Below are 57,671 nucleotides of genomic sequence, written 5' to 3'. Positions count from 1 at the left end.
TCGGCGATCTCGTAGACCAGCGGGATGCCCGTCGGGATATTGAGGCCGGCGATCTCCTCATCGGAGATCTGATCCAGGTGCTTGACCAGCGCGCGCAGGGAGTTGCCATGTGCGGCGATGAGAACGGTCTCACCCTTCTTGGCGCGCGGGAGGATCTCCTCTTCGAAGTAAGGAACGAAGCGCTCGACGACATCCTTCAGGCACTCCGTACGCGGAACCTGATCCAGGTTGGCGTAGCGCGGGTCACCGGCCTGGGAGTACTCGGCGCCGTCCTCCAGCTCCGGCGGCGGGGTGCCGTAGGAGCGGCGCCATGCCATGAACTGTTCCTCGCCGTACTTGTCCTTGGTCTCGGCCTTGTTGAGGCCCTGCAGTGCGCCGTAGTGGCGCTCGTTCAGGCGCCAATCGCGCACGACCGGAATCCAGTGGCGGTCTGCGGCATTAAGCGCAATGTTGGCCGTGCGGATGGCGCGGCGCAGGAGGGAGGTGTAGACAACGTTCGGCAAGATGCCCTGTTCCTTGAGCAGCTCGCCGCCACGCTTGGCCTCACCCTCACCCTTGGCGGTGAGGTTGACATCAACCCAACCGGTGAACTGGTTGGACTCGTTCCATTCGGACTGTCCGTGTCGAAGTAGAATCAGCTTTCCGTTACTCATAAACACCAGCATGCCACGTTTTTCGGCCGCTTGCCTGTGAACCCGGGCACATCACCCCTAACTGTGGGTTTATGCCCGCTTATGTGGGATTAGTATCCGATTGCCCGGCGCGCGTGGCAGTCCGGAATCTCAATACTCATCGCGTCGGCGTAGATGTTCTCCAACTGGCCGGCAGCCGCCGCCCAACTAAACTGCTGGGCGTGATCGACGGCGGCTTCACCCATGGCGATGCGGCGGGGGTCGTCGTCAAGCAACTGCTCCAGCGCATCCGCCCAATCTTGCGCCGAATGCGTGTGGACAAGCAGGCCAGTATCACCGTCCGCAACCGCGATGGGCAAGCCGCCGACAGCCGCCGCCACGACGGGCGTTCCGGAAGCCTGAGCCTCCATGGCCACCAGCCCAAAGGACTCGTTATAACTGGGGACCGCGACAATATCCGCGGCCTGATAGATGGCTACGAGCTCCTGTGGCGGGCGCGGGCTGAGGAAGCGCACGACGCGCTCCACCCCCAGCTCGCGGGCGAGGTTGTGGTAGGTATCCGGCGAGGAATTCGCCCCCGAAGCACCACCGCAGATGACGACGCGCAGGCGGCGATCCGGATCGCGCTCCATCAGCTCCGCCGTTGCGCGAATGAGCACGTCAGGGCCCTTGAATTTTTGCAGGCGGCCCACAAACGCCACCACCTTGGTGTGCAGCGGGATGCCCAGCTGGCGGCGCGCACGCTCCGTCATGCGGTCGGTGCCCGGGGTATAGAGTTCCGTGTCCGCACCCGGGGAGACCACAACGATATTGTCCGGCGATGCATCATAGTGCTCGATCAGATCGCGAGTCTCCTGGGCTGTATTAACCACCAGGATGTCAGCGTTATCCACCAGCTGCTGTTCACAGATGCGGCGCGCCTCAGTTTCTGGGGTGTCATCGAGAGTGCGGTGCACGTTCTTCACCGCGGCCAGCGTGTGTGCGGTGTGGACGAGGGGGATGTCCCACAGATCGCGCAATAACCAGCCCACCTGACCGGAGAGCCAATAGTGAGAGTGGATGACGTCATAGTCCACCTCAAAGCAGCGCGCGAAGTTATAAATCCCGCCCGTAAACGCAGCCAACTGGGTGGGCAGCTCTTCCTTGCTCAAGCCCTCATAGGGCCCCGCCACAATGTTGATGACGCGCAGGCGCTCCTCGACGCCCACCACCTCACCCTGGCTGGGGCGCGTGGCGCGGGTGAAAATATCGACCTCCACGCCGCGACGTGCGAGCTGGCGAGCAGTGTTGAGAACGTAGACGTTCATGCCACCCGCATCCCCGGAACCGGGCTGCTCAAGGGGCGAGGTATGCATGGAAATCATCGCGATGCGCATAATTTCCCAGTGTATCCCGAAACGACCCGCGTTATACTGGCCCGTACCTTAACCTACGCGACCGAAAGGTGAATCGATGTCGGCATACGAGTCCAATGCGTGGCTCCAGTACTACCCAGAGTGGACACCGCACAGCCTGGAATACGGGGACACCACGCTTCTCGACGTTTACGACAACAACCTCGCGCTCCACCCCGACAAGCCGGCAACCTACTTCTTCGGCCGCACGCAAACCTACGCCGAGCTGGATAAGCAGGTCCGCCGCGCCGCCGCCGGCCTGCGCGCCTTCGGGGTGCGCCCGGGGGACCGCGTGGCCATCGTCGCCCCCAACTGCCCGCAGTTCATCGCCTCCTTCTGGGCCGTGCTCAAGCTGGGCGCCATCGCGGTTTTGCACAACCCTCTCTACACTGCCCACGAGCTGGAGGGCTTGTTCCAGAACCACGGCGCGCGCATCGCTATTTCCTGGGATAAGACGGCCTCCACCTTGGAGAAGCTGCGCCCGACGACCTCCCTGGAGACCGTCGTCTCCATCAATATGATCAACGCGATGCCGACACCTCAGCGCCTGGCCCTGCGCCTGCCTATCCCGCCGCTGAAGTCCAAGCGCGATCAGCTCACCGCCCCGGCACCGAACACGGTGCCGTGGGAGTCCCTCGTGGGCAACGCCATTGGCGGCGATGGTTCTGATGTCATCACGCCGGAGGACGTCACCAAGGACACAACCGCGCTCATCCTCTATACCTCCGGCACCACCGGTAGCCCCAAGGGCGCGGAGCTGACCCACGGCAACCTTTTCTCCAACCTGCTCATGGGCAAGCACTGGGTCCCGGGCCTGGGCGATTCTCCGGAGCGCATGCTCGCAGCCTTGCCTTTCTTCCACGCCTACGGCCTGACCATGAACGCCACCTTGGCACCGCTCATCGCCAGCGAGCTGGTTCTGCTGCCGAGCCCGCAGATGCCGCTCATCATGGACCTGATGAAGAAGCACACCCCGACCTGGGTGCCGGGCGTGCCAACCCTGTACGAGCGCATCGTGGCGAAGGCGGAAGAAGATGACGTCTCCCTGGACGGCGTGCGCGCGGCCTTCTCCGGAGCGTCGACCCTGCCTGTCAATACCGTGGAGAAGTGGGAGAAGTACACCGGCGGCATGCTCGTGGAGGGCTATGGCCTGACGGAGTGTTCGCCCATCATCGTGGGTAACCCGATGAGTGATGCCCGCCGCCCCGGCTACGTGGGTATCCCCTTCCCGGATACCGAGATTCGCATTGCCAACCCGGACAACCTTGATGAGACCATGCCGGATGGCGAAGAAGGTGAGGTGCTGGCCCGCGGCCCGCAGATCTTTAAGGGCTACTTCGGCGATGAGGAAGCCACAGAGAAGGCCTTCCACAATGGTTGGTTCCGCACGGGCGATATGGGTGTGATGGAGGAAGACGGCTTTATCCGCCTGGTCAGCCGCATCAAGGAGATCATCATCACCGGCGGATTCAACGTCTACCCCGGTGAGGTTGAGGAAACCCTGCTGGATCACCCAGATGTGGCGGAGGCCGCCGTGGTGGGCCGCCCGCGTTCGGACGGTGCGGAGGACGTCGTGGCCTGCATCGTGCTTAACGACGGCGCCGCGCTCGACCCCGAAGGCCTCAAGGACTACTGCCGCGAGCGCCTGACCCGCTACAAGGTGCCGCGCACCTTCTACCACTTCGAAAAGCTGGCCACCGACCAGCTGGGCAAGATTCGCCGCCGCGAGGTTCAGGCGGATCTGCTCGAGCGCCTCAAAGCGGAGAAGTAGCACGCCATAGCCCCGGAACCGATCCCTGCGTGATAAACGCACATCACCGGGGCTATTGATTTATCCCGAAAAGATTTCGTTACTGCAAGCAACTTTGCAAAGATTTGCGAGACTTCCGTCACAAATTAGTTATACTATTTCACACATAACAAGTTTGACCACCTAAGGAGTTCGCGAACATGACCGAAGCCCCTGCTCAGGCCTCTTCCGCCTTTGAGACGAAAGCCTGGCTCCAGTACTACCCTGAGTGGACTAAACCTAATCTGGACTACGGCACCGAAACGCTTTTGGACTCCTACCGAGAGACCGTGGAGGAATTCGGCGACAGGCCGGCGACGTGGTTCTTCGGTCACCAGATGACCTACCGCGAACTCGATACCCACGTGCGCGCCGCCGCGGCGGGCCTCAAGGCCTTCGGCATCCGTCCCGGTGATCGCGTCGCCGTAGCACTGCCCAACTGCCCCCAACACGTGGCGGTGTTCTACGCCATCCTGAAATTGGGAGCAACCGTCGTGGAGCACAACCCGCTCTATACCGCGGCTGAGCTCGAGCCCCTCTTCCAGGATCACGCCGCCCGCGTGGCCGTGGTCTGGGATAAGGCGAGCCCCACCTTTGAGAAGCTGCGTGATTCCACACCGCTCGAAACGATTGTTACGGTCAACATGGTCGAGGCCATGCCGCGCCGCAAGCAGCTGCTGTTGCGCTTGCCGCTTCCCTTCATCAAGGACAAGCGCGCGGAGCTCTCGGCTGCTGCTCCCAATACCGTGCCGTGGAACGTGCTCACGGGGCGCGCCATCGGCGGGCAGGGCTACAAGCTGGAGGATGCGAAGGTCGATCTCAATGACACCGCACTCATTCTCTACACATCCGGAACCACCGGCAGGCCCAAAGGCGCGGAGCTGACCCACTCCAACCTGTATTGCAACATGAAGATGGCGGAAGCATGGGTCCCCGAATTGGGCAAGAAGGCCGAGCGCATGCTCGCCGCCCTCCCCCTCTTCCATGTCTACGGCCTCACCCTTATCGCCGCCCTCGGCGTGCACATCGGCGGTGAGCTCGTCCTCACCCCAGCTCCCAAGGTGCCGCTTCTTCTCGAGATCATGAAGAAGCGCCGCCCTACTTGGATGCCGGGCGTGCCCACGATCTACGCCAAGGTCATGGAAGCGGCCCAGGAACGGGGCATCGATCTGCACGGCATCGAGAACAGCCTTTCGGGCGCAGCGGCGCTACCGGCGGAGATCGTTGAGGAATGGGAAACGGTCACCGGCGGCCTGCTCGTAGAAGGCTACGGGCTCACGGAAACCTCGCCGATCGTGGCCGCGAACCCGCTCAACAAGAACCGCCGCCCCGGCTACATCGGTATCCCCTTCCCGGATACCGAGGTGCGCATCGGCAACCCAGACAACCTCAGCGAGACCCAGCCGGATGGCACCGCGGGCGAGCTCCTCGTGCGCGGACCGCAGGTATTCAAGGGCTATTTCAACATGCCGGAAGCCACCGAGCAGGCTTTCCACGACGGCTGGTACCGCACGGGCGACATGGCGGTTATGGAGTCCGATGGCTTCATCAAGATCGTCTCCCGCATCAAGGAAATGATCATTACCGGCGGCTTCAACATTTACCCGGCCGAGGTGGAAGACGTGATCCGCCAGCACCCAGACGTCACCAACGTAGCCGTCGTCGGCCGTCCGCGTGCGGATGGATCCGAGGACGTCGTGGCCTGCATCATCCTAGAGGACGGCGCGGTGCTCGACCCGGAGGGCCTCAAGGACTACTGCCGCGAGCGCCTGACCCGCTACAAGGTGCCGCGCACCTTCTACCACTTCGAGCACCTGGCCTCCGACCAGCTGGGGAAGGTCCGCCGCCGCGAAGTACAGAAGGACCTCCTGAAGCTGCTTGGAGAAGAGGCACCGGCCTAGGCAGCGCGGTCGATATAGCGCATCACGCGCATAGGGTTGAAGGTTCGGTAGAACGCTTCACCAGCACCGACAAGCTGGCTCACCAACGTGCTGAGCTGCCAATCCAGCTGCTCATCGGTGTAGCCCCACTTCGTGGGAATACGGGCCGTGGTCACCAGGACGAGATCCTGCTCTTCGCCGCCATCGAGGTTCACTACCTCGATGCGCGCTGAGTAGGCGTACTGGTCGCCATTCATAAACTCAGCCCAGCGCACGAGCGCATCAAGGTCGCAGGCACAGCGGCCGGAGGGAGTGACGAGGCTGAGCTCAATATCTCCGGAGCCATCACGAGCGGATTCAATAGTGATCGCGTGTTCATTGATAAGGATGCTCACCGCCCCATTCCGGTGATCCACCACGTGGACGGGCGTGCCGACCATCGCCAGGCGCGTAGCTCGCTCGTGGACCCGCCACATCCCCACTACTGAAACACCATAAGCTTCGCTGAAATAGTGGGGAGAGACCGGCTTGATCCCGGCCCCTTTGCGCGGCTTCGAGGGATGCTCCGGAAACTGCTCATCCAGGCGCGCGAAGACCGCCGACATCTCGGCCGCATAGCCCGCGATGATGCTCTTTAGCTGAGCATTCGTGGCCGTCGACGGCAGATAAGGCGGTGCGAAGATCCACAAGTGGGTGTGCATGTCGGAGCTTCCACAGGGCTCGGCCACGAGGTTGCCGGAGATCCCACCGCCGTTGAGATCGTTGACCTCCATGCGCAAAGGCTGCCGGTCCGGGTCGAAGCACACCGCACCACCCCAATACCCGAGCACGCAGAGGCCGCCCATCTCCTCGTTGACGTCGATGCTTAAGAATCCGCCGGCAATCTTGATGGTGGGCAAGCCGGTTGAGGAATCCTCCTCAAGCTTGCCTGCCAGCTTGGTCATGGTTTTGATAACTCGGCTCTTACTAATCCGAGCCGGTGTCTTGATTGTTTTCTTGGTTGCTGATTGAGACATCGTCCCCCCTTGATTTTTCTTTTCTCTATGCTGCGCTGACCGTTACGGAGCCACCCCGCTCCTCCCCGAGCCGCCGCAGTGAGGCCAAGAATACAAAAGGTTGTGCAACTTCGCGCGGCGGGCCCCTAAAGAGTGCACCCGCAGCCAAACGTGAGAAAAACCTCACATTTTCCGCGCGGGAGACACCTATGCGCAAGGGCTTCGACTACGGTGGCTCATCATGATTGTTCTGTAGGGCTAACTAAGTCTGCCCGCAGCTCTTCATCACACTGTTCCCCATCAGCTCAAAAGAGGAAAGATGCCTGTAACTATGCTGCATTCCATGCCCCGCCCGGCCGTACTTTTCGCCGGACAAGGCTCCGATTGGCAAGGTTTCATCGCCACCGCCGCGCAGACTGCCGCCACTGCCGAATCCCTACGTGAGGCCCTCGCCCAAGCCCGCAGCCTCACCGGCCCCGCCGCACGCACCATCGCCTCCACCTGCCCCGGCGCGCTGGAGCGCCTCGAACAGCTCATCGCTGGTTCCACCGAGTCCAGTCCCCTCGACGCGCTGCCGGCGGTATCCATCCCGGGCATCGTCCTGGGCCAGATTGCCGCCATCGAGCAGCTGCGTGACCTAGGCGTCGACATCAATGAGCGCGCTGGGCATTCGCAGGGAAGCTTGGGCGCGTTGGCCGTCGACAAGCCGGCGCACGCCCTCGCCCTGGCCATCCTGATGGGGACCGCCGCCAGTGCTGTCAACGGCTCCGATCCGCGCTCGCAGATGCTGTCTGTCCGTGGCCTGGAGCGCGGCTTCGTCACTGAGCACCTGCACGGCACCGCCGCCATCGCCGTGGTCAACGGGCGCCGCCACTTTGCACTGTCCGGCAGCCCGGAGGACCTGGCTGCCACCCGCACCGCCATCGAGGAGGCCGTCAAGGGCTTCAACGCCGAGCTGGAGAAGCGCACCATCGGCGGCGATGAGCTCAGCCCGCGCTTCGATGAGCTGCCCGTGGCCCTTCCCTTCCACAACCCGGTGCTGGCCATGGCGGCCGAGCGCACCGTGGCGCTGGCGCAGAAGTGCGGCCTCGACGCCGATGAGGCCCGCGCGCAGGCCGAGGCCATCCTGGTCAACGAACACGATTGGCCGGCCACGCTGGCTGCACTCAACTCCGAGCACCTCATTGTCTTGGACCGCGCGCTGACCGCCCTCACCCGCCGCGTCGTGGAGGGAACGGGTGTCACGGTGATCTCGGCCGCCACCCCGCAGGAGCTCAATGCGCTGGCCACACCAGGCACTGAACTGCCCAAGGCCCTCAACTACGCCGACTTCGCCCCGCGCACCATCGAGCTTCCCAATGGCCGCACCTATACCCAGACTCGTTTCTCCGATCTCACGGGCCTGTCCCCCATCATGCTGGGCGGCATGACGCCGACGTCTGCCGATGGTGAGATCGTCGCCGCGGCGGCCAACGCCGGACACTGGACGGAGATGGCCGGTGGCGGCATGTACTCCGATGAGGTCTTCCGCGCGCACCTGGCCACCATGGAAAAGCACTTGCGCCCTGGACGCACGGCGCAGTTCAACACCATGTTCTTCGACCGCTTCCTGTGGAACCTGCACTTCGGCCAGGCGCGCATCGTACCCAAGGCCCGCGCGGCCGGTGCGGCTTTCAACGGCGTGTGCATCTCCGCCGGCATTCCGGAGGTAGAGGAAGCCGGCGAGCTGCTGGACCGCCTCCACGCTGACGGTTTCCCCTTCATCTCCTTCAAGCCCGGTACCGCAAAGCAGATCCGGGATGTGCTGGCCATCGCCACGGCCTACCCGGAGGACCGCATCATCATGCAGGTCGAGGACGGCCACGCCGGCGGCCACCACTCCTGGGTCAACCTGGATGACATGCTGCTGGATACCTACACCGAAATCCGCCAGCACCCCAACGTCTACCTGGCCGTGGGCGGCGGCATCGCCTCCCCGGACCGCGCCACCTCCTACCTCACCGGTGAGTGGGCGATAAAGCACGGCCTACCCGCCATGCCTGTCGACGCCGTCTTCATCGGCACCGTCGCCATGGCCACCAAGGAAGCCAAGGCCACGGATTCCGTCAAGGACCTGCTGGTCAACACCACCGGTATTTCCCCGGAAGACAACGATGGCTGGGTCGGCCGCGGAACCGGCGCGCACGGCGTGGCGTCCTCCCAGTCCCACCTGCTGGCGGACATCCACGACCTGGATAATTCCTTCGCGGCGGCCTCGCGCCTGATTACTTCCCTGAGCATCGAGGAGTACCCGGCGCACCGCCAGGAGATCATCGATGCCCTGGCCAAGACCTGCAAACCCTACTTCGGCGATGTGGAATCCATGACCTACGCCGAGTGGCTGGAGCGCTTCGTGGAGCTGGCCCACCCGTTCGTGGATCCCAGTTGGGATGACCGCTTCCTCGATCTCCTCCACCGCGTCGAAGCCCGCCTCAACCCGGCGGACCACGGCCAGATTGAAACCCTCTTCACCAGCGTTGAGGACGTCCACGATGCCCCGCGGGCCGTCGCTAAGCTGCTGGCCGAATACCCCGCCGCACGTACCACCGAGGTCTCCGCGCGCGATGCCGCCTGGTGGATTTCGCTGCACTATAAGCACGTCAAGCCCATGCCGTGGGTTCCTGCCATCGATGGTGATCTCAAGAGCTGGTTTGGTAAGGACACCTTGTGGCAGGCGCAGGATGAGCGCTATACCGCCGACCAGGTGCGCATCATCCCAGGCCCCGTGGCCGTGGCGGGCATTACCAAGAAGAACGAGCCTGTGGCAGAGTTGCTTGCCCGCTTCGAGCAGGCCACCACGGATGCGCTGCTGGAGCAGGGCTCGTCCCCGCAGAAGGCTTTCTCCCGCCTGAATTCCGCCGCCGATGAGGCCGCGTTCCTGCGTACTTCTCCTACCCTGTTGTGGCACGGCCACCTCATGGCCAACCCGGCTTATGAGATGGATGAGAACGCCTTCGACCTGCGCCAGGATGCCGAGGGCAACTGGGAGATCGTCATCACCGCGGATTCCTACTGGGATGACCTGCCCGAGGAGCAGCGCCCCTTCTACGTTCGCGAGGTCACCGTCCCTGTGGACCTGCCGGAGGACGTGGCCACGGGTGGCTCCCCGGTGGTCTCCGAGGAGCGCCTGCCCAACTCCGTCTTCACCCTCCTGGAGGGCCTGGCTGGTGTCGGCTCCACGGCGGAGCAGGGCGATGAGATCACGGAGATGCCCACCGTCGAGTCTGGCTACTCCTTCCACTTCCCCGCCTCGCTGCTCTCCGCACACAGCGCGGTGACCTGCGGCGATGCTGCAGCCGAGAAGGCCGGCACCCCGGATGTTCTGGTCGGTCCCTGCTGGCCGGCCATCTATGCCGCGCTCGGCTCCGGGCGCTTGGAGGATGGCTACCCCGTCATCGAGGGCCTGCTCAACGCGGTGCACCTGGACCACGTCATCGACCTGCGCGTGCCGCTGGAGCAGCTTGCCGACGGCCGCCAGATCGACGTCACCTCCTCCTGCACCGCCATCGAGGAATCTGTCTCTGGGCGCATCGTCACGGTCGAGCTCGAGCTCAAGGACCACGCTTCCGGTGATGTCGTGGCCACGCAGATGCACCGCTTTGCCATCCGCGGCCGCGCCACCGGCACCGCCGCGCCGAGCCAGGCACCGGAGTGGGGCGGCGGCAAGTCCGCCACCAAGGTGGTGCCGACGCCGCGCTCCTTCGTCGACCGCGCCACCGTCACCGCCCCGCAGGACATGACGCCCTTCGCGCTGGTCTCCGGCGACTATAACCCGATCCACACTTCCTATAACGCTGCCCAACTGGTGAACCTGCAGGCACCGCTGGTGCACGGCATGTGGCTCTCGGCCGCCGCGCAGCAAGTGGCCGGACGCCACGGCCGCGTGGTGGGCTGGACCTACTCCATGTACGGCATGGTGCAGCTGGGCGATGACATCGAGGTCACCGTCGAGCGCGTCGGCCGCAAGGGTATCCATGAGGCCCTCGAGGTCACCTGCCGCATCGACGGCGAGGTGGTCTCCCGCGGCCAGGCTCTGCTCGCCGCGCCGACCACGGCGTACGTCTACCCCGGCCAGGGCATCCAGGCCGAAGGCATGGGCAAGGGCGACCGCCAGGCCTCCCCGGCAGCGCGCGAGGCGTGGCGCCGTGCCGATGCGCATACCCGCGAGAACCTGGGCTTTAGCATCCAGAAGATCATCGATGAGAACCCGACGGAGCTCACCGTTCGCGGAACTACCTTCCGCCACCCGCAGGGTGTGCTGCACCTGACCCAGTTCACGCAGGTGGCCCTGGCCGTGGTGGCCTATGCCCAGACCGAGCGCCTGCGCGCCGAGGACGCTCTGGCGCCGACCTCCTACTTCGCCGGCCACTCCCTGGGCGAGTACACAGCGCTGGCCTCGCTGGCGAATATCTTCGACCTCGAGGGTGTCATCGACATCGTCTACTCCCGCGGCTCCGCCATGGGCAGCCTGGTCCCGCGCGACGCGGAGGGTAACTCCGAATACGCCATGGCGGCACTGCGCCCGAACATGGCTGGTATTGATGCCGACAGCGTCGACGCTTGGGTGGCTGAGGTCGCCGAGGCCACCGGCGAGTTCCTGGAGATTGTTAACTACAACATCCGCGGTCAGCAGTACTCCGTCGCCGGCACCAAGAAGGGGCTCAAGGCCCTGGTGGACAAGGCCAATGCCATCGCCCCGCGCGCGGCGGTCATGGTCCCGGGCATCGACGTGCCTTTCCACTCCCGCGTGCTGCGCGAGGGTGTTCCGGCCTTCGCCGAAAAACTCGACGAGCTCCTGCCACAGGAGCTGGACCTCGATGCCCTGGTAGGCCGCTATATCCCGAACCTGGTGGCCCGCCCCTTCGAGCTCACCCAGGACTTCGTCGACGCCGTGGCCCCGCTGGCACCCTCCGGCAAGCTGGACGGGCTGAAGGTGGAGGACCTCTCCGAGCACGAGCTCGCCCGCCTGCTGCTCATTGAGCTGCTGTCCTGGCAGTTCGCCTCACCTGTGCGCTGGATTGAGACCCAGGACCTCCTCTTTGGCAAGGTCGAGCAGATCATCGAGGTCGGCCTGGCTTCTTCCCCGACCCTGACCAACCTGGCCACCCGCTCGCTAGCCGTCGCCGGCATCCCGGAGGGCACCATCCGCGTGCTCAACGTGGAGCGCGACCAAGAGCAGGTCATGCTTGCCGACGTCTCCGAAGCCCCCGCCGCCGAACCCGCTCCGGAATCCGACGCCGAGGAGGCACCACAAGCCAACGAGGCACCAGCCGAGGCTGCCGAGGCTCCGGCTGCGGCCGCGCCAGCTGCCGCACCTGCTCCTGCGCCTACCGCAGCCGCCGCCTCCGGCGACGCCCCCGAGCTGCGCTTCGGCGCGGCGGAGGCCATCATGGTGCTCTTCGCCTTCCAGAACAAGATCCGCGTGGATCAGATCGCGGACTCCGACACCGTGGAGGAGCTGACCAACGGTGTGTCCTCGCGCCGTAACCAGCTGCTCATGGACATGTCCGCGGAAATCGGCGTGCCGGCCATCGATGGTGCCGCCGATGCCGACGTGGCCACGCTCCGCGAGAAGGTCGCCACCGCCGCCCCGGGCTACTCCGCTTTCGGCCCGGTGCTGGGTGAGGCCGTCGGCGCGCGCCTGCGCCAGCTCTTCGGCGCTGCGGGCCTCAAGCCCACCGCCGTGGCGGACTACGTCACCGGCACCTGGGGCCTGCCCGAGTCTTGGGTTGCCCACGTCGAGGCAGAGATCCTGCTCGGCTCCCGCGAGGAGGACTCCGTGCGCGGCGGCTCGCTGAGCACCGTGCCGGCGAGCGCTACCTCGAAGTCCGCGGCGCACGAGCTGATCGACGCCGCCGTCCAAGCCGTCGCCGCTACCCACGGTGCATCCGTGTCCAAGGGCGCGGCCGCCGGTGGTGCCGGTGGCGGTGCCGTGGTTGACTCCGCTGCGCTCGATGCCTTCGCCGAGACCGTCACCGGTGAGAGCGGCGTGCTGGCGACTGTCGCCCGCCAGGTTCTCTCCCAGCTGGGCTTGGACTCCGAACCGGAGCTCATCGAGGCCCCTGACACCACCGTCATCGATGCCGTCGAGGCAGAGCTCGGCTCCGGCTGGCTCAAGTCCGTCACGCCGTCCTTCGATGCGAACAAGGCCGTGCTTTTCGACGATTCCTGGGCCATCGCCCGCGAGCGCCTCGCCCGCGTGGCGCTGGGTCAGGCCGAGTACCCGGTGGAGAGCTTCCGCGGTGCCGGCGAGGACCTGGCGCGTCAGGCCCGCTGGTGGAAGCATGAGGACATCGCGCAGGCCGCCGTGGACACCACCCCCGGCGCGTTCGCCGGTGAGGTTGCCCTGGTCACGGGTGCTGCCCCTGGTTCCATCGCCACCGCGCTGGTGGAGCGCCTGCTGGAGGGCGGCGCGACCGTCATCATGACCGCTTCCCGTGTCAGCCAGGCCCGCAAGGAATTCGCGCGCACGCTCTACGCCGAGCACGGCGCTGCCGGTTCCGCCCTGTGGCTGGTCCCGGCGAACCTGTCGAGCTTCCGCGATATCGACGCGCTCATCGACTGGATCGGCACCGAGCAGCGCGAGTCCGTGGGCAACGAGGTCAAGATTCTCAAGCCTGCGCTGACCCCGACGCTGGCCTTCCCCTTTGCCGCGCCGAGTGTCGCCGGTTCGCTGGCGGATGCCTCCGGAACGACCGAGACGCAGGCCCGCCTGCTGCTGTGGTCCGTCGAGCGCACCATTGCGGGGCTGGCGAGGTTGAGCCAGGGGGACGTCGACAAGCGCTGCCACGTCGTCCTTCCGGGCTCGCCCAACCGCGGCACCTTCGGCGGCGACGGCGCCTACGGCGAGGTCAAGGCCGCACTCGATGCCATCCTCAACAAGTGGAAGGTCGAAGCCGACTGGCCGCAGGGTGTCACCCTGGCGCAGGCCAAGATCGGCTGGGTGGCTGGCACGCACCTCATGGGCGGCAACGATGGGCTGGTGCCCGCCGCCGAGAAGGCCGGTATCAAGGTGTGGAGCCCGGAGGAGATTTCCACCGAGCTCATGGATCTGGCCAGCGCCGACTCGCGCGCGCAAGCAGCGCATGCCCCGGTGGAGAAGGACCTCACCGGTGGCTTGGAAGGCTTCTCCCTCACCGAGCTTGCTGCCGGTGCGGAAACCGCTAACGCAGTTCCGCACGAGGATAAGGACGCCCCCGCGACCATCACCGCGCTGCCCAACCAGGTACAAGCAGTACAGCCTGGGCTGGAGGAAGAAGTTGGCCAGGTCACCACGGATCTGGAGGACATGGTGGTCATCGCCGGTATCGGCGAAGTCTCCTCGTGGGGCTCCGGCCGCACGCGCTTCGAGGCCGAGTTTGGCCTGCAGCGCGATGGTTCCGCAGAACTGACCGCCGCCGGTGTGCTGGAGCTGGCGTGGATGACCGGACTGGTGGAATGGCGCGAGGATCCGCACCCGGGCTGGTTCGTGGTGGAGAGCGATGAAGAGATCGCCGAGGAGGACGTCTTCGAGCGCTTCCGCGATGAGGTCGTCGCACGCTCCGGTGTGCGCACGCTGACGGATAAGTACCACCTGACCGACCGCGGCTCCATCGATCTCACCACTGTCTTCCTCGACCGTGACGTCACCTTCACCGTGGATTCGGAGGCCACCGCCCGCGATATTCAGGACGCGGACCCGGAGTTCGTCAGCATCGTCGAGGCGGACGGCGAATGGCAGGTCACCCGCCGCCAGGGTGCCACCGTCAAGGTGCCGCGCAAGGCCACGCTGACCCGCACCGTCGCCGCGCAGATGCCGGATGACTTCGACGCCGCCAAGTGGGGAATCCCGGAGCACATGCTCGATTCCCTGGACCGCATGGCGGTGTGGAACCTGGTCAGCGCAGTGGATGCCTTCACCCAAGCCGGTTTCTCCCCGGCAGAGCTGCTGCGCTCCATTCACCCGGGTCAGGTAGCTACCACGCAGGGCACCGGTATCGGTGGCATGGAATCCCTGCACAAGGTCTTCGTCACCCGCTTCCTCGGTGAGGAGCGCCCGTCCGACATCCTGCAGGAGGCCCTGCCGAACGTCATCGCGGCGCACACCATGCAATCCCTGGTGGGCGGCTACGGTTCCATGATTCACCCCATCGGCGCCTGCGCTACCGCGGCGGTCTCGATTGAGGAGGCCGTGGACAAGATTGCCCTGGGCAAGGCCGATGTGGTCGTGGCCGGCGGTATCGACGATGTCCAGGTGGAATCCCTCCAGGGCTTCGGTGACATGAACGCCACCGCGGAGACCGCGAAGATGACTGCCAAGGGAATTGATGATCGCTTCATCTCCCGCGCCAACGACCGCCGCCGCGGCGGCTTCCTCGAAGGCGAAGGCGGCGGCACGGTCCTGCTAGTTCGCGCCTCACTAGCAGCCGACTTAGGACTGCCGGTGCTCGCGGTGGTCGCGCACGCTGCCTCCTATGGCGACGGCGCCCACACCTCCATCCCGGCCCCGGGCCTGGGTGCGCTGGGCGCTGGCCGCGGCCGGGAGAACTCCCGCCTGGCGCGCTCGCTGCGCGGTCTGGGCCTGACGCCAAACGACGTCAGCGTCCTGTCCAAGCACGACACCTCCACCAACGCCAACGACCCCAACGAGTCGGAGCTGCACTCCCTGCTGTGGCCGGCGATTGGCCGCGATGAGGACCAGCCGATGTTCGTCATCTCCCAGAAGACGCTCACCGGCCACTCCAAGGCGGGTGCCGCGCTCTTCCAGACTGGCGGCATCATCGACGTCTTCCGCACGCACCGCATCCCGGCGAACGTGTCCCTGGACTGCGTCGACCCGCTCATCGCCCCGAAGGCGCCGAACCTGGTGTGGCTGCGCTCCCCGCTGGACCTCGCAGCAGCGGGACGCAGCGTGAAGGCAGCGGCACTGACCTCGCTTGGCTTCGGCCACGTCAGCGCGCTCATCGTTTACGCCCACCCCGGCGTGTTCGAGCAGGCTGTGTCCCAGCAGCGTGGGGCGGATGCCGCTTCCCAATGGCGTGAGCGCGCCGAGCAGCGCCTGCGTGCTGGCCGCGCCCACTTTGAGGCCGGCATGCTGGGCCGCGCCCCGCTCTTCGAGGTCATCGAAGGCCGCCGCCTCCCGGCACGCGACGCCAAGGCCGCCGAGATTGCCATGCTTCTCGACGACTCCGCGCGCCTCACCGAAGACGGCACCTACCCCTCCGCCTAAGGCGCAGATCCCCTAACAGCAAGCCCTAAGAACAAGCCGAGGACGTCCGCTAAGAAGCGAGCCTCCTCGGCTTCTTTTCTACCTGTGCCCCTCGCCTCGTGATAGTTTTCGCATAAGGCACCGTTTACTTGATTGCGAGACTTCCACGAACCAGAGGACGAAGCATGGATATTGAAAAATTCCTCATGACAGCTGTCGGCTCACTCAGCGTCATTTCCCTTATCGGGTGGCTCTCCGCTGACTACGAGTGGTCAACCAGGGCCACAACGGTAATGGGGTTTGGATTCCTTATCTCAGCACTGATTGACAAGCGCAGGCAAGAAAAGGCCGCGGGCCAACGCCGGGTTCCAGAAGAGTCTGTGCAGTAACCGCCCGGCTTCACAACTGCCCTATCTGCCAAACTTATCGCCGATCCATGCAACGCGGGGGCAAGGTTTTGGCATCTAGGCGCGTTCTTCCTCTGATTCCTCCGCCTGCTCGTCCTGCACCTGCCGCGCATTATCTGAAATCTCACGTGCCCTCTGCTCCAAGCTCTCCTGGGCGCGGGCCTGGGCTTGGGATGAATTCTCGGCGCGCGGCGGAGCTTGGATGAAACGCTCGGAGTGCAATCCCAGCTGCAGCTCCTTAGCGCGCAGCACCTCGGCATCTATCTTGATGCCGACGATGAGCACAGTGTTCATCAGCCACATTGCCACGAAGACCGCCATGACGGTACTCAGCGCACCATAGGCGCTGGCCGCAGCAAGGTACTTCAGGTAGAGACCCACCAAACCCCAGGACACAACCGTGCCCACGAGCGCCACGATGGAACCGTAGGTAATCCACCTAAAACGCCCCGGCCGCACGTTGGGGCTGAAGTGATAGAGCACCGCGATAAGCGTGAGAACCACAACCACGGTGACTGGGAAGCGCAGCCAGTTCCACACCGGGAGAAAGATTCGCACCAGGTACGTGGCGGCATCTTCTAGTCCTACGTTGCGAGCAAGCGGAATCAGCCCCTCATTAAGAACTGCATCACGCAGTAAGTTGGCAAAAAGCACGATGACCGCGCCCACCACGATGACTGCTGTCAGCCCCCACATCAGCGACCAGGTCCGGATGATGCCGCGACCTTCCACCCGGCCGTACACGGTATTGGCTGTGCGTGAGAAGGCCCGCACATACGCCGAGGCAGAAAACAGCGAAATGGCCAGGGAGATGATCAAGGCCAACGTGCCCTGCGCGCTGGAGCCAATAATCGTCCCGACGACCGTATGTGCTTGCTCAGAAAGCGAACCTGGGACGTACTGTTCGACGAGCTCAGAGGTCAGTTGCTCCACTTCCGCTTGGCGGGAGGAGAAGATGAGCGTGACAATGGAGTAGGCGGCCAGTACCGTTGGTGCAAAAGCCATGAGCGTGAAGTAGGTCATCCCGGCGGCGCGGTCCATGAAGGCATCGTGGAAGAAGTCATTCCACGTACGGCGGATGACCAGCCCCCAGCTTGCCTTGCGCAGACGGTTGCCTTTGGCGAGGGGGTTGTGTTCTTCATCGTGGCCCTGGACCTCCAGGACGGTCGGGCCTTTAAACGGCACGATTGTCTCCGGCTCCTCGGCCGACATAGCGTTGCCGTCAATCTCCTCTTCGCTCATATCTGACCAGCGTATGCGGCACAGCGCGCATTCAGGGGAAGGACACTCGGGCCACAGCCAGAGCCGTGGTTACACTGGGGAGGCATGACTGAGAAGAACACCGAGACCAAGATCAACGTAAAGTCCTTCGAGCTCGATCACCGGCTTGTCGCCGCCCCCTATATCCGCGTCGCCGACCGCACCGACCTGGGCGGCGGGGTCGAGATTATCAAGTATGACCTGCGCTTCTGCCAGCCCAACAAAGAGCACCTCGGTACCGAAGCACTGCACTCGGTCGAGCACATGATGGCCAACTTCATGCGCAACTACACCGACAAGCTCATTGGTTTTGCCCCGATGGGCTGCCGCACCGGCTTCTACGCCATCACCAACGGCATGGAGCAGGATGAGCTGCTCCGCGCTGTCGAGGGCGCGCTCAATGACATCCTCAATGCCACTGAGGTTCCCGCCGCCAACGAGGTGCAGTGCGGCTGGGGCGCCCACCACTCACTCGAAGGCGCGCAGGAGGCCGCACGCAACTTCCTCGCGGCCAAGGAAGAGTGGCTCAACGTCATGGCCTAAATGGCCATGACATCGGGGGCGGCGGCCCACCCGTCCTAGGACTCGAGGCGTCGGATCTGGGTGCGGGCGACGAACAGCCCGGCGACGCCAAGCCCCAAAACACTCGCCATCAAGGTGCAACGTGCTGCGCTGAACTCCGCGAACAGTCCAGGGATCAATAGGATCGCCGCCACGCAGAGAAGGCTCGAAGCAAAGAGGAGGATGGCAAAGAGTACGTCTTTGGGGATGTACATGCGAGGTCCTTTCTAGGCGGCTAGTGACTGCCTGCGGCGAACTAGTAATTCAACGCTATTTTAAATATTTCGCACTTATATTTCTACCCCTAGCCAGATGGGCTCCGGCTCCAACGTCACGCCGAAGGCCTTCTGTACCCCGGCGCGGATGTCGCGGGCCAGCGCAACGATATCGTCGGCGGTGGCCTCACCGCGGTTGGTCAGCGCCAGGGTGTGCTTGGTGGACAAGGTTGCCTTCGCGCCTGACTCTTCACCTGGGTAGCCCTTGGCAAAGCCGGCGCGCTCGATGAGCCACGCGGCGGAGAGTTTTTCCATCTTCCCCGACGTGGTGCCGCTTGCCGGCACCACGTGTCGCGGCATGCGGTAAGCATCCTCGTCGCCGCGGGTGGCGCGGACTGCTTCCTGGATGGAATCGGCAAGCTCGGGCTCGACGATGGGGTTGGTGAAGAAGGAACCGGCCGACCATGTGTCGTGGTCTTCTGGGTCAAGCACCATGCCCTTGCCGCGGCGCAGCTTCAATACGTCCTCGCGGACGTCGGCCACGGGGCGGCGCTCACCAGGGTTCTGGGTGAGCTGGCCAAAGCGCAGGGGCCTCGACAGGCCGTCGGTAGTCAGCTGCAGCTCAATAGCCAGCACCACGCCGCGCCCGGTGAACTTCAGGTTGGAGTAGCGATAGGCCAACTCCAGGTCCGCGGCCGGCACCCACGTCGCGGTCTGGGTAGCGCGCTCGTAGAGATAAACCTGCGTGAGGACGTCGGAGGTCTCCGCGCCATAGGCGCCGACATTCTGCACCGGCACGGCACCCGCATTGCCCGGAATCCCGGAAAGGCACTCGATGCCGCCCAGGCCGCAGTCCACGGACAAAGCCACGACGTCATCCCACACCGCGCCCGCATCAGCGCGCACGAGGCCGCTGGCCACGGAGACGTCGATGTCCTCGAAGTCGAGGATGACCACCACGACATCCAGCTGACCTTCCGCCACCACGAGGTTGGAGCCGCCGCCGACGACGAGGTAGTCCTGGGAGGCGTCGTCAAGCGCTGCCAGCGCAGCGATGGCGGCCTCAGCGCTGGCGCAGCGCACCGTCACCAGCGGGGCACCGCCGATGCGCAGCGTCGTGAGATCGGCGAAGGTGGTCTCGGAATCAAGCGTGACTCCGTCAATATCAGCGAGGGTCAGGAATTTATCTAGCACGTCTACCAAGGTAGTCTGTAACTCATGTCAACCCGTAGCGAAAACACCGTGATCATCAACCAGCCCATCGATAAGGTGCACAAGGCACTGTCCACCCAGGAGTACTGGGACTTCATCGTGGCCAAGCTCTCCCCGGAACCGGGCACCGTGCACGAGTTCACCGGCAACACCGCCGTGCTCTACGAGATTCTTCCGACCTCCCTCCTCCCGGAGGCCGTCCGCGCTATGGTCTCCCAGGACCTCAAGGAAAAGCGCACCGTGACCATCGGCGAGGTTGTCGATGATCAGATGTCCGTCTCCTTCACCGCTGACGTCAAGGGCACCCCGGTCGACTTCAAGGGCGACATCACCTACAAGGGCCAGGGCGAGTCCACCGCTCTGGATTACGTCTCTGAGGTTTCCGTCAACATCCCGATGATGGGCGCTGCCATCGAACCGAAGGTCGCTGAGGCTCTGCAGGAGCTCTACACCAACGAGGGCAAGCTCACCGAAGAGTGGATCTCCAACAACCTCTAAACAGCTCTCTACAACGCAGTTGTTGCCATGGCCGATCACGCGCATAACCTGAAGGCTCAGGAAAGCGCTGGTCGGCCTTTTGGCGTTATTACCCGCGGCACCACTAATCCCAACCGCCTGCGCCGCTGCGATCGCTGGATGGTGGCGCACCCGGAAATCTCCTCGCTGCTGCGCTCCACGAGTAAGCCGCTGGCGCTCGACGTCGGCTACGGCGCCTCCCACACCACCACGGTGGAGTGGGCCGGCTGGCTGCGCAGCGTTAATCCTCATACCCGGGTGACGGGTCTGGAGATTTCCCCCGAGCGCGTCCTGCCGCCGCGCGATGGCGTGACCTTTGAGCTCGGCGGCTTCGAGCTGGCCGGCTACCACCCGCAGCTGGTGCGGGCCTTCAACGTGCTGCGCCAGTATGACGTGGACCAGGTGGAGAAAGCCTGGAACACCGTGAACTCGCGCTTGGCCCCCGGTGGGTTCTTCGTGGAGGGAACCTGCGACGAGCTGGGGCGCAGGGCGGCCTGGGTGCTTCTCGACGCCTCCGGCCCACGCACCCTAACCCTCGCCTGGGATCCCTTCGACGTTGCGCGCCCCAGCGATATCGCGGAGCGCCTGCCCAAAATCCTCATCCACCGCAACGTGCCGGGTGAGCCGATCCACGAGCTCTTGCAGGCAGCCGACGCCGCCTGGGACCGCGCCGCCGGCTGGTCTCCTTATGGCCCGCGAGTGCGCTGGCGCATGGCGCGCGAAGAACTCCGGCACACAGTTCCCATCCATCCGGTACACCGCCGCCTGCGGGATAACGTGCTCACAGTGGATTGGAACCTGGTAGTTGGCCATCTTTAAGCCGGTGCGCCACACTAGTAGTCATGGCTTCTTCTAAATCTTCCGCCTCGACGGCCTGGAAAATCTTCATTGGCGTACTCGTGGTACTCCTGCTCATCATCCTGGTAGCTGAGCTCGGCCTGCGCTGGTTCTTAGGTTCACAGATGAAGAGCCAATTCACCGAGTCCGCCAAGGAACAGGGCGTGGAGACATCTGAGGAACCGGAGGTGAGCTTCGGTGCTAGCCCCATGATCTTTGGCATGCTCAACGGCAAGATTCCGCAGATGGATATGAAGACCCCGTCCACGCTGAAGATTGATGGCACCAACATCGCTGGCCAACCGGCTGCGGATGTCCACGTCGAAGACATGACGCTGTCCCAGGAGCCAGTCGCGGGCACTCTGCGGGCCTCGACGACGGTCCCGGATCAGTTCCTGCTTGCCAGCTTCCAGAAGGCCATTGCTGAGCAGTCCGGCTATGATGCCTTGGGCAACCTCGTGGTCACCGCGATTGCCGCCAACGATGCCGAGGATGACCTCGAGGTGGAATTCGCCGGTGGCCTGGCCACGCTCTCGCTCAAGCCGGAAGCTCGCGACGGCAAGCTCGCCATCGATGCGAAGGAAGCATCGCTCTTCGGCTTCGACCTGCCGGAGCAGGCAACCTCCGCGATTTCGAATGCCTTGGCCGAAGGCATGGAGGAACAGCTCGCGGGACAAAAGCTCACCTTTGAGTCCGTGGACGTCGGCGCTGGCGAGCTCACGCTGACCCTCATTGGCCACGACGTCCCGATGAGCGAGCTCGATTCCGCCACGGCACCAGCACCGGAATCGGCACCGGCCAACTAAGGCTTAAGAATTAGAGCGCAGGCACTCTACGGTGAGCTGCGTGTCTAGGTCTTCGTCGTCTGAAACGACGGACCCCGGATCAACAAGGGATTGATAGCCCGCCTGCTCCGCCAGGCGGGCTATTTCTTTAAGCGGCAATCGCGAGTCTTCGGGAAGAATGAGCCCTAAACGCACGGGCAGCGGGCAGGCCTCGCGGAGGGTGACGAGCTCGGAGAGGAGCGAGGTGGCGTCGCCAAGCAGTGCATCCACCGCAACCCACACCTCTGCGGCGCCTGATTGCACGGCCAGCCGCGCCTCCGCCGCCTTCACCAAAGAGTGGTGGCGCCCAGTGGGATAGCCGGCGACGGCAATGACGTGCTCGGCGCCCTCGGCGGCAAGCACATGGTGCGGGGAGACAAGCACTCGCTGCTGCCCCGCGGATTGGGTCCGCACCTCCTCCAGGGAGGCCTCAAGCAGATTCAGCATTAGTAGGAATAATCGCCGTTGATGATGGCCTTGAGCTGCGGGCGCACATCAAACCAGTACACGCCGGTGATGATGGCGCCAATCCAGCTAACGAAAGGCAGCGGCAGGTTCATCACCAGGGCGGAACCGACGAGCAACCCGACCCATACCCATTTGTTCTGGCGGTCACCGGCGCGGAAGGCATCCTCCCGCGTCATCGCCGCTAGGACGGCACCGATGAGGGCAAAAAGGGATACCGCCATAAAAATGTACTGCGGTATCGACGAAATAATATTTAGAAAAGTGTGCATTAATTAATTCTCGTCAACGACTTCGCCGTCGATGACATCGTCGTTCGGCTTTGCTGCATAGGGGTTGCGCGGGCTCTGCGGCTCCTGCGGCTGCTGGCCCGCCGCGCGCTGCTCCTTGGCGTTGTTGATAGCGCCCTGAACCCCCTCACGGGTCTCATTGAAGGCGGTGTTGAAATCCTCACGAGCCTTCACGAAGGACTCCGAGTTGCGGGTCTCGCGTGCAGCGGAGGACACAGACTCCCCAATGTTCTTGGCCGTGGAGGTCACGCGGTCAAAGAAGGACTCTTCCTTCGCGGTGCCATCACCCATGCCCGCCGCATCAGCGGCGCGGGCAATGCGTTCCGCCTGCGCGTTCTGGGCCTGATTCTGGCGCTCTTCCTTGAAACGGCCACCAAAATCCTTGGCCACATCAAAGGCAGAGGAACCGGCATTCTTGATTGAGTCAAATACGGACATGGTCGTCACTCCTTGTTAGACGCCAAAAAGCAGATGATTAACAGTGTAGATAACCAACCCAGCCAGTGCACCCACGACCGTGCCGTTGAGGCGAATGAACTGCAGGTCCTTGCCCACCATGAGCTCGATGTTCTCGGAGGCCTCCTGGGCATCCCAGCGCTTAATGGTCTCCGGGATAATCGCGATGATCTCCGGTGCGAACTTCTCCACCGCGTAGCGCGCGGCCTTGTCCACGAACGCATTGGCCTGGGCCAGGAACTCCGAATCCTCCAGCAGCCGGTGCGCCATTTCTTTCACCTTGGCGGTCATCTTTTGGCGCAGGAAGGACTCCGGGTCAGTGAGCTGCTCAATAAGCGTGGAGGAGACCGTCGCCCACATTGCCGCCGGGGCCTTCTGCGCCTGATCGGAAGCCAGCATTTCCTGCTTGATTCCCTCGATGCGCCCGCGCATATCTTCATCCCACTGCAGGTCCGAGGCCAGCTTGGACAGGTTACGGCGAATGGCCAGGCGGGCCTCGTGGTTGCCGTTGCGGCGAACCTCATCGGCGAACTCCACGAGCTCGGCGTAGACCTTCTCCCCCACCATCTCGCGGGCAAAGCGCGGCGCCCAGCCGGGCATGCGCTCATCGATGGCGGTGACCACAGTGGATTCCATGCCAAGGATCTTTCCGTGCGCCCAGTCAATGAGGTCATCCTCCAGCGGCCGCGCCTTGCCTTCCGCGATATAGCCCTCCAACAGGCGGCCCAGCGGCGGGCCCCACTCGGGTTCTGCCAGACGGTCCATGACTTGGGTGCGGATGAATTGCTCTGCCTCCGCCGGGTCTAGGTCTGCGACCACGCTGGCGGCGCGCTCACCAATCCACGCGGAGACCTCCTCCGCCCGCCCAGGCTCTACGCCCTGGCGCGCCAGCCACAGCGGTAACTCCGCCTCACGCACCTTGGCGCTGAGTGCATCCGCGGTGAGGAAGTTCTCCTCCACGAAGTCCTTGAGCGCATCACCCACGCGGTCCTTGTTGTTGGGGATGAGCGCGGTGTGCGGGATGGGCAGCCCCATCGGCCGGCGGAACAGCGCGGTCACGGCGAACCAGTCCGCCAATCCACCGACCATTCCTGCCTCCGCCGCCGCGCGCACGTAGCCCACCCAGACGGGAGCCCCGCTTGCCGACGCCTGCCACCACGAGCACCCCAAAAAGATCACCGCCGCACCAATCAGGAAGGACAGGGCAATCGCCTTCCAGCGGCGCAGGTCCGCCCGGCGCGCCTCCTGGTTTCCTGGCTGCGGCACAAACGACGTCTGCGACGCCGACGTTTCCCGAGCCGGCTCAAGCCCTGCGTCTGCGCGGTGCGTCATGGGTGGTTCTCCTTGGTGGGGGTAAACGAGGCTTCGTGATGGATAGCGAATCCATCAATCAACATTAGCGTGCGTAACGGACACACTCGATAGCCAGCAACACTAAGATCAACTCCTAGCTTTATGAATGCCAGCCTGCCGAGGGCCCGTTGGTGGTGCCGTAGATGAACCGTCCGGGGACCTGAATCGCTTTCAGCGCCCGGTAGCAGGTCGGGTCGGGGTATCCTTCGACATTCTTCTTCGGTATTCTGATATCAAGAAGCACAGTGGTGGTCATCTGGCGTCCTTGCCTTCACGCTCGATCACCGGCAGCAGGCCACGGGTGTTCTTCGACAGGCCATAGATGAACAGGCGGCCTTTCTGCGTCCAGTACATGTGGGTGTGGGTCTTTCCCTCGTCGTACTCGTGCGTCTTGGATTGGGTGTACCCCTGCTCAGCAAACTTAGCGTAGAGGAACCAGCGCCCGGACTGGTGAAACTGCACCTGCTCCTCGCGCAGAATCTGGTTGAGCTTCTTCGCCGACAGGCCGTAGTCCTTGGCGATCTCGGTAGTGGTGATCAGCGACGACGACGCCAGCACCACGTCGTAATAGGACACCTTCGGTGCCGCCCTCAACAGGGCTTGTTCGGCGGCAAGTCGCTTGGAGGAGACGATCAGCCGGTTACAGGTCGCCTTCGCTGATGAACCTGACCTGCTGGATGCCACCAGCCGTTTCAAGAGGGTAGTGACTCACGACCCCTTGCAGTGACGCGCCAGGGCATCTTTCGTGTTGGCGTAGCCGAGGGCGGTGGCCACGTCCTTGCCGTAGAACAGGACCTGCCCGCCCGAGGTGATGGCTCGGATCGTACCGAACTCGTGGTCGGTGAACGCATGTAGCGCGGTAGCCATGACCGACGTCTTTTCCGAGAGCCGGGTAGACAATCGCGGGCGCGAAATGCGCCAGGCTCTCACCTGTCAGGCACGGCAGGCACCGAAACCGGACACGGTGTGAGGAAGGCTCTCGCCCATACGCCCCGAGCACCGACAAATCCGGACGGGTCAGAGGGCACACTGGTGTGTGAACGTACCGATGGCTCCAAGTTTCGTGCTCTTGCCTCGGCGTCATCAACCAGGTAGCCTCGTAGTCAACATGACCGGTTCCGCTGCCCGCCTCAATGGGAGTCCAGGGCCGGTCTTCGTTTTTGTATCAAACAGGGGTGCGCGTGGAGCAGGTGAAGCAGTTCAAGACCTACGGTGAACAGGTCGAATTGCTTTGTCAGCGTGGGATGCGAGTGAATGATCTCCAGCATGCTGAGAAACTGCTGGCGCGATTTAACTACTACCGCTTGTCCGGATACTGGTACCCGATGCGCCGTTTCTCCCAAGGCGACGGCACTGCCCGAGATGAATTCGTTGAGGGAGCATCGTTTGACCTGGTGGTAGCTCTCTATGGGTTTGACGAACAATTGCGCCACAGCGTGTTCATCGAGCTTGATCGCGTGGAGTTGGCTATTCGAACCAAGCTCGGTCACGAACTGGGTCGCCTTGACCCGCTGATCTATTTGGATCCCCAGCGTTTGAGCGCCCGGGCACGGCAGCGAAACAAAGACGGACGTAGCGTGCACGCGGTGTGGCTGAGAAAGTACCAGTCGGCATTGAAAGCGTCGAAAGAGGACTTCGTCGCCCACCACAAATCCAAATATGGCGGGACTCTACCCATCTGGGCGGCTGTCGAAATCATGGATTGGGGGATGCTGTCGTACCTGTACGGCATGTCGCCCAATATCGTGCGCAACCGGATTGCCGAGCCCTGCAGCCTAACTGGCCCTCAGCTTGAATCATGGCTGAAATCCTTGAATATTCTGCGTAATTACGCAGCTCATCATGCAAGGATGTTCAACCGTGTTTACGACATCAAACCGAAACTGAACAAGGACGTCAGGCTGGCTCCGGTAGCTGAAAGAATGAATCGCGTGTTCGGGCAGCTCTCCCTTATCCAATACTTGCAGCGCCAACTGGACTTGTCTTCAGCCGACCGGCTACCGAAGCTGTTCCACACCTACCCGCACAATCCCATCGTGCCGTTTTCTCGCACAGGAGCACCTGACAACTGGCGCGAGTTGCCTCTCTGGCGCGTCTAATCTTTGCGGTAGTAGTCGCATTCGTACCCGTCTGCGTCGAGTGTCATGGCGTGGACGAGTGAGGTCACGAGCGACTGCTTGGACGATGTTCTCGACGAGTTTCTCGCCGTAGTTCTTCAGCCGCCCCCACTTGCGTCCGGTTGTGACATCGCTGTAGGACCCACTTCCAATACTCCCACGACCGGGCTAGACGCAGCCTGCGCGGAGTCAGCGAACAAGTAGCGAAAGCCAAACGCGCTGTTGACGGCGATATCGCTATCAACCGTAATCGCTATTTCTATCTTTCCGCCCCGAACAAGAAGGTCAACTACGCTCTTGCTGCCAAACACCGAGCCCTAGCCGGAATTAAAGGCTACGAAACCGAACTGACCGCTCTTCCCGCCTAGGAAGTTATCGGGCATTACCGCAGGCTATTCACCATTGAGAAATCGTTTCGGATGTCGAAATCAGACCGGAAAGCACGCCCAATCTTCGCCAGGAAACAAGACTCGGTCACCGCACATCTCAACATTGGTGGCGAAACCATCCACGCCGCCGTACCACTACCCTCGGAAATCCAAAACCTCGTCAACACCATCACCGCCCCAACCCTTCGGCACTGATTTGAGCCAAGTCAGGTTTGTGTTCGCGTCGCTCCCTGCAGCGCCATTCACGCGTATGGCACCGTAGGGGCGTCGTCAAGCGCCCGCTCCCCCTCTTCTCCCGCCCAGCACCCACCCAAACGCCAGCAACCCCCACCTCCTCACATGGTCTCCCATGTGTTGTGTTTGTTTGGAGGTGGGGGTTGTTGTGGTGTCAGTACAGAAACTTAGGCGTTCAACGTCCTAGGAGGTGCCTAGTTGATGCGGCCGGTTTCCTTGCGGTACTGGCGGTAGTAGCGGCGACCGAAGTGGACGGAGCTGACTGCCAGGATGGCAACAACGACGAGCGCGATAGCGCCGACGATGATGTTGATTTGGTAGTCAGCACCAGCGGTGCCCTGCGGGTAGAGCCACGTACCGAGGCCCCAAATGAGGATGCCGGCTGCCGGCAGGAGCGAGAGAATCAGGCCCATGCCCACCCAGGTGGAGGTGCGCAGCAACGAAGAGTGCGGTGCACCGTAGGATACGGGCTCGTAGCCCTCGATGTAGGAGTCCTGGATCTTGCCGGAGAACTCCGGGTAGGTCTCGCTGTGGTGATCAGCTACTGCCGGGTTGAGGTCGCTCATGGCTGAAACTTTCTCTCGTTCCTGTTAATCCTGTGAATGACTATAGCTTAGTCGTCCTTGCCGCGGAAAGCAGCACGTGCACGTTCGCGGGTAACCGCGGAAACCGCGGTCAGCGGCACACCAGCCGGGCACACATCAGCGCACTCGCCGTAGAGCGAGCAGTGGCCGAAGTTCTGCTCCAGATCGTCCACCATGTTGCGTGCGCGGCGGCCACGCTCTTCCTTGCCCAGCGGCATGAGGGAGAGGTGAACCAGCTTGGCGCCGGTGAACAGGTGAGCAGCGCCGTTCGGGCAGGATGCTACGCAGGCACCGCAGCCGATGCAGGCAGCGTGATCCAGGGCGTACTCGGAGGTCTCGTGGTTGATGTGCAGGGTGTCAGCATCCGGAGCGGTACCCGCATCCATGGATACGTAGCCGCCCTGCTCCATGACGTGGTCCAGCTTGGAGCGGTCCACGATCATGTCCTTGATTACCGGGTAGGCAGCGGAGCGGAAAGGCTCCAGCTTGATGGTGTCGCCGTCCTTGAACTGGAACAGGCGCTGCTGGCAGGCCGGGGTGTTCTGGCCCGGGCCGTGCGGGCGGCCGTTGACCAGAAGGCCACAGGTACCACAGATGCCCTCACGGCAGTCGGAAGCGAATGCGTACGGCTCCTTGCCGGCCTCGATGAGGCCGTCGTTGACGTGGTCGAGCAACTCCAAGATGGACATCTGCTCGGCGGCGTCGTCAACCTGCACGGTTTCGAACTTGCCTTCTTGCGTCGGTCCGGCTTGACGCCAGATCTCAAGTGTCAGTTTCATTACTTGTAGTTCCTTGTCATCAGCGGGATCGAATCAAAGTACAGCGGCTCGGCGTGGCGGATGAACTCGCCCTCAGCAGCGCCCGGCTCCCATGCGGAGACGAAGCACCAGTTCTCGTCATCACGCTCGGCCTCGCCGTCCTCGGAGAGGTGGTCATCACGGAAGTGAGCACCACAGGACTCGTCGCGGTCGAGAGCGTCGATGCACATGAGCTCGCCCAGGTCGATGTAGTCAGCAACGCGCAGACCGTACTCGAGAACCTGGTTCATGTCGTTGGCGTCGCCAGTAATGCGGACGTTAGCCCAGAATTCCTTGCGCAGTGCGCGAACCTTCTCGATGGCAACCTTGAGGTCCTCGACGTTACGGGACACGCCACAACCCCAGTAGAGGATGTCACCCAGCTGGCGGTGGTAGTACGCCGGGCCGTGCGGATCCTGACCCTGGATGGACATGAGGCGGTCGATGCGAGCCTGTGCGCGAGCAACAGTCTCGTTGGCCTCTGCCGAGTCCTCAGCCAGCTTGGCCTCACCCAGGTGGTGGGCCAGGTAGTTCGGGATGGTGAACGGCAGGGTGAACCAGCCATCAACGGAAGCGGACAGCAGGGAGTTAGCACCCAGGCGGTTCGCACCGTGGTAGGTCCAGGAGCACTCACCGGCGGCGAAGAGGCCGTCGATGGTGGTCATCTCGTTGAAGTCCGTCCACAGGCCGCCCATGGTGAAGTGGCAGGTCGGAGCGATACGCATCGGGGTCTCATAAGCGGACTCACCAATAGCCTCTTCGTACATTTCGATGAGGTTGGAGTAGCGCTCGCGGATCTTGTCCTTGCCCAGGCGCTCGATGGCGTCGCGGAAGTCCAGGTACACGGAGTTGTGCAGCGGACCAACGCCCAGACCCTTGTTGATCTGCTGGGAGATGGCGCGGGAAGCCACGTCACGCGGGACGAGGTTACCGAAGGCCGGGTAGCGGCGCTCCAGGAAGTAGTCGCGCTCCTCTTCCGGAATCTCATTGGCAGGACGGTCATCCTTCTCCTTGATCGGAGACCAGATGCGGCCATCGTTACGCAGCGACTCGGACATGAGGATGGTCTTGGACTGCCACTCGGAGTTGACCGGCAGGCCAGTCGGGTGGAACTGGATGAATGCCGGGGAAGCCAGGTAAGCACCGTTCTCGTACGCACGCATCATGGCGCCGGCGTTCGAGTTCTTGGCCAGCGTGGACATGTGGTAGACGTTGCCGTAACCGCCGGTACCGAGGATGACTGCGTGGCCGGTGAAGGCCTTGAGCTCGCCGGTGATGAGGTTGCGGGTCACGATGCCGCCGGCGCGCTTCTTACCACCGTCGGTGTAGGTGATGATGTCCTGCAGGTCGTGGTGAGCGAAGAGCTCCACGTTGCCCAGGCCAATCTGGCGGTAGAGCGCAGACGTGGTGGACAGCTGCAGCTGCTGGCCTGTTTGGCCACGGGTGTAGTAGGTACGGGAGACCTGCACACCACCGAAGGAACGGGTAGCCAAGGTGCCGCCGTACTCGCGAGCAAACGGAGCGCCGATGGCGTTCATGTGGTCGATGACGCGGATGGACTCATAGGCCAAGCGCCAGCAGTCGGACTCGCGGCAGCGGTAGTCACCACCCTTAACGGTGTCCTTGGTGTGGCGGTAAGCGGAGTCGTTATCCACCTTCTTGTGGCGGGAGGAGTTCACACCACCCTGCGCAGCAATGGAGTGCGCACGGCGCGGTGAATCGTGGTAGGTGAAGACCTTGACCTTGTAGCCCAACTCGCCGAGAGCAGCGGCGGCGGAACCAGCGGACAGGCCGGTACCGACGACGATGATCTCGAACTTGCGGCGGTTCAGCGGGGAGACGAGCTCCATGTGGTCCTTCTGGTAGCTCCACATGTCCTTCATCGGGACGCCGTGCGGCTCGTGGGACTCCAGGATGCGGCCCGGCTTAACGCCCGGGACGATGGACTGCGGGTGCGAGAAGTCAGGGTGCTCGCGCTTGAGTTCAGTGTTCGCGTTAGTCATGGGTTCAAAACTCCTTTAGCTGACCCAGCCCAGGGCGACGGACAACGGCATAACAATGTTTGCCAGGCACACGACGGCCGGGACGATGTACGCCAGGACAACAAAAACCTCGCGCCACTTTGCACCGGTGATGCCCAGGTCAGAAGCCGCAAGGCGGATACCGTGGGTCAGGTGCAGGAAGAGGCACAGCATGGCGACGATGTAGACGATGGTCACCGGCCAGCGCGAGAAGGTTGCGATCATGTTGGCCTTAACGGCACCGTGAGCAAAAGCTTCTGCTGCAACCGGCTGGACACCAATCGTCAGGTCCAGAAGGTGGAAGATGATGAACAGGAGAAGCACGACGCCGGTAACCAACATGCTCTTGGTGGCAAAGGAATCCATGCCGCCCATCAGGTTCGTGCGCTTGAACTTGCCGCGAGATGCCTTCGAGCGAGCGGTCAAAGCAAAAGCGCCGTAAATGTGAGCGATTACGCAGGCCAGCAGGACGATGCGAATGATCCACAGTGCGTGACCGCTCGGGATCAGTGGCTCACCAAGATTACGCAGGTAAGCGCCGTAGGCATCGAGTGCTTCCTGGCCGTCGTGAGCCGGCAAGTAAAGCTTCAGGTTGCCGGCCATGTGCCCCACAACGAAGAGCGCGAAGAACAGACCGGTAATTGCCATCGTCAGTTTCAAAGCCCAGGACGGAATTCCTGGCTTAGGACGAATCGTTTCATTAGTAATACGGCCGTGAGCGAGGGCTTCACGGTCAGGATTTTTTACAGACATGACACCTCCATTGTCGCCCTTACCTTACGCAGACCTTTGCGCTGACCACTAGTTATATCTTTGCTTTGCATACCCCCTCCCCCTCCTATGGTCCCCGTATTTAAACGAGTTAAGGCAAGGATCACCTTAGGCGCCACACCTCTTTGAGCGCTCTACCTTGATCACTTCCTTTTACGCAATATTGACCTTGCGAAAACATTTTACGGATGAGACTTTTGTCACAGGGTGTGGCCTGAGTGACGACCCTACCCCTTTAGGTGTCAAACTTTCGCTTGGTATGCACCCCTATCGCCCGCTCGGCACCCCGCCAGCACCCCCACTTCGCAGCGGAGTTAAAATACTTCACACATTCCTTGCAAAACAATTGTTATGACCGAAAGGCACTAGGTAACCTAGCTCACATGAGCAAGACATACGTGGGTTCGCGCCTGCGCCAGCTGCGCCGCGAACGTGATCTCAGCCAAGCTACTCTCGCCGCTACGCTGGGACTTTCAGCTAGCTACGTCAATCAGATTGAGCATGACGTGCGCCCCCTTACCGTCCCGGTCTTGCTGAAAATTACTGAAGCCTTTGGTGTGGATGCCACGTTCTTCTCCCGTGATGATGATTCACGTCTGCTTGCGGAAATCCAGGATGTCGTCCAAGACCAGGAAATCTGCCCCTCCCCCGTGGAGCTTCAGGAATTGTCCGAATTGGTCTACAACCATCCCACCGTCGCCCGCACGCTCGTGGATATCCACCGCCGCTACCGCAATATTCGTGACAAGCTCTCGCTCGCCACCGATACCCGCCGCTCGGACGGGAACCAAGCGCTGTCCATGCCTCACGACGAGGTGCGAGACTTCTTTTATGCCCGGCAGAACTACCTCGACGAGTTGGATATCCACGCAGAGGAAACTGCCGCGAAACTCAACGTTATTCCCTTTCACATTCGCGACATTGAACAGGCCCTTAATGAGCGGCTCACTTCCAAACACGGCGTAGAGATTCTCACCACCGATCGCATGGACGGCACCCTGCATCGCTTCGACAAGGAGAGCGGCACCCTTCGCCTTGCCAGCCGCCTGAGCGTGGGCCAGCGCGCCTTCCGCATGGCGGCAGAGTTGGGTTTCCTCGAGGCGGGCGCGCTAATCGACGCCCTCGTGGACGAAGAACCCTTCACCTCGGACGCCTCTATCAACCTGGCCAAGCGTGGAATTGCCAACTACTACGCCGCCGCCACGCTGCTCCCCTACAACCTCATCCACAGTGAGGCCGAGCAATCCGGGTATGACGTGGAGTACCTCTGCAACGTCTTTGGCGTGGGCTACGAGACAATTGCCTCGCGCCTCTCCACGCTGCAGCGCCCCAACAAGCGCGGAATCCCCTTTACTTTCGTGAGGGTTGATCGCGCCGGCAATATGTCCAAGCGCCAATCGGCCACGGGCGTACACTTTTCCAATTCCGGCGGAACGTGCCCGCTATGGAACGTGTATGAGTCCTTCGCCCGCCCCAACACCATCTCGCGTCAGCTGGCGCAGATGCCGGATGGCCGCAACTACCTCTGGATTTCACGGACGGTGAGCTACCCCCAGGGCCGTTTCGGCGATACCAATAAACTCTTCTCCATCGGCCTAGGCTGCGAGGCGCGCCACGCCAGCCGCACAGTCTATGCCCAAGGCCTCAACCTCGACGCCCTGTCTGCCGCAACCCCCATCGGCGCCGGCTGCCGCACTTGCCCTCGCCAGAATTGCGCTCAACGCGCCTTCCCGGCCATTAATGAAGAGCTGGTGGTCGACGCCCACCGTTCCGCCGTCGCACCGTATTAATCGGGAGCAATAACCAGGCAGTTTTCCGCTCTGGCCCCTACGTTTACCCCTATACCACCCTTTATATATTGCCAATAAAAAGCATTGTAATGGTTTTGGCTAGAAAAATTCATGGATTTTCCAGGGTTTGCTTGCTTATGGTGGGACGTGAACGATATCCCCTATCGAAAGGATTACCATTATGAGCAGCTTCGCTGGAAACTTCCTGGGCCAGATTCAGGGCCTTCTTGTATCCATCGTCAACGCACCGTTCGTTCTGTCCTCCAAGCTCTTCAGCTAAAGGAAGTAGCGCCACGGCACTAAACCAACGCTCCCCCTCAATCCCTTTGCCGGGATTGAGGGGGAGCGTTCTTGTTTTGGCTTCTCGCCTTGGCCTTAGAGGTTAATCATGTGGCCGCCGATACCCTCGGCAGCTTCCTTCATAGCCTCAGACAGCGTCGGGTGAGTATGAATGTTGCGTCCGATTTCCTCAGCGGTGAGGTCGAAGCGCTGCGCCAGGGTCAGCTCCGGCAGCAGCTCGGAAACGTTGGAGCCCACCATGTGGCCGCCGATGAGCTCACCGAATTCGCCGTCAGCAATAAGCTTGACGAAGCCCGCGGTCTCATTCAGGCCGGCCGCCTTGCCGTTAGCGGAGAATGGGAAGGTAGCGACCTTAATGTCGCGGTCAGCGAACTTCTCACGAGCCTGCTCCTCGGTGTAGCCGAAGGAGGCAACCTGCGGGTTGCAGAAGGTGGCGCGTGGCATATTCATGTAGTCACCCAGCAGCTGGGTCTCAGCGCCGGCGATGACCTCAGCGGCCACGACACCCTGTGCCTCAGCCACGTGTGCGAGCTGCAGCTTCGCGGTGACGTCGCCAATGGCGTAGATGCCCTCAACGTTGGTGCGCATGTAGTCATCGATGGCGATGGCGCCGCGCTCGGTGAGCTCAACGCCGGTGTTCTCCAGGCCGAAGCCCTCGGTACGCGGGGCGAAGCCAATGGAGACCATGCAGCGGTCCACAGTCAGCGTATCGGTCTTGGAGCCGTCCTTGGACTCAACCTCAACGGTGACATTGTCGCCATTGTCCTTGATGGCGGTGGTCTTGTAGCCGGTCAGGAGCTTCACGCCGAGCTTCTTGTATTCCTTGGCGATGGCCTTGGAGACATCCTTATCCTCGTTCGGCAGGACGCGGTCCATGAACTCCACGATGGTCACGTCCACGCCGTAGTTGGCCAGAACATAAGCAAACTCCATGCCGATGGCGCCTGCGCCAACGATCACCATGGAATCCGGAGCCTCATCGTTGAGGATCTGCTCCTCGAAGGACACGATGTTGCCGCCGATTTCCACGCCCGGAAGGGAACGAACGACGGAGCCGGTGGCGATAATGCAGTTATCAAAGGTAATGGTCTTACCCTTGTCATCACCCTCAGTAATCTCGATGGTCTTGGCGTCCTTGAAGGAGCCCAAGCCATTGATCTCCGTAATCTTGTTCTTCTTCATCAGGTAGTGCACACCCTTGACAATGCCCTCCGACACCTTGCGGGAGCGCTTGTGTGCAACTCCGAAGTCGAAGGAAACATCGCCGGAAATACCGAAGGCCTTAGCCTCATGGTTGAAGGTATGTGCAACCTCAGCATTCTTAAGAAGAGCCTTGGAGGGGATGCAGCCCACGTTGAGGCAGACACCGCCCCAGTACTGCTTCTCAATAACGGCAACCTTCTTGCCCAGCTGGGCAGCGCGGATGGCGGACACGTAGCCGCCGGGGCCCGCGCCGAGTACTACAACGTCAAAATGTTCATTAGTCACGTTCTACAGGATACGTAACTTTATGCTCGCTGTCCCACCACCCCCGCCCTGCACCCGCCGGACAGCCCATAGCAGTCAGGATGCTTTAAACACCTTCGGGCAAAAATCAACCCTTAACCCCCAAGAAGGGGATTAAGGGAAAGAAAACGAGGGCACAGCCCTCAACAAACTATTTAGAACAGGCCCCAGTCCAAGGCAGCCTTCGAGGAGGTGGAGGAGCCAGAGTGAGCGATCTGGCCCAGCACCTGGTTGATGGAAACGAGGATGGTGTCAAAAAAGTTCATTCTTCTTCTTTCTGTTGTTGTTCTAGCGGCGCGTACGGCTTCATGCGGCGCCCTCCAGCGAGGCCACGGCGATGCAGGACGGTCGCCGCCAAAAGCGGTCACGGTACCTAGCCCCACTAACGAAGGAGACGGCCGTTGCGTTACATAGCCCACGAATAGGCACGGAAAGATTATGACACGGTTTTCACTTCAATACCACCATTCACTTTTATAACTTGGTATGTTTAGTCTGACTGCCCTTATCTTCGGGGGTGCTGGATTACCCATCTATCAGCGCTTTTGCCCATGTCAAGGGTGGTTTGTCCGGAGCATCTTTTAAACTTGCCCCTACACTTCCGCTCATCACTTAGAAAGCGAGATTCCATGAAGATTGCGCGCTCTCTCACGACGCTTGCGGCGGCCTCCGCCTTAGCCCTCGGCGCCGTCGTTTCCCCTATCGCCAGCGCATCCGACGTTAAACCGGAACAAATCAGCGGTGAGGCTACACCGTCCGATATTTCCGAGCTCGACCTTTACACCGAACTCGAGGAGTACCTGCCCAAGGATGAGGCCGGCAACCCATCGCCGTCCCGCGAACAGTATGAGGCTTCCTTCGACAAGCAGGTCACCTTTAAGAACGTCGACATCAAGAAAATCCCGGACAACAAAAAATGGATGGGCTACGTCTTCAAGTACTGGGATTACCGCCACAAGGTCAAGACCATCAAGGCCACCGCTCCTGCAATGGATAACCGCGACGTCCCCCTCGCAGTGATCACCCCGGACGGTACCTTTGATGCTTCCCGCCCGACCCTCTACTTGCTCAACGGTGCCGGCGGCGCCGAGCAGGGCATGGACTGGATTGTCTCCACCGTGGCCAAGGACCTTGATCCGAAGACGGAGAAGACTCAAGACCTCGTTCACTACTACGCCAACCGCAACGTCAACGTTGTCATCCCGCAGGCGGGCGCTTTCTCCTACTACACCGACTGGCTGACTACACCGGACCGCAGCTACCTCAAGGGCCCGCAGAAGTGGGAGACCTTCCTAACCAAGGAGCTTCCTGGCCCGCTGGAGAAGCACATTAACGGCAACGGCAAGCGCGGCATTGCCGGCATGTCCATGTCCGCTACCTCCTCGCTGGTGCTGGCCCAGCACAACCCGAACTTCTACGATGCCATCGGCTCCTACTCCGGTTGCGCTGCTACTTCGACGCCGCTGCCGAACTTCTACTCGCAACTCACGGTGAACCGCGGTGGCGGAAGCACCGAGCAGATGTGGGGACCGATGGGCGGTGACTACAACCGCTACAACGATGGCCTCATCAACGCCACGAAGAACAACATGGGCAACTCCAAGGTCTACGTTTCCGCCAACTCCGGTTTGGCTGGGGCAACTGACTTGGGCTCGTCCAAGATTGATGCCTTGGGCTCGTCCCAGGCCTTCAAGTCCTCCTCCACCCTCGTGGTTGAGGGCGGCGTCATCGAAGCAGCCATGAACGCCTGCACACATGACCTGAAGGCAAAGATGGAGCGCGAGGGCGTCGACGCGGTCTTTAACCTGCGCAACACCGGTACCCACTCCTGGCCGGGCTGGTTGGATGACGTCAACTCCTCCTGGCCTACCTACGCACGCGCCTTTGGCCTTCCCGTCGATCCAGCTGAGCCTGTAGCGACTGCGTATTCAGCAGATGCGGATTCGGACGCTAACGAAAAGGCCGCCGATGCCGATAGTCAGGATGCGAAAAAGGCGGAGGCGGAAGCAGACACCGAAGGCCTCGCTGATTCCCTGCCAGAAGATCCTGCGGTGACCGAGCAGTAAGCTCAATCGCCGTACCAATTGTTGAATAAGGAACGTAATGAAGCGTCTTAGCTCTCTCCTCGCCGCCGGCGCGCTCAGCGCAGCCGCGCTGGTCAGCCCCGTTGCAGGTGCTGCCACCATCACCCCGCAGCAGGTTGCGGGTGACACTGCCCTATCCACCATCTCGGACCTGCAGGTCACCCCGGAGGTGGAGAGCCAGAAGTGGTATGACCACTACAAGGATGATGCCCGCGTTCTCAAGCTGGAAGCTACGTCGCCGGCGATGAACGGCCGCGCCATTCCGCTGGCTGTCATCCCGGCCAAGAACCCGGACCGCCCGACGGTCTACCTGCTCAACGGCGCTGGTTCCGCCGAGCAAGATTCCGACTGGCTGTACATGTCCGATGTCGTGGATTTCTACGCGGACAAAGACGTCAACGTTGTGGTTCCGCAGGCAGGCGCCTTCTCCTACTACACCGACTGGCTGGAAGAGCCCAACGGCAAGTACCTCAAGGGCCCGCAGAAGTGGGAGACCTTCCTGACCAAGGAGCTTCCTGGCCCACTGGAGGAGCGTCTGAACGCAAGCAATAAGCGCGCCATCGCCGGCATGTCCATGTCTGCGACGTCCTCGCTGCTGCTTGCCCAGCACAATCAGGGCTTCTATGACGCGGTCGGTTCCTTCGCCGGCTGTGCCGCAACCGCCTACCCCACCGAGTATGAGTTCCTGCGCCTCACCGTCAACCGCGGTGGCGGCCAGCCGGAGCAGATGTGGGGCCCGATGGGCTCTGCCTACAACCGCTACAACGACGCCCTGATGAACTCCGAGAAGCTGCGTGGCACCAAGCTGTACATCTCCTCGGCATCGGGCTTCGCGGGTGAGCAGGATACGCCGTCTTATTACATCAACAAGGGATACAACCCGGCGGCTGCTTATCTGGGCTCAGCGCAGCTGCAGGTAGAAGGCGGCGTCATCGAGGCGGCCGTGAACCACTGCACCCACATGCTCAAGGCAAAGCTGGATCAGCAGAACATCCCCGCAAACTACAACTTCCGCAATGTGGGTACGCACTCCTGGCCGGGCTGGCGCGAGGACTTGGTGAAGTCCTGGCCTACCTTTGAGGAAGCCTTCAACTCCTAAACAGCAAGCCGCGCACGTCACACCGTGCGCGCTCCCCTGGCTTCGGACAAGCCGGACAAGGGCGGTAGGATAGCGGCATTATGAAGCTGCTTTCCACCGCCCTTTCGCATATCTCAGCCGCTCGCGACCGCGCCGCACTCACTCGAGATAGCTACACGGGGGTGGATTTCAACCTCGGCTTCGAGGTCACCCACTATGACTTGGATCTGACCTACCGCGTGGAGCCCAACCTGCTCCAGGGTGAAGCCGTGCTCCATATTCGTGCGCTGGAGGACTTAGACAAGCTCACCCTCGACCTCGGCGGCGCTATGGTGGCTCGCCGCATCACGGCGAAGCACGCGCCGCGCGTGGCCAAATTCCGCCTGTCCGGCGGAAAGCTGCGCCTAAACTTCGCCGACATGATCGCCGAAGGCCAAGAGTTTGAGCTTTGCATTCGGTATGGCGGAGCACCCCGCCCGCTGCGCACGCCGTGGGGTGACATCGGGTGGGAAGAAACAGAGTCAGGCTCGCTAGTGGCCAGCCAGCCCAACGGCGCGCCCAGCTGGTTCCCCTGTGATGACACCCCGTCCGCGAAGGCCACCTACGATATTCGTATCACCGCCGACGATCCTTTCGTTGTCATCTCCAACGGCAAGCTGGTCTCCCGCCGCCGCGCGGGCGGATCCATGACGCGCTGGCACTACCGCGTCAAGCACCCTATGGCCACCTATCTGGCCACGGTCCAGGTCGGCGAATACATCGACATTCCCCTCGGCCCCAACGTCCGTGCGTGGGCACCGGCCCGCCTCAAGCAGGTAGTACTCGAAGAATTTGCCCAGCAGCAGGAGATGGTGGATTTCTACTCTGCGCTCTTTGGCCACTACCCCTTCGCCGACTACCAAGTAGTCATCACCGATGATGAGCTGGAAATCCCCCTCGAAGCCCAGGGCTTGTCCATCTTCGGCTCCAACCACGTCAAGGGCGATCACGTCTTCGAACGGCTCATCGCGCACGAGCTCTCCCACCAGTGGTTCGGCAACTCCGTGGGCCTTTCGGAGTGGAAGGATATCTGGCTCAACGAAGGTTTCGCCTGCTACTGCGAGTGGCTGTGGTTTGAGCACGCGCACGGCCGCCCAGCACATGAATCGGCACGCTCGCACTATCAGGTGCTGGCCCGCAAGAAGCAGGACATCGTGCTCAGTGATCCTGGTACGCGCGATATGTTTGATGACCGCGTCTACAAGCGCGGCGCTCTGACCGTCCACGCGCTGCGCCGTCTGTTGGGCGATGAGCTCTTCTTCCTCACAGTCCGTGAGTACCTCTCCGCCGCGCAGCATTCCACTGTGACCCCGGACGACCTGATCAGCCGTCTGCGTGCGGTGGCTGTTGATCCCTCTGCCGTGGACGCACTTCTGGATGAATGGCTCAACCACGAGGCGCTGCCTCAGTTCCCGGCTTAATACTGCGCTGCCATGCTCTAAACTGGGAGACCATGCGCAGACTGCTTGTTACCGGCGGCGCCGGCTTTATTGGTGCAAACTTCGTGCGGCTCGTGGCCCAGCAGCGCCCTGAGGTGGAGATCACCGTCCTGGATAAGCTCACCTACGCGGGCAACCGCGCCAACCTCGACGGCGTGGACGCCGAGCTCGTGGTGGGGGACGTGGCGGATGAGGGGGTCGTCGACAAGCTCGTGGCCCAGGCCGATACCGTGGTGCACTTCGCGGCGGAATCCCACAATGACAACTCCCTGCGGGATCCTTCGCCCTTCCTCCACACCAACATCATGGGCACCTACGTGCTGCTGGAGGCCTGCCGCCGCCACGATGTGCGCCTCCATCATGTCTCCACCGATGAGGTCTTCGGGGACCTAGAGATCGGCGCCGATACCTACTTCACGGAGGAAACTCCCTATAACCCGTCTTCGCCCTATTCGGCCTCGAAGGCCGGTTCGGATCACCTGGTGCGCGCGTGGGTGCGCAGTTTTGGGCTGCGGGCAACCATTTCGAATTGCTCCAATAATTACGGCCCCTACCAGCACATTGAGAAGTTCATTCCGCGGCAGATCACCAACCTGCTTCTAGGCCAGCCCGCCAAGCTTTATGGCACCGGCGAGCAGGTGCGGGATTGGATTCACGTGGATGACCACAACGAGGCGGTGCTCGCCATCCTGGACCGCGGGCGCCTTGGGGAGACCTATAACATCGGCGCCGACCAGGAGGATACGAATAACCGCCAGGTCATCGAGATGATTTGTGAGCTCATGGGGGCGACGGATAATGGCCGGGCGCGCTTTGAGCACGTGGCGGACCGCCCGGGCCATGACCAGCGCTACGCCATGGATGCCAGCAAGCTGCGCCGCGAGCTGGGCTGGGCCCCGCGCTACACGGATCTGCGGGAGGGCCTGGCCGCCACCATTGAGTGGTACCGCGCCCACGAGGAGTGGTGGCGCGCGGGCAAGGAAGAAGTCGAAGCCAACTACGCGAAGCAAGGACAATAAATAGCCATGAAGGTGCAGTCAACGGCCATCGAGGGCCTGCTCATTGTTCAGCTCGACGTCCACGGGGATAACCGCGGCTGGTTCAAGGAGAACTGGCAGCGCGAGAAAATGGTGGCGGCCGGCTTGCCAGACTTCCAACCGGTGCAAAACAACGTTTCCTTCAATGCGGAGAAGGGTGTCACACGCGGGCTGCACGCGGAGCCCTGGGACAAGCTGGTCTCCGTGGCCTCCGGCCGGGCCTTCGGCGCGTGGTGCGATCTGCGCGAGGGCTCTGCCACCTTCGGGCAGCTGGTGACCCACGAGCTGCGCGAGGACGTGGCGGTCTTCGTGCCGCGCGGCGTGGCCAACGGTTTCCAGGCACTGGAGGCCTGCGCCTACTCCTACCTGGTCAATGACCACTGGTCCCCGGATGCGGAATACACCTGCGTCAACCTGGACATGGTGGACTGGCCGCTGGAGCCGACGGAGATCTCCGACAAGGACAAGGGGCACCCCGCGCTTGCCGACGTCTCCCCCATGCCCCCTCGCCGCATCCTGGTCACCGGCGCCAACGGGCAGCTGGGCCGCGCATTAAAGAAGTTCCTGCCTTCTGCTGGCTTGGGTGCTGTGGAGTTCTGCGGGCACGAGGATTTCGATATCACCAACCCGCCTGCCCGCCCGTGGAAGCAGTACTCCGCCATCATCAACTGCGCGGCGTACAACGATGTCAACGGCGCGGAGGACGATCGCGCCGCGGCCTGGGCGGTCAACGCTTCCGCACCGGCGAAGCTCGCGCGCATTGCGGCGGAGAATAACCTGACCTTGGTGCACGTGTCTAGCGACTACATCTTTGATGGCTCTAAAGAGGTCCACTCCGAGGAGGAGATGCCCTCCCCGCTCTCGGCCTACGGGGCGTCGAAAGCCGCGGGCGATACGGCTGCACAAACCGCCCCGCGCCACTATGTCATCCGTACCTCGTGGGTCTTCGGCGATGGCGCGAACTTCATGGCCACGATGCGCTCTTTGGCGGATAAGGGGGTCAAGCCCTCCGTCATCCATGATCAGCGCGGGCGCCCCACCTTCGCCGAGGACCTGGCCAAGGGCATCATCCACTTGCTCAAGACCGAAGCCGAGTACGGCGTGTACAACATCTCCAACTCCGGTGATGCGGTGGGACGCGATGAAATCGCCATGGCCGTCTTCACCGGCGTGGGCCAAGACCCTGCGGATGTCACGCCGGTGAGCACCGAGCAGTACCGCGAGATCGCCGGGCCCGAGGCTCCCCGCCCGAAGGAGTCCACCTTCGATCTGTCCAAGATTGAAGCCACCGGCTTTAAACCTATGAATTGGCGGGCCGCTTTGGCACTCTACCTGGGGCTTTACCCAGCATAACACTCAACATAACACTTAACTTCCCACGTGTTATGTTATGTGTTATGTTGAGTGGCATGTAGAGAGAAAGGCCTGCTCATGACCCCTTCTGAGCTTGATGAGTTAATTGCACAGCTGCGAGTTATCGGCAGCGATAAGCAATCCGTAGAGGTAAAATCTTCCGTCAGCAAGGAAGTACTTTCCACGCTCAGTGCCTTCGCAAACGGGAACGGCGGGACGCTCATCATCGGCCTTTCAGAGCAGGACGGCTTCACCCCAGTTAAGAAGTTCTCTGCCTCCACCGCCCAAGACCAATTGGAGACTCGCTGCCAACAGCTCATCCCGCCGGTCCGCCCGCAAATCGACATCATCGAATTTGAAAGCAGCAACATACTCGTCGCAGAGATCGACGAGCTTCCCGCGCGCGATAAGCCCTGCTATGTGGCCGAAAGGGGGCTGTACAAAGGAAGCTATATTCGCACCGGCGATGGTGATACGCGCCTGTCCCAGTACGAAGTAAATCGACTCGTTGAAGAGCACACACAACCAACCTGGGATGAGGACGTCATCCCAGATGCCACACTGGAAGACATTGAGGGTGCCACTCTTGACGGCTTCCTCCAGGTGCAGAAGGAGCGCCGCCCCAAGACCTTTGCGAATGGACAGGACACAGCCCTCAAGCGCCTGCGAGTCCTCAAGGACGGCCACCCTACGCTGGCCTCACTCCTTGTCATGGGAGACTACCCACAGGAATTCTTCCCTCGATTAACGGTCACCTTCGCCCTGTTCCCCGGAACGTCGAAAGGTGATGTCACCACGGGCGTTCGCCTCCTCGACAGCGCTACCCTTCACGGCACGATTCCAGAGCTCGTGAGCGAAGGCATCGACATCGTAAAGAAGAACATGCGCACCGCCGGCTTTATCGGCGATAAATCCCGGACCGCACTTCCGGATTATCCACTGGTCGCTGTTCGTGAAGCACTAGTCAATGCGCTCATGCACCGTGACTACTCCCCGACTGCTCGCGGCAGTCAGGTGCAAATCAACATGTTCGTCGATCGCTTGGAAATCACCAATCCGGGAGGCCTATATGGCGGGGTTACGCTCCGAAATCTTGGAGAAGCTGGCGTCAGCTCTACCCGCAATCAACGCCTTGCCACGTTCCTAGAGGACATTCCCCTACCGGAAGGCGGCGTCGCCGCAGAGAACCGCGGCACGGGCATCGCCACCATCCATCAGGCCTTAGCTGACGCACTCATGCCCAAACCGGAAATTATCAACCGGCTCGACAGCTTCACCATCATCTTCCACCGCCGCAGGGTAGCCACCCAGGAACGCTATGGCACCGCACGTGACCATGTGGAACACCTACTCCACGGCAGCCCGTCCGTATCTACAACCGAATTAGTTGAGGCTACAAAGCTCAGCCGGACAGCGGTACAGAAAGCGCTTAATGAGCTCATCCGCGATAACATCGCCGAAAAGACTGAACCCGGACGCAGCCCTAAACAGCGCTACAGGCTGCGCAAATAGAGCATAACACTCAACATAACACTTAACTTCCCACGTGTTATGTTATGTGGGAAGTTAAGTGTTATGCTCGCCAGCCCGCGCCGCCACACCCCAGCGCGAGACCCCTCCGATAAGCTTAAAGCCCATGAAGGGCATCATTCTCGCAGGCGGTTCTGGAACCCGCCTCTACCCCATCACCAAGGGCATCTCGAAGCAGCTCATGCCCATCTATGACAAGCCGATGGTCTACTATCCCCTGACCACCCTGATCCAGGCCGGCATACGCGAGATCCTCATCATCACCACCCCAGAAGACCAGGCCGCCTTCCAACGCCTGCTTGGCGATGGCTCCCAGCTCGGCCTCATGCTGCACTATGCGGTGCAGCCGCGCCCCGAAGGCTTGGCCCAGGCCTTCCTCATCGCCGAAGACTTCATCGCCGAGGATGACGTGGCCCTTGTCCTGGGTGACAACATCTTTGACGGCCACGGCTTCTCCACCGCGCTGAACGAATGCCACCGCCCAGACGGCGGCATCATCTTTGCCTACGAGGTCTCCGATCCGCAGCGCTATGGCGTTGTGGACTTTGACTCCGCAGGCCAGGCTCTATCCATCGAGGAAAAGCCCGCCGCGCCCAAGTCCAACCACGCTGTGGTCGGCTTGTACTTCTATGACAATTCCGTGGTGGAGATTGCCAAGTCCATCACGCCCAGCGCGCGCGGGGAACTAGAGATCACCGCCGTCAATGAGGAGTACCTGCGCCGCGGGCGGCTGCGCGTCAAGCGCATGCAGCGCGGTGATGTCTGGCTGGATACCGGCACGGTGGACTCCATGAGTGAGGCTTCGGCCTACGTCGAGGTGATGCAGAAGCGTACCGGCACCGTCATTGGTTCGCCAGAGGTCGCAGCCTTTGCGGAAGGCTTCATCGATGCCGCGGCACTCACGGAGCTGGCAGAGCCCCTCCTGAAGTCCGGCTATGGCCGTTATCTTCTCGCCGCTGCCCAAGAGGGCTGAGGCCGAGGTACACATCGATCAAATAAGGTCCGAAAACCAACGGGTTCTGAAGCCTTATTTGATCGATCCGTACGTGCTTAAGCCTCCCCGCCTAGTTTCAGGACGTTCTTAGGCGTCCCCCGCCCTGTATCAGGAGCCGCCTCACCCAAACGGGCCTAAACGCGTTAAGGTAATCGCATGCCTAGTTCATCCTCTCGCCCCACCAGTGATTCGAAGAAATCAGCGCTATCCACCATCAGCCCCGTGGCGTGGGGATTGTTGGTGATCGTTGTAATTTTGGCCGTCATCATTGGCTTCCTGCTTGCAGAGCGCACTTCTTCCGGCGATGAAAGCACTCCCGCAGCGCAGGAGACCGCAACGAGCACGGCGACAGCCGAAGACCTAGCGAAGGATGCCGCCAAGGCCACGCCCGGCACAAAGTTCTCCGATGGGAAGGGTGACCCGATGATGTTCGGGCCCGGCGGTGACACCATGTCCGGGGATATCACGGTGGTGCACCGCAAGAAGGAAAACGATCCTTTCGCCGTGGGTGCGGTGGATGCGCCCGTGGTGATTTCGGAGTTCTCCGATTTCGAGTGCCCGTTCTGCTCCCGCCACGCCAATGTCACCGAGCCGGATATCCTTAAGAAGTACGTGGAAAAGGGCCTGGTGCGCATCGAGTGGAATGACTACCCCGTGAACGGCCCCGCCGCCATCGAGGCCGCCAAGGCTGGGCGCGCGGCCGCGGCGCAGGGCAAGTTCCAAGAGTTCAAGCACGAGCTCTATGCCGCCAGCAAGGACATCAGTGGCCACCCGGAATTCGGCATCGAGGACTTCATGAAGTTTGCCAAGAAGGCGGGCGTTGCGGACCTGGATAAGTTCCGCCAGCAGGCCACGGATGATACCTACACTGAGGTCGTTGAAACGGCCACCCGCTATGCCTCCCAGATCGGCATTACGGGCACCCCGGCCTTCGTGGTGGGAGATCAGTTTGTCGGCGGCGCGCAGCCGCCCGAGGCTTTTGAACAGATCATCCAAGAGCAGCTGGGAAAGGCGGCCAATGCCTAAACCACCGTTGATCGTGTGGGTCTTCATCGCGCTGGTTATCTTGACCGCCTTATTGGGCGGTTATGCAGTGGGGGTGAGCCTGTGAGCATCGGAATCTTTGGCGCCGTCATCGCCGGCGTGCTGACCTTGATCAGCCCCTGTTCAGCGCTGTTGGTACCGGCCTTCTTTGCCTATGCCTTCGATTCGCAGCGCCAGCTGCTGTTCAAGACCATGGTCTTCTTTTTGGGCCTGTGCACCACGCTGGTGCCCATCGGCATGGGCTTGGCCGCGGTGCTGGCGCAGTATCGTAGCCAAGTCATCACGGTGGCAGGCTGGATCATCATTGCGCTGGGAATCTTTACCGCCCTAGGCGGTGGTTTCCGCATCCCCGGCATGGATGCCCTGTCCGGCAAAGCACGGGGCAAGGTATTTCTGCTCGGCGCGGTTTATGGCTTCGCCGGCTTTTGCGCGGGCCCGCTCCTGGGCGCTGTCCTCACCACGGCCGCTGCGTCGGGAAGCGCGCTCTACGGCGGGCTCATCATGGTGGCCTATGCCGCGGGCATGGCCGCACCGCTCTTTGTGCTGGCCGCGCTGTGGGAGCGCCTCGATGTGGGTTCGTGGTCGTGGCTTCGCGGACGCGAAGTCACTCTGGGCCCCGTGCGCACGAATACCCTCTCCCTCGTATCGGGCGCATTCTTCGTGCTCATCGGCGTGCTGTTCATTGTGAGCTACGGCAGCGCAACCCTGCCCGCGGTCTTAAGCACGGATACGCAGTTCGCAGTGCAAGAAAAAGCCCGCGCTTTCAGCGCGGGCGTGGCGGATGCGTGGGTCTGGTTCGGACTTTCACTCGCCGCCACGGTGGTGGCAGGAGTAAAGGCCGCCCGCACGCCGGCCTAGAGCTAAGCTCTAGGCCAAGGTTTAAGAGTTAGTAGCCGCGCGCGACGTACTCATCGATGCGCGCTGCCTCAGCACCAATAGTGGTCTCATCGCCGTGGCCCGGCAGGACGCGGGTCTCCGGCGGGAGGTTCAACACGCGATTGCGCAGGGACTCGATGATGACGTCGAAGTCGGAGTACTTTCGGCCGGTGGCGCCGGGCCCGCCGTTGAAGAGAGTATCGCCCGACAGAAGCGTGGCCTCATCCGCGATGTAGAGCACCACGCATCCCGGCGAGTGGCCCGGCGTGTGGAAGACCACGAAGTCGCTATCGCCCACGGTAAAGAGCTGGTTATCCTCCAGCGGAACGAAGGTCGCGTCCTCGTGTGTTTCCTCCCACAGGGGGCGGTCATCCGGGTGCAGGTAGATGGACACATCGAAGTGCTCAGCCACCTGGGGAGCGAGCTCGCAGTGGTCGTTGTGTGCGTGGGTGAGGATCACTCCCTTGACCGTGCGCTGGCCCACCTCTTCGATGACGCGCTCCGCGTCGTGGGAAGGATCGATGATGTAGCACTCGGCGTCGCTAGTAGCGTTACCTGCGGCCAGGATGTAGACGTTATTGTCCACGTCCCACTCGCCGCCGTCGAGGCGGAACTTTCCTGAAGTTACAAACTGTTCAATGATCATTTACAGCTCCACTACGGATCGAAGTACCTTGCCGGCCTTCATGGTAGCGAAAGCCTCTTCCACGTCGTCGAGACCAATGCGCTCGGTCACGAAATCCTTGAGCGGGAAGCGGCCCTGCAAGGAGAGGTCGACGTACATGGGGAAGTCACGCTCCGGCAGGCAGTCGCCATACCAGGAGGACTTGAGTGAACCGCCGCGGCCGAAGAAGTCGATGGCCGGGACGTCGAAGCGGCTGGTGAGGTTCGGCACGCCCACCATGACCATGCGGCCGGCCAGGTCGCGGGAGTAGAAGGCCTGGCGGGTGGTAACGGGAATACCCACGGCGTCAATGGCCACGTCGGTGCCGAAGCCCTCGGTGAGCTCGCGGACGGCCTCGATGACCTCTTCTTCGGACTTGTCCTTCGCCGCAACCGTGTGGGTAGCGCCGAACTTCTTAGCCAGCTCCAGCTTGTCCGGGTCCAGGTCCACGGCGATAACCTTGGAGGCACCAGCCAACGCCGCGCCGGCGATGGCCGCCATGCCCACGCCACCGCAGCCGAAGACCGCGACGGACTCGCCGCGCTTGACGTCCGCAGTATTCACCGCAGCGCCCAAACCGGCCATCACGCCACAGCCCAGCAGGCCCGCGGCGGCCGGATCCGCCTCCGGGTTGACCTTGGTGCACTGGCCTTCGTGGACCAGGGTCTTCTCGGCGAAGGAGCCGATGCCGAGCGCCGGAGTGAGCTCAGTGCCGGCATCCTTATCCCCGTCCGCGAGCGTCATCTTCGCGGAGGCGTTGTGGGTGTTGAAGCAGTACTTCGGCTCACCCTTCTTGCAGGCGCGGCACTCGCCGCACACCGCGCGCCAGTTCAGGACCACGAAATCCCCGACCTCAACGTGGGTAACGGCATCGCCCACGCGCTCAACGATGCCCGCCGCCTCGTGCCCGAGCAGGAAGGGGAAGGCATCCTCGATATCGCCATCGCGGTAAGCCAGGTCGGTGTGGCAGACACCGCAGGCCTGGATCTTGACCACGACATCGTGCTCGCCCGGGGCGGGCACGACGATGTTGACGGTCTCGACGGGCTCGCCCTTCGCGCGCGCAATCACGCCGCGGACAACCTCCGGACCTTGCTGGGAGTTATTTTCATTTACGTTTTCATTAACAGCCATGTCCGCGAGGGTACGCGAAAGGCCCGGGCGGCGTCGCCCGGGCCCAACAAGATTCAAATCCCTCTAGAAGCTAGCGAGGTGGTTGGCCACAAACTCGTGACCGCGAGCATTAATGTGCAGCGGCAGGTTGCCCGGCCCCGCGGAGAAGTCCACCAGACCCGCCCACAGGCGCTTGTCGGCATCGGCACACATACCGCGATCCCAGGTCATCGGCTTCATGTCCACAAACTCAACTCCGGTGGCACGCGCTAAATCCACCTGCATCCACTGCGCGACGTTTTCATAACGCTGCACCATCGGCAGGGCCGTGGCGTCGGCCGGCTTCGGGCCAAAGTGGAGGAGGCAGTAGCGGTCGCCCGAGCCGATGGTCGGGTAGCCCACAATCTGAATGCGGGCGTTGGGGGCCGCCGCGCGGATCTTGTGAATCAGCGGCGCGTTGGCGCCGACCCAGCGGGCGCGCAGGTCACCGTCGGAAAGCCCGGCGTTGTTGTACGTGTCGTTGAAACCGCTGGAGAAGAGCACGCGCTGCGTATCCCCGCTGAGCGCGCCGCGGCGAATGGCATCGTCGATCTGCGCGTTCACCTGCGGGCCCTGGGACATGGACACAGCACCAGAGCAGGAGAAGTCCGCCACCGGCATACCCAGCTTGGCGGCGGTGCGCTTGGCGTAGTTATTGCCAGACGGGCAGTTCAGGCTCGGGTTGCGCTGAGAAGAGCCCACCCGAGAGGCCAGGTAGGTATCAAGTTGCGGATCCGCCAGCACGGAATCACCAAAGGCGACGAGGTTTCGCTCGCCGGCAACTGCCTGCGGAGCTTGGGACAGGCCTACCGCCACGAGGAGGGAGGCGCAGAGAGCAGCGATGCGCTGAGTAGACTTCACGTGACTAATGTCCTTCCGAAAGAGTATGTTCTAGACCGAAACCATAATAGACTACGTTGACGGTCTAAGCTTATGTAACAATAGCAACACCTTTAACAGTTTGTAGTTTTAATTGTGGCGAGTCCGCCGTCTCCGTAACCTCTTCTCCCCTCCCCTCGATGAGAACCTTATGAAGCTTTCTGATGTAACCTTCCACGCCGCTGCCCTCGCGCGCTTTATCCCTTCGCTCTTCCGCGCCGGCCTCATTAGCCCCGCCGGCGGGCCACGGGCGGTGGCCCTGACCGCGCCGGTCCTCGCGCGTTACCGCTTCACCACCGCCCGCGAAGTAGAGCAGGCATACATGACCTGCCCGGAACGCTTGGCGCTTATCGACGACGACGGGGCCCTCACCTACCGCCAGCTGCGCGAAGAATCCCAGACCTTCGCGCGCTGGCTGCTGTCATTGGGGCTGGAGGAGATTCGCCTCGGCGTGATGGCCCGCAATGGCCGCGGCATCATCACCCCGCTGGCCGCCAAGGGTTATGCGGGGGCACACATCTTTTTGCTCAACGTCGGTTCCTCCCCCGAGCAGCTCGCCGGGTGCATCGAGGAAAACCGCATCAACGTGCTCGTTATCGATGATGAATTCATCGACCGCCTCGACAGCTCTAGCACCATTGCTGGCCTGCACGTGGTGATTGGCCACGAGTCCGGTAAAGAGATCCCTACCGAGCTGGCGCAAGCGGCAACGCTGCGCAAGATCGTGGAGAATCCGCGGGACGTCGAGAAGCACAAGCTTCCCACTTGGCCCAAGCACGGGCATATCGTGCTGATGTCCTCCGGCACCACGGGCATCCCCAAGGGAATTATGCGTCCAGAGCCGACGCTGCCGGTGGTGGTTGCCTCCATCGTGGATGCGGTGCCGTGGCGCGGGGACCAGAAGGTGCAGATGACCGCCTCCATCTTCCACACGTGGGGCTGGGCCTGCCTCAACATCGCGTTGGGCCTGCGCAATACCATCGTCACCCGCCGCGTCTTTGACCCGGCGGCCGCACTCTATGATATCCAGCGCTACCAGCTCGATGGTCTGCTTTCCTCCCCCGTCTTCTTCCGCCAGATGGTTGAGGTTGACCCGGACTCGGCCTTTGATACCTCGAGCTTGAAGTTCATTGCCTCCGCCGGGCATGCGCTCACCCCGGAGATCGTCAAGGAAACCCACGAGCGCTTCGGCCCGATTCTCTGCAATGTCTATGGCTCCACGGAGCTAGCGCTGGCATCGACGGCCAGCATGGAAGAGGTGGCCAAGGATCCCACCATCGGCGGCAAGATTGCCTCCGGCACCAAGTTGCGCATCCTCGATGAGGAAGGCAACGAGGTTCCCCGCGGCGAGGTCGGTGAGATTTACCTGACCAATTCCACCGCGCTCATTGGCTATACCAACCCCAAGATCCCGCTCAACAAGGTCGATGGCCTCATTTCCATCGGGGACTTAGGCTACATCGACCCCGAGGGCTACCTACATGTGGTGGGCCGCGCGGATGACATGATCATCGTCGGCGGCGAGAACGTGCACCCGCAGTCGGTGACCGAGGTGCTCGAGGCCATGCCGGGCATCGCGGAGGTGCATGCCGGCGGTGTGGAGGATGAAACCACTTTCCAGCGCATCGCCGTGTGGGCGGTGACTACGCGGGACGCCCTAGGCAACGCCGTGACTGCCGACGCCATCCGCGCCTGGGTCCGCGAGAACCTCGCCGACCACTCCGTGCCGCGCGATGTCCACTTCCTGGACAAGCTGCCGCGCAATGCCACGGGCAAGGTGGTGCCGCGCCTGCTGCACGGCACCGACTAGCCCACGCTTTTTAGGCCCCCAAGCCAAAACTGCCCGAGTTGCCAAAACCTTCGCCCCTCACCGCAAGGAACAACGTTGTTTTTGGCAACTCGGGCAGTTTTTGTGTCTGGGATTTAATCCAGCCCGCTAGCTGCTGCGCTTGACGGTTGCAGCAACCTCGCCTGGCTGGGTATGGCCCTCGCGAGCAATGTCGACTCCAGCGACTTGCTTGGCCGTCGGGCACACCACCGGGGTGATGAGGTTGACGCCGCGCTCGCGTAGCTTCTGCGCCTCCACCGCGATGATCGGCGTGCCGGCAGTGACGGTATCGCCCTTCTTAGCCAGGGCGGTGAAACCTTCGCCCTTGAGTTCCACGGTGTCGATACCGATGTGAATGAGCAGGTCCAGCCCATCCGCGGTCTGCATGCCGAAGGCGTGGCGTGTCTTGAAGACCATGGTGATGGTGCCGTCTACCGGGGCGCAGACGTCGAAGGCATCGACGGGATCCGGCATCACGGCGAAGCCTTCGCCCACCATGCCCTGCGCAAAGGAGGCATCCGGGACCTGGGAGAGCTCGACGACGTCTCCGGCGAACGGGGCATGCACGTCGACGTCCGTCTCACCGCTGACGCTCTTGGCGGAAGCGGCGCTGGCCGGCACGCTGGCTGCAGCACCCGCGGCACCCGCCGTAGCCAGGACCGGGGAACCGTGGCGCAGCTGGTGGCTGACCTCGTCATACATGAACTGTACGGCCGGGCCCACGATGACCTGGACGCTCTTCTCAGAGGGGTGAATCACGCCGGAGACGGCGGCGCGTTTGATCACGGAGTCATCGACAAGCGCGCGCTCCTTCACACCCACGCGCAGGCGCGTGGTGCAGTAGTCCAGTGAGTCAATGTTGTCCTTACCGCCGAGGCCTTCGATAATGCGGGCGGCATCGGCTGCGGTCTTGTCATCGCCGCTGACGGAATCCTCCGCGTCCTCGGCTTCGTCCTCGCCGCGGCCCGGGGTCTTAAGGTTGAGCCAGCCGATGAGGAAGTAGAAGATGACGAAGTAAAGGAAGAAGAAGCCCACGCCCATGACCAGCAGCATGTACCACTTATTAGCCAGCGGGTTCTGCGAGGAGAGCAGCATGTCGACGAAACCTGCAGAGAAGCCGAAGCCCGCAGTCCACTCCATGGTGGACGCGATGAAGACGGACAGGCCCATGAGCAACGCGTGCACCACGTAGAGCAGCGGAGCGACGAACATGAAGGAGAACTCCAGCGGCTCGGTCACGCCGGTGAAGAAGGAAGCCAAGGCGCCAGCAGCCATGAGCGAGCCGACGACCTTGCGCTTCTTCTTATCCGCGCGCAGGTACATCGCGAGCGCCGCGCCCGGCAGGCCGAACATCATGACTGGGAAGAAGCCCGCCTGGTAGCGGCCGACGACACCCTCGACCGTGCACTGACCGTTGGCCCAAATGCCCGGGCAGTCAGCGGCGGAGGTGGCGGCCGCGGCTGCCTCGATGGTCTTCTGGCCGGCCTGGAAGTTGCCGATGTCATTGATACCAATGACATCGAACCAGAAGACGGAGTTCAGCGCGTGGTGCAGGCCAGTCGGGATGAGCAGGCGGTTGGCCACGCCGTAGATGCCGGCACCCGCCGCGCCCAGGCCCTGGATAGAGGTACCGAAGTTAAAGAGCGCGTTGTAGATGAACGGCCACACGAAGTAGAGAATGCCGGAAATCACTATGGCGATGACGGCGGTAAGAATCGGTACGAGGCGCCGGCCTGAGAAGAAGGCCAGGAAGTCCGGCAGCTTGGTGCCGTGGAAGCGGTTATATACCCAGGCCGCCATGACGCCGGCGAGGATGCCGAAGAGGACGTTGCCGCCGCCCACGGCGTTCCAGCCTTCCGAGGCCCATTCCAGGGCTTCATCGCCGGTCAGCGCGGTGGGGTCTTCGATGCCGCGGTAGCCTGCCACGGCCTCCGGGCCGAGCAGCTTCATAAACGTGGCGAAGGCCAGGAAACCAGAGAGTGCCGCGGCACCGTTGGAATCCTTAGCCAGGCCGAAGGCAATGGCGATGGCGAAGATCCAGCCCAGGTTGGCCAGGACCGCGTCGCCGGAGCTGATCAGCAGCTGGGCGGCGAGGTTATCCGGGCCAGCCGCGCTGGAGATCCAGTAGCCAACACCACTGAGGATCGCCGCGACGGGCAGCACCGCCACAGCGCCCATGAGGGCTTTTCCGAGCCGCTGCAGCGGCCCCATGACATCGATTTTCATGCGAGGAGTCCTTTCACACTAGTAAGGAATTAGATGGAGTTTTTAGGAAAAGAGTGGGCGGTGCGGACGGTGCTTGTCCGCGAAAACGTAGTACTCGCGGTCCTCCAGCTGGGAGGCGGCGGCTTCATCGAGGATCACCGTGGCGCGCTGGTGCCACTGCAGGATCGACGCGGGGCAGTGCGCGGAGAGCGGGCCTTCCACCATGGCGTGGACCGCGCTGGCCTTGTTGCTGCCAGTGGCCAACAAGAGCAGGTGGCGGGCCTCACTGATGGTGCCCAATCCTTGGGTCAGCACGTGGCGCGGGACCTCGTCTTCGTTGTCAAAGAAGCGGGCATTGTCCTGCACGGTTTGCGGGTGCAGCGTCTTGATGCGGGTGCGTGATTGCAGGGAGCTCGACGGCTCGTTGAAGCCGACGTGCCCGTTGGCCCCGATGCCCAGCAGCTGGATGTCCACGCCGCCGGCATCACGGATGGCCTTGTCATAGGTGGCCGCGGCGGTGGCGGGGTCATCGGAGTCACCAGCGGGGCTTTTTACCAGGTCATCATCGAAATCCACGTGGCTGGTGAATTCGCGGCGGATGGTGGAATAGTAGGACTGCTCGTGGGTACGCTCCAGCCCGATGTATTCATCGAGCAGGAATGCGCGGCTGCGGGCAAAGCTCACCTCGCCGCGCTCATGGCGCGTAATGAGCTCCTTGTACATCGCTACCGGGGTCGATCCTGTGGCCAGGCCCAAGGTGGCGCCGGCGTTGGCGTAGTGCGCGAAGATGTCAGCGGCCTCCACGGCCACTTCGGCCGGCGTGGAGCGGATGAGGATTTCCATGAGATGCCTTCCTGTGTGTTTAAGAGAGTGGGATGTCCGCGCCGTCGACGATGACGCGCACCGGTTGGTAGTGAGAGTTAAGGCCAACCAGGTTGGCGCGCGCGCCAACCGCGATGCGGCCTAGATTCGTCTCCCCCAACACGTCGGCGGCCGTGGTGGAGGTAAAACGCACCGCCTCGCCCAGACCATGGCGCGCGGCGAAGCTGGCGAATTGCTGGGACAAAGTAGAGGTGCCGCCCGCGATAGCACCGCTGGGCACGCGCGCGACTCCCCCGCTCACGGTGACAGGCAGCGAACCCAGCGCATAGTCACCATCGGCCATGCCGGCCGCCGCCATGGCATCAGTGATGGCGAAGGCGCGGGGGTTGTGAGCCATGTCCACGGTGCCGTCGACAAGATGCACGCCATCGGCGATGAGCTCGACGGCCGCATCACCCGCCTTCGCCGCGGTGAGTAAGGCGGCCACAGGGCCTGGCGCGCGGTGGTGGATGGAGGGCATGGCATTGAAAAGGTGCGTGCCGGTCACGGTGACGCCGAGCTCCTTGGCCTGGGCGATAACCTTCAGCGTGGTGTCGTAATCGGCCTCGGTGTGGCCCAGGCTGGCGATGATGCCATGCTCCGCGCAGACTTCGAGCAGCTTGTCGACGTTCTCCGTCTCCGGCGCAAAGGTAATCGAACGCAGGTGGCCGCGGGCCGCGGCGATGACCGCGCGGAAGAAGTCCGGGTCACCGGGCACGATGCGCGAAGGGTCCTGCGCGCCGCACTTAGCCGCCGCGATGAAGGGGCCTTCCATGTGGATGCCGGCGATTTCGCCCTCCTCAGCCAGCTGGGCCAAAAGCTCCGCTCGGGCGCACAGCTCTTCTTGTGTGCCGGAGACCAAGCTGGCCAGCAACGTCGTGGTGCCATGTGCGCGGTGGAAGCGGGCTGCGGCCAGACACTGCTCGTAGTCGCCGTTGGGGAATCCCCCGCCGTTACCGCCGTGGTTGTGCAGATCCACGAAACCGGGCACCCACAGCAGCGTATCCGGGTCCCCGGCACGCCAGGCGGCCTCGGCTTGGGGGACGTCGCCAAGCACTATGCCCTCAATACTCTCTCCGAACGTGACGGCCCCAGCGCGCAGCTCGAAGTTTTCATCAATGTAGAGGCCCTCGACGTGGCCTTTCTCCTTTGTCTGCATGGTTCATTCGGTCCCGCTTGTACGGGCTGACGTGGCGCAGCCCGGTTGACAATTCACTTGAAATTTATCAGGGCTACCAATTTTTGTGAACCACACTTCCTCCGAAGGGGGTGTGTGAGCGCAGATGACTTTTAGCGCGTTAGGTGCACCGCGCGGAATGTCGAAAGGCCCGGCGAGCTACCAGCCGCGGGTGGCCACTCGGTCCCAAAGCGCGTTGCTCGCTAGCTCACCGGCGCCCGCTGGTGAGGTGCCAACGAACACGTCTCGCGCATCAGGATCATCAGCAAGAATGTAGCGGAACCACGCGGTGGCATAGCCGTCCCCGAACTCTAAAACGTCCTTGTGGTCCGCGCCTAGACGGCGGGCAATGATTGCCGGACCACCAGCTGATTCAAAGCTCTCCTGCAAGTCTGACCACGGGCTGACAAGCCAGCGGTCTGAACGGCCATCGCTCGTCATCAAGAACAACGGTGCCTCGACGCCCGCTGTGGTGTAGTCCCAGTCATTGGACTTTGCCACCTTGTGGGAGGCCGGGCTCGCCGTATACACAGCTGCTACCTCCGTGTGGGACGCTGCGTTGATAGCGCCCGCGCCGCCCTGTGAGTGTCCGAAAATACCGACCCGTGATCTGTCCACGCGAGAATCCAGTTCCGGTAAGCGCTCAATTAGGTGCACGACATTCTCCCCGGTTCCGGTTTGGGGAGTCTCATCGCCGACGACCACGAAGCCCCAACTGGCTAGGTGTTCCGCCACGGGCAGGTAGCTGCTCAGCGGCGTGTTCGTGCCGTTAGCCATGACAACCGCCGGAAATGGTCCCGTGCCTGTCGGCGCCGCAACGGTCACGTCGCCATCACGCCGCACGTCGACCTCGTGCGGCCCCTCGCCCGCAAACGACGCTTCCAGCGGGCCACCTGTCTCAGCGCTATATCCGGCGGCCACGCCATCATCACCGGTCACGCTGTCTGCGTCCACCCACTGCATGAATCCCACAAACCCGACAAACGCCACCACAATCACGGCCACCACGGCAGTAATGCCAACCACAAGCTTTTTCATGCTCTTTATTGTGTTTCGCACGAGAGCGAAGGTCACTAGCGCTAGCACTACTTTTTCCTGTACACAGTGCAAGAGCTGCCTCCGCTACGCCCTTGAAATGAGAGACTCACATCATTACCTCGTTGTATGTAATCGTCATCACATATGGGAGAAATAATGCTTACCTCCGAAACGCTTTCCGAAGTAGTCACAGTAGGAGGTTCAGGTCCGTTCAGCGGCCAGGGCAACGAAACAGTTGCAGCCTAAATGCATCCCCCTAGAAACAGTGGTGACGAAGGACTTTCATCTATCTACACCTTGACCGCCACATATTTTTTATTGTCAGTGTGCGGGTCAATGACCAGCCTCTCGATTTCACTCCACTTCGCCGAACTCAACAAAGGCGAACTGTTGGTGGCAAGCATCTTCATCTCGGGTACTTGCGCTCAAGTTTTTGCAGTCCCCTTTCTGGCCCCACTCTTCAACAAATTCAACAGCTATCACATTGCGCTTGCTGCACTCTTCTTAGATCTTCTGGGCCTGTTATCAATGGCAGCCTATCCAGAGCCATTGATCCTCATTGTCGGAAATCTCGTCACCGCATGCTTAAGCGGACTGTCAATTCCATCCATTTTCACCATCGCTGACTCTCAGGTCGGCGAAGGACAGCAGGCGAAAGCCTTCTCCCTCTTGGACACAGCCCGACTTGGCAGTGGATTCCTTGGACCACCTCTAGGTGGATTACTACTGGACCAAAGAAACCTGCAGACAGCGCTCTTCGTTGAAGCTTGCGCCGTTGGAGTCTCGCTACTTGCTTTTTATTTCCTTTATAAATCCTCGCCCCCGAAAACACTGCTTCATTCAGAAACCAAAGATTCTTCACCGAGTTTTCTCCAGAAGGTCCTCGAAGCACCTTCCCTTTTGCTGAAGAATAGAAGCGCTCGGTCCGCGTTAACCAGCATTTGGGGAGCAATTATCTGCACCTCGATTTTCAACGTTTCGCTTGTCTTCTATGCGACACAGACCCTCCACGTCAGCGGTACGTTATATGCCATCATTGCCCAAGCATTTATCGTGGGCCGCATCTTTGGCGCACGGCTTTCAGCTCGCCTTCACTCACAGAACGCTGGGAAAGTCCTGGCCGGGGCAGGATTCGCTATGGGGTGTTTCATAGCTTTACCTGGACTATTTCCCTCATTGTGGCTCTGCATCCCATGTTTCCTCCTGGGCGGAGTCTGCAATGCTGCTCAGGTGGCCGCACTACGCATAATCGTTGTCGGATCCGTACCTGATGAAGTGAAACCCAAAGCCCTTTCTACGATGGGTTCAATTAACAGCTCCGCAATGCTTATTGGATACATCATCGGGGCACCTGTTGTAAGTGCCATCGGCCCAGCTGCGGCCCTTGTCGTATCAGGGTTTGGCACCTCTATCCTCACTCTGGGGCCAATTCTGAAGACCACCATGTACGGTGCCTCCGGTGACCAAGACTACGACAACAAATAGCATTCAATTCTGTAGTAAATCTACTGTCAGATGCGAGTTTTTGGTACCGGTGTGTTCAGAAGACTGAAATGGTAGCGGTGTGGTGAG

At 62.0% G+C, this 57,671-nt stretch carries 44 protein-coding genes and 1 pseudogene (1 of these 45 running past the window's edge); 21 read left to right on the top strand and 24 right to left on the bottom strand.

The genetic code is table 11. The features are described 5' to 3' along the window. Positions 1–653, bottom strand: partial view of a phosphoglyceromutase gene (locus HMPREF2604_RS04735; RefSeq protein WP_070563655.1) — the 5' portion only. The gene continues 97 nt to the left of window position 1, outside the view; the window shows 653 of its 750 coding nt (coding positions 1–653); it begins with the start codon at positions 651–653; its stop codon lies off the left edge, out of view. Positions 654–742: 89 nt separating this feature from the next. After that, complete coding sequence (mshA, locus tag HMPREF2604_RS04730; protein ID WP_070563636.1) at positions 743–2,008, bottom strand: D-inositol-3-phosphate glycosyltransferase; 1,266 nt, start codon at positions 2,006–2,008, stop codon at positions 743–745. A 76-nt stretch (positions 2,009–2,084) separates the two neighbouring features. Between mshA and HMPREF2604_RS04725 the strand changes: the two genes are divergently transcribed. Together HMPREF2604_RS04725 and HMPREF2604_RS04720 are read left to right on the top strand one after the other, a co-directional pair. Further along, a complete protein-coding gene (locus HMPREF2604_RS04725; protein WP_070563633.1) occupies positions 2,085–3,797 on the top strand; it encodes a long-chain-fatty-acid--CoA ligase in 1,713 nt (570 codons plus the stop codon). A gap of 179 nt (positions 3,798–3,976) precedes the next feature. Then, positions 3,977–5,716, top strand: a complete 1,740-nt coding sequence (locus HMPREF2604_RS04720; RefSeq protein ID WP_070563630.1) for a long-chain-fatty-acid--CoA ligase — start codon at positions 3,977–3,979, stop codon at positions 5,714–5,716. Here the strand turns inward: HMPREF2604_RS04720 and HMPREF2604_RS04715 are convergent. Further along, positions 5,713–6,639, bottom strand: coding sequence for a hypothetical protein (locus tag HMPREF2604_RS04715; protein WP_070563627.1), 927 nt, complete (start codon positions 6,637–6,639; stop codon positions 5,713–5,715). The two genes, HMPREF2604_RS04720 and HMPREF2604_RS04715, sit on opposite strands and share 4 nt — an antisense overlap. 370 nt (positions 6,640–7,009) lie before the next feature. Here HMPREF2604_RS04715 and HMPREF2604_RS04710 point away from each other — a divergent pair, with 370 nt between their 5' ends. Both HMPREF2604_RS04710 and HMPREF2604_RS04705 read left to right on the top strand, forming a co-directional pair. Continuing rightward, complete coding sequence (locus tag HMPREF2604_RS04710) at positions 7,010–15,937, top strand: type I polyketide synthase (protein WP_070563624.1); 8,928 nt, start codon at positions 7,010–7,012, stop codon at positions 15,935–15,937. Between the two features lie 164 nt (positions 15,938–16,101). Next, the gene (locus HMPREF2604_RS04705) at positions 16,102–16,305 is read left to right on the top strand and encodes a hypothetical protein (protein WP_070533974.1); all 204 of its coding nucleotides are present in this window, start codon (positions 16,102–16,104) and stop codon (positions 16,303–16,305) included. Positions 16,306–16,380: 75 nt separating this feature from the next. On the opposite strand, the gene HMPREF2604_RS04700 is transcribed toward HMPREF2604_RS04705, so the two are convergent. After that, positions 16,381–17,565, bottom strand: coding sequence for a YihY/virulence factor BrkB family protein (locus HMPREF2604_RS04700; RefSeq protein ID WP_227486026.1), 1,185 nt, complete (start codon positions 17,563–17,565; stop codon positions 16,381–16,383). An 84-nt stretch (positions 17,566–17,649) separates the two neighbouring features. Between HMPREF2604_RS04700 and HMPREF2604_RS04695 the strand changes: the two genes are divergently transcribed. Then, positions 17,650–18,126 carry an S-ribosylhomocysteine lyase gene (locus HMPREF2604_RS04695; protein WP_070563621.1) on the top strand — a complete coding sequence of 159 codons (477 nt, stop codon included), beginning with the start codon at positions 17,650–17,652 and terminating at the stop codon, positions 18,124–18,126. 35 nt (positions 18,127–18,161) lie between these two features. Here HMPREF2604_RS04695 and HMPREF2604_RS04690 read toward each other — a convergent pair whose 3' ends face one another. Beyond that, positions 18,162–18,359: a hypothetical protein gene (locus tag HMPREF2604_RS04690; protein ID WP_070533977.1), complete on the bottom strand. Its 198-nt coding sequence runs from the start codon at positions 18,357–18,359 to the stop codon at positions 18,162–18,164. A gap of 75 nt (positions 18,360–18,434) precedes the next feature. Further along, positions 18,435–19,553 carry a UDP-N-acetylmuramate dehydrogenase gene (locus HMPREF2604_RS04685; protein WP_070563618.1) on the bottom strand — a complete coding sequence of 373 codons (1,119 nt, stop codon included), beginning with the start codon at positions 19,551–19,553 and terminating at the stop codon, positions 18,435–18,437. 24 nt (positions 19,554–19,577) lie between these two features. Between HMPREF2604_RS04685 and HMPREF2604_RS04680 the strand changes: the two genes are divergently transcribed. From HMPREF2604_RS04680 to HMPREF2604_RS04670, 3 genes are read left to right on the top strand one after another with little or no spacing between them, the layout of a single operon-like run. Then, positions 19,578–20,069, top strand: a complete 492-nt coding sequence (locus HMPREF2604_RS04680; protein WP_070521152.1) for a DUF2505 domain-containing protein — start codon at positions 19,578–19,580, stop codon at positions 20,067–20,069. A 27-nt stretch (positions 20,070–20,096) separates the two neighbouring features. Then, on the top strand, positions 20,097–20,906 hold the full coding sequence (locus HMPREF2604_RS04675) for a class I SAM-dependent methyltransferase (protein ID WP_070563614.1): 810 nt from the start codon (positions 20,097–20,099) through the stop codon (positions 20,904–20,906). A 23-nt stretch (positions 20,907–20,929) separates the two neighbouring features. Continuing rightward, entirely contained in the window at positions 20,930–21,730 is an 801-nt protein-coding gene (locus tag HMPREF2604_RS04670; protein WP_070563611.1) for an LmeA family phospholipid-binding protein, read from the top strand. A 3-nt stretch (positions 21,731–21,733) separates the two neighbouring features. On the opposite strand, the gene HMPREF2604_RS04665 is transcribed toward HMPREF2604_RS04670, so the two are convergent. From HMPREF2604_RS04665 to HMPREF2604_RS14295, 6 genes and pseudogenes are all read right to left on the bottom strand, one after another. After that, complete coding sequence (locus tag HMPREF2604_RS04665) at positions 21,734–22,195, bottom strand: deoxyribose-phosphate aldolase (RefSeq protein ID WP_070563608.1); 462 nt, start codon at positions 22,193–22,195, stop codon at positions 21,734–21,736. Beyond that, the gene (locus HMPREF2604_RS04660) at positions 22,195–22,485 is read right to left on the bottom strand and encodes a DUF2516 family protein (RefSeq protein WP_070563604.1); all 291 of its coding nucleotides are present in this window, start codon (positions 22,483–22,485) and stop codon (positions 22,195–22,197) included. The genes HMPREF2604_RS04665 and HMPREF2604_RS04660 overlap by 1 nt, the downstream gene beginning before the upstream one ends. A 3-nt stretch (positions 22,486–22,488) precedes the next feature. Beyond that, positions 22,489–22,941: a CGLAU_01105 family protein gene (locus tag HMPREF2604_RS04655; RefSeq protein ID WP_070521169.1), complete on the bottom strand. Its 453-nt coding sequence runs from the start codon at positions 22,939–22,941 to the stop codon at positions 22,489–22,491. A 15-nt stretch (positions 22,942–22,956) separates the two neighbouring features. Then, positions 22,957–24,291 (bottom strand): DUF445 domain-containing protein, encoded by a 1,335-nt coding sequence (locus HMPREF2604_RS04650; RefSeq protein ID WP_070563601.1) that lies wholly within the window; start codon positions 24,289–24,291, stop codon positions 22,957–22,959. 121 nt (positions 24,292–24,412) lie between these two features. After that, positions 24,413–24,568 carry a hypothetical protein gene (locus HMPREF2604_RS14195; RefSeq protein WP_210384666.1) on the bottom strand — a complete coding sequence of 52 codons (156 nt, stop codon included), beginning with the start codon at positions 24,566–24,568 and terminating at the stop codon, positions 24,413–24,415. An 8-nt stretch (positions 24,569–24,576) separates the two neighbouring features. Beyond that, a pseudogene (locus HMPREF2604_RS14295) lies at positions 24,577–25,179 on the bottom strand (phage antirepressor); the annotation flags it as partial. A gap of 314 nt (positions 25,180–25,493) precedes the next feature. Between HMPREF2604_RS14295 and HMPREF2604_RS04640 the strand changes: the two are divergent. Then, positions 25,494–26,411 (top strand): Abi family protein, encoded by a 918-nt coding sequence (locus HMPREF2604_RS04640; protein ID WP_070563598.1) that lies wholly within the window; start codon positions 25,494–25,496, stop codon positions 26,409–26,411. An 835-nt stretch (positions 26,412–27,246) separates the two neighbouring features. On the opposite strand, the gene HMPREF2604_RS04635 is transcribed toward HMPREF2604_RS04640, so the two are convergent. Genes HMPREF2604_RS04635 through HMPREF2604_RS04620 form a run of 4 tightly spaced genes read right to left on the bottom strand, consistent with a single transcriptional unit; the run spans position 27,247 to position 31,207 of the window. Further along, the gene (locus HMPREF2604_RS04635) at positions 27,247–27,618 is read right to left on the bottom strand and encodes a hypothetical protein (RefSeq protein WP_070563595.1); all 372 of its coding nucleotides are present in this window, start codon (positions 27,616–27,618) and stop codon (positions 27,247–27,249) included. 47 nt (positions 27,619–27,665) lie between these two features. Further along, positions 27,666–28,415, bottom strand: a complete 750-nt coding sequence (locus HMPREF2604_RS04630) for a succinate dehydrogenase/fumarate reductase iron-sulfur subunit (RefSeq protein ID WP_070521216.1) — start codon at positions 28,413–28,415, stop codon at positions 27,666–27,668. Further along, positions 28,415–30,436, bottom strand: coding sequence for a fumarate reductase/succinate dehydrogenase flavoprotein subunit (locus HMPREF2604_RS04625; RefSeq protein WP_070521219.1), 2,022 nt, complete (start codon positions 30,434–30,436; stop codon positions 28,415–28,417). Before HMPREF2604_RS04625 ends, HMPREF2604_RS04630 begins: the two co-directional genes overlap by 1 nt. A 15-nt stretch (positions 30,437–30,451) precedes the next feature. Further along, on the bottom strand, positions 30,452–31,207 hold the full coding sequence (locus tag HMPREF2604_RS04620) for a succinate dehydrogenase cytochrome b subunit (protein WP_070521222.1): 756 nt from the start codon (positions 31,205–31,207) through the stop codon (positions 30,452–30,454). A gap of 401 nt (positions 31,208–31,608) precedes the next feature. Between HMPREF2604_RS04620 and ramB the strand changes: the two genes are divergently transcribed. Continuing rightward, a complete protein-coding gene (gene ramB, locus HMPREF2604_RS04615) occupies positions 31,609–33,015 on the top strand; it encodes an acetate metabolism transcriptional regulator RamB (RefSeq protein ID WP_070563592.1) in 1,407 nt (468 codons plus the stop codon). 375 nt (positions 33,016–33,390) lie between these two features. Here ramB and lpdA read toward each other — a convergent pair whose 3' ends face one another. Continuing rightward, a complete protein-coding gene (lpdA, locus tag HMPREF2604_RS04610; RefSeq protein ID WP_070561525.1) occupies positions 33,391–34,803 on the bottom strand; it encodes a dihydrolipoyl dehydrogenase in 1,413 nt (470 codons plus the stop codon). Between the two features lie 647 nt (positions 34,804–35,450). Here lpdA and HMPREF2604_RS04605 point away from each other — a divergent pair. The 9 genes from HMPREF2604_RS04605 (at position 35,451) to HMPREF2604_RS04565 (ending at position 46,277) form a co-directional block, all read left to right on the top strand. Next, entirely contained in the window at positions 35,451–36,887 is a 1,437-nt protein-coding gene (locus HMPREF2604_RS04605; RefSeq protein WP_070563589.1) for an alpha/beta hydrolase, read from the top strand. A 37-nt stretch (positions 36,888–36,924) separates the two neighbouring features. Then, positions 36,925–38,004 carry an alpha/beta hydrolase gene (locus HMPREF2604_RS04600; RefSeq protein ID WP_070561521.1) on the top strand — a complete coding sequence of 360 codons (1,080 nt, stop codon included), beginning with the start codon at positions 36,925–36,927 and terminating at the stop codon, positions 38,002–38,004. A gap of 80 nt (positions 38,005–38,084) precedes the next feature. Beyond that, positions 38,085–39,443: a M1 family metallopeptidase gene (locus HMPREF2604_RS04595; RefSeq protein ID WP_070563585.1), complete on the top strand. Its 1,359-nt coding sequence runs from the start codon at positions 38,085–38,087 to the stop codon at positions 39,441–39,443. 32 nt (positions 39,444–39,475) lie between these two features. Continuing rightward, on the top strand, positions 39,476–40,480 hold the full coding sequence (gene rfbB, locus HMPREF2604_RS04590; protein ID WP_070563582.1) for a dTDP-glucose 4,6-dehydratase: 1,005 nt from the start codon (positions 39,476–39,478) through the stop codon (positions 40,478–40,480). Positions 40,481–40,486: 6 nt separating this feature from the next. After that, on the top strand, positions 40,487–41,851 hold the full coding sequence (locus tag HMPREF2604_RS04585; protein ID WP_070563579.1) for a sugar nucleotide-binding protein: 1,365 nt from the start codon (positions 40,487–40,489) through the stop codon (positions 41,849–41,851). Between the two features lie 78 nt (positions 41,852–41,929). Continuing rightward, positions 41,930–43,363, top strand: coding sequence for an ATP-binding protein (locus HMPREF2604_RS04580; protein ID WP_070563576.1), 1,434 nt, complete (start codon positions 41,930–41,932; stop codon positions 43,361–43,363). A 124-nt stretch (positions 43,364–43,487) separates the two neighbouring features. After that, complete coding sequence (rfbA, locus tag HMPREF2604_RS04575; protein ID WP_070534049.1) at positions 43,488–44,354, top strand: glucose-1-phosphate thymidylyltransferase RfbA; 867 nt, start codon at positions 43,488–43,490, stop codon at positions 44,352–44,354. 177 nt (positions 44,355–44,531) lie between these two features. Continuing rightward, positions 44,532–45,401 (top strand): DsbA family protein, encoded by an 870-nt coding sequence (locus HMPREF2604_RS04570; RefSeq protein WP_141746425.1) that lies wholly within the window; start codon positions 44,532–44,534, stop codon positions 45,399–45,401. A gap of 81 nt (positions 45,402–45,482) precedes the next feature. Next, entirely contained in the window at positions 45,483–46,277 is a 795-nt protein-coding gene (locus tag HMPREF2604_RS04565) for a cytochrome c biogenesis CcdA family protein (RefSeq protein WP_070563573.1), read from the top strand. A gap of 28 nt (positions 46,278–46,305) precedes the next feature. On the opposite strand, the gene HMPREF2604_RS04560 is transcribed toward HMPREF2604_RS04565, so the two are convergent. From HMPREF2604_RS04560 to HMPREF2604_RS04550, 3 genes are all read right to left on the bottom strand, one after another. Beyond that, positions 46,306–46,941 (bottom strand): MBL fold metallo-hydrolase, encoded by a 636-nt coding sequence (locus HMPREF2604_RS04560; protein ID WP_070563569.1) that lies wholly within the window; start codon positions 46,939–46,941, stop codon positions 46,306–46,308. After that, positions 46,942–48,093, bottom strand: coding sequence for an S-(hydroxymethyl)mycothiol dehydrogenase (locus HMPREF2604_RS04555; RefSeq protein ID WP_070563566.1), 1,152 nt, complete (start codon positions 48,091–48,093; stop codon positions 46,942–46,944). Between the two features lie 63 nt (positions 48,094–48,156). Further along, positions 48,157–48,972 carry a GDSL-type esterase/lipase family protein gene (locus tag HMPREF2604_RS04550; RefSeq protein WP_070563564.1) on the bottom strand — a complete coding sequence of 272 codons (816 nt, stop codon included), beginning with the start codon at positions 48,970–48,972 and terminating at the stop codon, positions 48,157–48,159. 169 nt (positions 48,973–49,141) lie between these two features. Between HMPREF2604_RS04550 and HMPREF2604_RS04545 the strand changes: the two genes are divergently transcribed. Further along, positions 49,142–50,800, top strand: coding sequence for an acyl-CoA synthetase (locus HMPREF2604_RS04545; protein WP_070563561.1), 1,659 nt, complete (start codon positions 49,142–49,144; stop codon positions 50,798–50,800). Between the two features lie 126 nt (positions 50,801–50,926). Here the strand turns inward: HMPREF2604_RS04545 and nagE are convergent, their stop codons facing one another. The 4 genes from nagE to HMPREF2604_RS04525 all read right to left on the bottom strand — a co-directional run bounded on the left by nagE (position 50,927) and on the right by HMPREF2604_RS04525 (position 56,099). After that, positions 50,927–53,044, bottom strand: a complete 2,118-nt coding sequence (gene nagE / locus HMPREF2604_RS04540) for an N-acetylglucosamine-specific PTS transporter subunit IIBC (RefSeq protein ID WP_070563558.1) — start codon at positions 53,042–53,044, stop codon at positions 50,927–50,929. A gap of 42 nt (positions 53,045–53,086) precedes the next feature. Beyond that, entirely contained in the window at positions 53,087–53,866 is a 780-nt protein-coding gene (gene nagB / locus HMPREF2604_RS04535; RefSeq protein WP_046647861.1) for a glucosamine-6-phosphate deaminase, read from the bottom strand. A gap of 19 nt (positions 53,867–53,885) precedes the next feature. Next, positions 53,886–55,043 carry an N-acetylglucosamine-6-phosphate deacetylase gene (locus HMPREF2604_RS04530; RefSeq protein ID WP_070563555.1) on the bottom strand — a complete coding sequence of 386 codons (1,158 nt, stop codon included), beginning with the start codon at positions 55,041–55,043 and terminating at the stop codon, positions 53,886–53,888. A gap of 177 nt (positions 55,044–55,220) precedes the next feature. After that, positions 55,221–56,099: a poly(ethylene terephthalate) hydrolase family protein gene (locus HMPREF2604_RS04525; RefSeq protein WP_070563552.1), complete on the bottom strand. Its 879-nt coding sequence runs from the start codon at positions 56,097–56,099 to the stop codon at positions 55,221–55,223. Between the two features lie 246 nt (positions 56,100–56,345). Here HMPREF2604_RS04525 and HMPREF2604_RS04520 point away from each other — a divergent pair, with 246 nt between their 5' ends. Further along, a complete protein-coding gene (locus tag HMPREF2604_RS04520) occupies positions 56,346–57,584 on the top strand; it encodes an MFS transporter (protein ID WP_046647863.1) in 1,239 nt (412 codons plus the stop codon). The last annotated feature ends 87 nt before the right edge of the window (positions 57,585–57,671 follow it).

The organism is Corynebacterium sp. HMSC055A01, from assembly GCF_001809405.1.
In the GTDB taxonomy this organism is placed as follows: Bacteria; Actinomycetota; Actinomycetes; order Mycobacteriales; family Mycobacteriaceae; genus Corynebacterium; species Corynebacterium hesseae.
Note: the sequence above shows the minus strand (reverse complement) of the source record. Positions and strands in the feature narration are given on the sequence as shown.

What these genes read in the sequence shown, in the direction of transcription:
- mshA (WP_070563636.1), bottom strand. Translation starts at nt 2,008, where the DNA reads ATGCGCATCGCGATGATTTCCATGCATACCTCGCCCCTTGAGCAGCCC.
- HMPREF2604_RS04725 (WP_070563633.1), top strand. Translation starts at nt 2,085, where the DNA reads ATGTCGGCATACGAGTCCAATGCGTGGCTCCAGTACTACCCAGAGTGG.
- HMPREF2604_RS04720 (WP_070563630.1), top strand. Translation starts at nt 3,977, where the DNA reads ATGACCGAAGCCCCTGCTCAGGCCTCTTCCGCCTTTGAGACGAAAGCC.
- HMPREF2604_RS04715 (WP_070563627.1), bottom strand. Translation starts at nt 6,639, where the DNA reads ATGACCAAGCTGGCAGGCAAGCTTGAGGAGGATTCCTCAACCGGCTTG.
- HMPREF2604_RS04710 (WP_070563624.1), top strand. Translation starts at nt 7,010, where the DNA reads ATGCCTGTAACTATGCTGCATTCCATGCCCCGCCCGGCCGTACTTTTC.
- HMPREF2604_RS04705 (WP_070533974.1), top strand. Translation starts at nt 16,102, where the DNA reads ATGGATATTGAAAAATTCCTCATGACAGCTGTCGGCTCACTCAGCGTC.
- HMPREF2604_RS04700 (WP_227486026.1), bottom strand. Translation starts at nt 17,565, where the DNA reads ATGAGCGAAGAGGAGATTGACGGCAACGCTATGTCGGCCGAGGAGCCG.
- HMPREF2604_RS04695 (WP_070563621.1), top strand. Translation starts at nt 17,650, where the DNA reads ATGACTGAGAAGAACACCGAGACCAAGATCAACGTAAAGTCCTTCGAG.
- HMPREF2604_RS04690 (WP_070533977.1), bottom strand. Translation starts at nt 18,359, where the DNA reads ATGTACATCCCCAAAGACGTACTCTTTGCCATCCTCCTCTTTGCTTCG.
- HMPREF2604_RS04680 (WP_070521152.1), top strand. Translation starts at nt 19,578, where the DNA reads ATGTCAACCCGTAGCGAAAACACCGTGATCATCAACCAGCCCATCGAT.
- HMPREF2604_RS04675 (WP_070563614.1), top strand. Translation starts at nt 20,097, where the DNA reads ATGGCCGATCACGCGCATAACCTGAAGGCTCAGGAAAGCGCTGGTCGG.
- HMPREF2604_RS04670 (WP_070563611.1), top strand. Translation starts at nt 20,930, where the DNA reads ATGGCTTCTTCTAAATCTTCCGCCTCGACGGCCTGGAAAATCTTCATT.
- HMPREF2604_RS04665 (WP_070563608.1), bottom strand. Translation starts at nt 22,195, where the DNA reads ATGCTGAATCTGCTTGAGGCCTCCCTGGAGGAGGTGCGGACCCAATCC.
- HMPREF2604_RS04660 (WP_070563604.1), bottom strand. Translation starts at nt 22,485, where the DNA reads ATGCACACTTTTCTAAATATTATTTCGTCGATACCGCAGTACATTTTT.
- HMPREF2604_RS04655 (WP_070521169.1), bottom strand. Translation starts at nt 22,941, where the DNA reads ATGTCCGTATTTGACTCAATCAAGAATGCCGGTTCCTCTGCCTTTGAT.
- HMPREF2604_RS04650 (WP_070563601.1), bottom strand. Translation starts at nt 24,291, where the DNA reads ATGACGCACCGCGCAGACGCAGGGCTTGAGCCGGCTCGGGAAACGTCG.
- HMPREF2604_RS14195 (WP_210384666.1), bottom strand. Translation starts at nt 24,568, where the DNA reads ATGACCACCACTGTGCTTCTTGATATCAGAATACCGAAGAAGAATGTC.
- HMPREF2604_RS04635 (WP_070563595.1), bottom strand. Translation starts at nt 27,618, where the DNA reads ATGAGCGACCTCAACCCGGCAGTAGCTGATCACCACAGCGAGACCTAC.
- HMPREF2604_RS04630 (WP_070521216.1), bottom strand. Translation starts at nt 28,415, where the DNA reads ATGAAACTGACACTTGAGATCTGGCGTCAAGCCGGACCGACGCAAGAA.
- HMPREF2604_RS04625 (WP_070521219.1), bottom strand. Translation starts at nt 30,436, where the DNA reads ATGACTAACGCGAACACTGAACTCAAGCGCGAGCACCCTGACTTCTCG.
- HMPREF2604_RS04620 (WP_070521222.1), bottom strand. Translation starts at nt 31,207, where the DNA reads ATGTCTGTAAAAAATCCTGACCGTGAAGCCCTCGCTCACGGCCGTATT.
- ramB (WP_070563592.1), top strand. Translation starts at nt 31,609, where the DNA reads ATGAGCAAGACATACGTGGGTTCGCGCCTGCGCCAGCTGCGCCGCGAA.
- HMPREF2604_RS04605 (WP_070563589.1), top strand. Translation starts at nt 35,451, where the DNA reads ATGAAGATTGCGCGCTCTCTCACGACGCTTGCGGCGGCCTCCGCCTTA.
- HMPREF2604_RS04600 (WP_070561521.1), top strand. Translation starts at nt 36,925, where the DNA reads ATGAAGCGTCTTAGCTCTCTCCTCGCCGCCGGCGCGCTCAGCGCAGCC.
- HMPREF2604_RS04595 (WP_070563585.1), top strand. Translation starts at nt 38,085, where the DNA reads ATGAAGCTGCTTTCCACCGCCCTTTCGCATATCTCAGCCGCTCGCGAC.
- rfbB (WP_070563582.1), top strand. Translation starts at nt 39,476, where the DNA reads ATGCGCAGACTGCTTGTTACCGGCGGCGCCGGCTTTATTGGTGCAAAC.
- HMPREF2604_RS04585 (WP_070563579.1), top strand. Translation starts at nt 40,487, where the DNA reads ATGAAGGTGCAGTCAACGGCCATCGAGGGCCTGCTCATTGTTCAGCTC.
- HMPREF2604_RS04580 (WP_070563576.1), top strand. Translation starts at nt 41,930, where the DNA reads ATGACCCCTTCTGAGCTTGATGAGTTAATTGCACAGCTGCGAGTTATC.
- rfbA (WP_070534049.1), top strand. Translation starts at nt 43,488, where the DNA reads ATGAAGGGCATCATTCTCGCAGGCGGTTCTGGAACCCGCCTCTACCCC.
- HMPREF2604_RS04570 (WP_141746425.1), top strand. Translation starts at nt 44,532, where the DNA reads ATGCCTAGTTCATCCTCTCGCCCCACCAGTGATTCGAAGAAATCAGCG.
- HMPREF2604_RS04560 (WP_070563569.1), bottom strand. Translation starts at nt 46,941, where the DNA reads ATGATCATTGAACAGTTTGTAACTTCAGGAAAGTTCCGCCTCGACGGC.
- HMPREF2604_RS04555 (WP_070563566.1), bottom strand. Translation starts at nt 48,093, where the DNA reads ATGGCTGTTAATGAAAACGTAAATGAAAATAACTCCCAGCAAGGTCCG.
- HMPREF2604_RS04545 (WP_070563561.1), top strand. Translation starts at nt 49,142, where the DNA reads ATGAAGCTTTCTGATGTAACCTTCCACGCCGCTGCCCTCGCGCGCTTT.
- nagE (WP_070563558.1), bottom strand. Translation starts at nt 53,044, where the DNA reads ATGAAAATCGATGTCATGGGGCCGCTGCAGCGGCTCGGAAAAGCCCTC.
- nagB (WP_046647861.1), bottom strand. Translation starts at nt 53,866, where the DNA reads ATGGAAATCCTCATCCGCTCCACGCCGGCCGAAGTGGCCGTGGAGGCC.
- HMPREF2604_RS04530 (WP_070563555.1), bottom strand. Translation starts at nt 55,043, where the DNA reads ATGCAGACAAAGGAGAAAGGCCACGTCGAGGGCCTCTACATTGATGAA.
- HMPREF2604_RS04525 (WP_070563552.1), bottom strand. Translation starts at nt 56,099, where the DNA reads ATGAAAAAGCTTGTGGTTGGCATTACTGCCGTGGTGGCCGTGATTGTG.
- HMPREF2604_RS04520 (WP_046647863.1), top strand. Translation starts at nt 56,346, where the DNA reads ATGCATCCCCCTAGAAACAGTGGTGACGAAGGACTTTCATCTATCTAC.